Here is a 57,671-nt window from a genome sequence, read left to right as displayed (position 1 = left end):
CAATTAATCCCGCAGTTATTGCAGAATATAATCTGCCACTGATGTCCGAAGGGGCGATTGTAGAAGATCCGGGCCCAGTTGGCGCGCGCCTGGGCATGCGCCGGGGGGATGTGATCGCTGAGGTAAACGGGCGGCCAATCCTGAATAGCGATATGGCTGCTACATTGATGCGCAAGGCGCGGGACTATCTGCGGCTTGATGTCATGCGCGGCTCGCGTCGGCTGTCTTTGCGTTATAAGCTCTGATCATGTCTGACCTGTTTTCTTCATCGACTTCTGATGCGTCACAAACCGCACCACATCCGCTTGCCGACCGGCTACGGCCGCGCCGTCTGGCCGAGGTGATCGGGCAGAAACAGATTCTTGGTCCTGATGCACCGCTTGGCGTCATGTTGGGTTCTGGCAGTCTGACATCGCTCATTTTGTGGGGGCCGCCAGGGGTGGGGAAAACCACAATTGCGCGGCTACTGGCGGATGAAACGGATCTGCGTTTTGTGCAGATCAGCGCGATCTTCACTGGTGTGCCTGAGCTGCGCAAAGTTTTTGAGGAAGCCCGGTTGCGCCGGTCAAACGGGCAGGGGACATTGTTGTTCGTCGATGAGATCCATCGCTTCAATAAGGCACAACAGGATGGATTTTTGCCGCATATGGAAGATGGTACCATCTTGTTGGTGGGGGCAACCACGGAGAACCCAAGCTTCGAGTTGAATGCCGCTTTGCTAAGCCGGGCACAGGTTCTGGTGTTGGAACGTTTGGAGTTGGCTGAATTGGAGCGAATGACCCAACGTGCTGAGTCTGAGCTAGGCCATGCGCTGCCGCTTGATGGCCACGCGCGTGAAGCGTTGCTCGAAATGGCCGATGGCGATGGTCGGGCGTTGCTGAACCTGATTGAACAAGTTTCAGCATGGAAAGTCGAAGGCAATCTCAACACCGATGCGCTGACCAAGCGCTTGATGAAGCGTGCGGCCAAATACGACAAGAGCGGAGATGAGCACTACAATCTGATTTCAGCCTTGCACAAATCCGTACGTGGCTCTGATCCGGATGCGGCGCTGTATTGGTTTGCTCGTATGCTGGCAGGCGGAGAGGATCCACGCTTTCTGGCTCGTAGAATCACGCGCATGGCGGTAGAGGATATTGGATTGGCAGATCCGCAGGCGCAAACCCATTGTCTGCACGCTTGGGAAGTCTATGAACGTTTGGGTAGCCCCGAAGGCGAGTTGGCCTTGGCGCAAGCAGTGACGTATCTGGCTTTGGCGCCAAAGTCGAACGCAACCTATATTGCGTATAAGGCCGCCATGAAGGGTGCGCGCAGTACTGGCAGTGAGCCGCCGCCCAAACATATTCTGAATGCACCGACCAAAATGATGCAAGAACAGGGCTATGGTGATGGTTATGCCTATGATCACGATGCCGAAGACGGATTTTCGGGGCAGAACTATTTTCCCGAGACCATGAAGCGCCCCGCGTATTATCACCCGGTTGAGCGGGGATTCGAACGAGAACTTAAGAAGCGGCTTGATTATTTTACCAAATTACGAGCCCGAAGAGGCTCGTGAATCTTCTGCGAACGGCACTTTCCAGAGAAAAAGTTCATAATTTGTCAGTAGTTACAGAAGTTTTTAAGCCGCGTTCAAAAAAATATCATTTGCTTAACTAAAGGGTAGATGTAACGGAAATTTCGTGATTTGTTGGGTTCATGTCGTATTCGGGCTGTTCGCAGAACCAAATGAGATGCAAAATTTGGCTAAAGCCTCGCACAAAGAATGAGGCGCGTTCAGCAAATAATCAGGGAGTGCACATGAATCCTGCCGTAACAAGCGAAGCAGACGATACACCCTCATACGGGTCGTCTGTCGGTTATGGATTGTGCCTATCTTTCTCCGTTGATCACCGCCCAGTCATTTGGGTGCTAGCGCAAACAGCGATCTGTTCGGCGCGATTGAGTTTACTTTGGCCATTCGTCAGGAATGGCCAATTTCGTTTGGCCTGACATTGTCAGGCTTAAATTGCCCAGATGCTAGAAATCCCATTTGAGCATCGGGGCCACAAATCCTTTCAGGTCGCATCCTGCACCTGTGGGAAACATAACTGTAAAGGCGTTGGGAACACTCAAAAAGCCGACGCAGACAGAAGGAGGGACAAATGGGAGACATACTAGGGCTAGTTGGAAAACGGCTCGGGTTGGGGGCGATCATCTTGCTGATCATCTCGGCCATAATTTTCTTTATGATCGAGTTGTTGCCAGGTGACGTTGCTCAAGCCGTTCTCGGACAGGGCGCGACAGAAGAAAACCTTGCGGCCTTGCGTAAGGAAATGGGGCTCGATCAACCTGCAATCGTTCGTTATCTCGCTTGGTTGAAGGGCGCGATCGTATTCGACTTCGGCACTTCAATTGTAACAGGCGGTTCTGTCGCTTCGGCGATTGGAGAACGGTTTGCTAACACGCTATTTTTGGCGGCTTATGCCGCAATGATTGCAATCCCGATTTCGATTTTGTTGGGCGTATTGGTCGCTTTGCTACGCAATTCGATCTTCGACCGCGTCGCCAACGTTGTCACATTGTCGTTCATCTCTTCACCTGAGTTTTTCCTGGGTTACATTCTGATCCTCTACTTCTCGGTCAAATGGGGCATGTTCCCTGCGATTGCGAGCTTGAATGACGGAATGAGCTTTGGGGACTTGCTATATCGCACTTTCCTACCGGCCCTTACCATGGTTCTGGTTGTGACCGCGCACATGATGCGTATGACACGGGCTGCGATCATTAACCTCCTGGCCTCGCCATATATCGAGATGGCTCGTCTGAAAGGTGTTCCGCCTTGGCGCGTGATCGTGAAGCACGCTCTGCCGAATGCTTGGGCGCCAATCATTACAGTTATCGCGTTGAACTTGGCTTACCTGATCACTGGCGTGGTTTTGGTCGAGGTGGTTTTCGTTTACCCAGGTATTGGCCAACTTCTAGTGGATGCTGTGGCGAAGCGCGACGTTCCTGTTGTGAACGCCTGCTGTTTGATTTTCGCGGCGACCTTCATCTTGCTGAACCTTGCTGCTGACGTCGGCGCAATTCTGACCAACCCGCGTTTGCGGCATCCGAAATAAGGAGGGGATGACATGAGCATTTTTGTAATTGGCTACTATGCCTTTCTTCTCATCGGGTCCTGCTTGGCGGCCTACTTCAACAAACGATCGGTCTTTTTACTGCTGTTTTCATTGACACTGGTATCCTTCATTCTGGGTATTGTCGGTGGAACAAGTGCATTGAAATTTGTCGCAATCAGTGCCGGTGTTCTGGCGATGGCGGCGATGGTTTCTTATGCCTTCCGTGAGTTCTTGATCATGATGGTTTCAGACAACATGGCGAAAGAACTGCGTACCGCGCCGTTGACGGCTGCCTTCGGGATGTTTGTCATCTTCACCTATGCAATTGCAGGCATCTTTGCGCCATGGATTGCACCCTTTGGTGAAGCTGAGGTGATTTCATCAGCCTTTGCTCCAGCAGACCAAAACATGCTGCTGGGTGCTGATCAACTCGGTCGAGATATGTTTAGCCGGATTATCTACGGCACGCGCAACTCTGTTGGGCTGTCTCTATCGGCAACAACGGCTGCGTTTATCCTTGGTGCCGGTGCCGGTATGTTGGCAGCGACCAAAGGTGGCTGGTTTGACCAGTTCATGGGCCGGTTTGCGGATGTGATCATGTCGATCCCATCGTTGATTTTCGCCCTGTTGATGCTGTCGATCTTTGGTTCGAGTATGATCGTGATCATCTGTGCGGTTGCTATCATCTACGCTCCAAGAGTCTACCGCCTGACACGCGCCGTTGCTGGTGATGTTGTCGTCATGGACTACATCGAAGCAGCTAAGCTGCGTGGTGAAGGGACAGGTTACCTGATCCGCAAGGAAATCCTACCGAACTCGACCGCCCCTCTGGTGGCTGAATATGGTCTGGAATTTTGCTTTGTGTTTCTGCTGGTTGCCGGCCTGTCGTTCCTTGGGCTGGGTATTCAACCACCCACCGCTGACTGGGGGTCGATGGTGCGTGAAAACGCGACACTGATCTCGTTTGGTGAACTTACCCCGCTGATCCCAGCTGCGGCAATTGCCTTGCTGACAGTTGCGGTCAACTTCGTTGTTGACTGGATGCTGTTCCGGTCTTCGGGTCTGAAGGAGAAATAAGACATGGTTAAAGACAAAGACGTCCTTCTGAAAATTAAGGACCTGAAAATTCAAGGGTACTCGGATGAAACATGGGTCGACATCATCAAAGGTGTCGATCTAACCCTCCATCGCGGTGAGGTGATGGGCCTGATTGGTGAATCCGGTGCGGGCAAATCTACCATCGGTGCCGGAGCAATGGGTTATGCCCGCGACGGCACCCGGATCTCGGAAGGCTCGATCGAGTTTGATGGGATGGAGTTGACTACAGCGACTGAAGACGAGAGGCGCGCCCTGCGCGGCGCTCGTATCGCATATGTAGCCCAATCTGCAGCTGCCTCATTCAACCCATCACATAAGATCATTGACCAGCACACTGAAGCACCCGTTCAATACCGGATCCAAAAACGGATGGAAGCACAGGAAGATGCGATTGACTTATATAATCGCCTGCGCCTGCCGAACCCGGATGAGATTGGCTTCCGTTATCCGCATCAGGTGTCCGGTGGCCAGCTTCAGCGTGCAATGACAGCGATGGCAATGTCGTGCCGGCCGGATCTGATAATCTTTGACGAGCCGACCACAGCTTTGGACGTGACCACTCAGATCGAGGTTCTCGCCGCGATCCGAGACATCGTTGACCAGTTCAACACGGCGGCGATCTACATCACTCACGACCTCGCGGTTGTGGCGCAGATGGCGGATACGATCAAAGTCCTGTTGAAAGGCAACGAGGTTGAGGAAGCTCCTACCGAGGAGATGCTGAACAACCCGAAAGAGGATTACACCAAATCCCTTTGGGCTGTGCGCAGCTTTGAAAGCCCGCAGCGGTATCGTCCGGAAGATGGAACACCGTTGATTTCGGTTAAGAATGTCGATGCGGCCTATGCCAGCGGTCCTAAGATTTTGAACGATGTGTCGTTTGACATCTACGCTGGTATGACCGTGGCTGTGGTGGGTGAATCCGGCTCAGGTAAGTCGACGACAGCTCGTTGTATTACGGGTCTTCTGCCTCCTCAAAAGGGTGAGGTTCTGTTTAACGGCACACCATTCCCGCCGGATTACCGAAACCGGACCAAGGAAGAGCTACGTCAGTGTCAGATGATTTATCAAATGGCGGATACGGCTTTGAACCCCAAGGTGCGGATCTCTGAGATCATCGGTCGACCGGCACAGTTCTACTCGGGCCTGACCGGGGCCGCGCTCAAAAACCGCGTAGATGAGTTGCTTGACCTGATCGAACTTGATCCGGCCAAGTACTACAATCGCTATCCTCCAGAGCTCTCTGGTGGTCAGAAGCAACGTATCGGTATCGCTCGAGCGCTTGCGGCTGAGCCGACGTTTATCGTCTGTGACGAGGTGACAAGTGCTCTTGACCAACTGGTTGCGGAAGGGATTCTGAGGCTCCTGGACCGGCTCCAGGACGAACTGAACCTAGCCTATATGTTCATCACACACGATTTGGCGACGGTACGCTCGATTGCCGACGAGGTGATCGTGATGCAGCATGGTAAAGTGGTTGAGCAGGGACCCAAGGACGATATGTTCAAACCTCCGCACCACCCCTATACCGACCTGCTGCTAAGTTCGGTTCCAGAGATGGACCCGAACTGGTTGACAACACTCTTGGAAGAGCGTGGCGTTGACAATCTGGGTGATGCAGCAGCTGCAAGAATCGGCGGTTAAGAACGCGTTCAAAACGAAAACGGCGGGCCAATTGGCCCGCCGTTTTGCGTGTCAGGGGGATTATCGCGGACTCAGAGAATGCTCATGGCTGAGAAAATCATCGCGCCAATGATTGCAGCATAGATCAGGGCCACAGCCTGCCAAGAGGCTGCTTGGTGGCGGAGTTCGCGGTTCAACTCATCGCGGTTCATGTTGGTATCCGATCCAGAGAACTTTGATAACAGAAACGACAGCCGCACTAGAGATGCCGGCTGTCACATTAGGTCAGGTTAATATGCTGTTTGGACGCAAGCCCCGGTGTCAGATGATTACCATCGCTGAGGCAACCATTGCACCAACGATCGAGCCATACACCACAGCTACGGCCGGCCATGTTGCACTCTTCATATGAAGTTCACGGTTCAGTTCGTCGCGGGTCATGATGGCCTCCTTACCTGAAGGGCACTGTTGCGTTGATGCGATTAGCATCTGTAACCCGCAGATAATACTTTTTTTGCCGCCCGCAATAAAAAAATGCATTAAAATATATGCGTTTTTTGCAATGCAGCCACGCTGTGGTGGCATGGCTGCATTGTTGGCGTTTTATTTGTTATTATTCAGGTATTTAACTCTGATTGTTGCGGGGCGCTACTGCGCGCCCTGCAATGGTGTAACTTCGATGTCACCCTCTTGGCGGGCCTTCATTGCCAAAACGGCGGCATTCGCTGCTGCTGCGGTGGTGTAGTAGGGGATCTTGTCATAGAGAGCGACCGAGCGAATCTCGCGGCTATCCTCAACCGCCTGCGCCCCCTCGGTGGTGTTCATGACCAGCGCAATTTGGCCGTCTTTCAGCATGTCTACGACGTTCGGACGTCCTTCATAGACTTTGTTAACCACTTCGCAAACCACGCCATGTTCATCAAGGAAGGTGCCCGTTCCGCGTGTCGCAACAATAGTGAACCCCAACTCGACAAGCAACTTTGCGGTATCTGCCACCAAATCGGTCTTGTCGGAATCTTTGATCGAGTAAAACACTTTGCCACTCTGGGGTAGGAACGTTCCTGCACCAAGCTGCGCTTTTAGGAAGGCGCGTGGGAAAGACACGTCCCAGCCCATCACCTCGCCCGTAGAGCGCATCTCTGGTCCCAGGATGGTATCGACGCCCGGGAAGCGGGCAAAGGGCATCACAGCCTCTTTTACCGAGAACCAGGGCATGTCTGGGTCCGCCAGGGTCATCTGGTCGGCCATGGGCAGAGTGCCGGGTTTGGCGTCGACTGGGTAAGCGCCACGATATGGGAAATCATCCAGTGTTTCCCCCGCCATTAGACGGGCTGCAATCGAAGCAATCGCGGAGTCCGTCGCCTTGGCAACAAATGGTACAGTCCGGCTGGCACGAGGGTTGACTTCGATTAGATAAATTTCATCACCCTTGACCGCGAACTGCACGTTCATCAAGCCGCGCACATTCAGTGCCAGTGCCAAAGCCTCGGATTGCCGTTTGATTTCGTCGATGATCTCTTTGCTCAACGAGTAAGGCGGCAAAGAACAGGCACTGTCACCTGAGTGCACGCCAGCCTCTTCGATGTGTTGCATGATACCGGTGACATGGACTTTCTCGCCGTCACACAGGGCATCAACGTCGCATTCAATTGCACCTGATAGGTAGCTGTCGAGCAGAACCGGGCTGTCGCCAGAGACAACCACCGCCTCGTTGATGTACCGCTCGAGCTGGGCCATATCGCGGACGATTTCCATCGCACGGCCACCCAAAACGTAAGACGGACGGATGACCAGCGGGAATCCGATGTCCTCGGCAATGGCAAGTGCCTGTGCATCCGTGCTGGCAATGCCATTCTTTGGCTGCTTGAGGCCCAATTGGTTGACCAGCGCCTGGAACCGTTCGCGGTCTTCTGCCAGGTCAATCGCGTCAGGCGATGTCCCCAGAATTGGGATGCCTTCGGACTCCAGTGCGTTGGCCAGTTTGAGCGGCGTTTGGCCGCCGAATTGAACGATCACGCCGTGCAGGGTGCCGTTTTCCTGCTCAACCCGCAGGATTTCCATAACGTGTTCAAACGTCAGCGGCTCAAAGTACAAACGATCAGAGGTGTCATAGTCTGTCGAAACCGTCTCAGGGTTACAGTTGATCATGACGGTCTCATAGCCTGCCTTTGTCAGCGAGTAGCAGGCATGGCAGCAGCAATAATCAAACTCGATCCCTTGGCCGATCCGGTTCGGGCCACCGCCCAGAATGACAACTTTCTTACGGTCGCTCGGGCGGGCTTCGCATTCAACCTCACCCATCATCGGGGCCTCATAAGTCGAATACATGTAAGGCGTCTGCGCCTCAAACTCGGCAGCACAAGTATCAATCCGTTTAAATACGGCTGTGACACCGGCGGTATGGCGCGTGCGACGCACGTCGGATTCTGTAAAGCCGGTCAGCTTTGCCAAACGCGCATCAGTGAAACCTAGCATCTTCAGTGCGCGTAGACCATCGGCATCACTTGGCAGGCCGTTGGCGCGAACGTTTTCCTCGGCATCAATAATTTCGCGAATACGCGACAAGAACCAAGGGTCGAACGCAGTTGCGTTCTGGATCTCGTCATCAGTCAGGCCGTGGCGCATGGCTTGCGCGATGGTGCGCAGTCGGTCTGGTGTTTGCTGGCTGATGGCCTTGATCACGGCGGCTTTATCGGGCGCACCTTCAATCGCAACTTCATCAAAGCCGGTCAGCCCGGTTTCCATCGATGCCAGCGCTTTTTGCAAGGATTCGTGGATCGTACGGCCGATTGACATGACTTCGCCCACGGATTTCATCGCAGTGGTCAAGTTCGGTTGGGATCCGGGGAATTTCTCAAAGGCAAAGCGAGGGATCTTGGTGACAACATAGTCGATGGTCGGCTCAAAGCTGGCGGGTGTGACCTTGGTGATGTCATTGTCCAACTCATCCAGCGTATAGCCCACGGCCAGTTTGGCGGCGATCTTGGCGATCGGGAAACCTGTGGCCTTGGAGGCCAGCGCGGAGGAGCGGCTCACGCGTGGGTTCATCTCGATCACGACCATGCGGCCATCAACCGGGTTGATCGCCCATTGCACGTTTGATCCACCAGTTTCGACACCGATCTCCCGCAGAACAGCGATCGAGTCGTTGCGCATCGCCTGATATTCTTTGTCGGTCAGGGTCAGGGCAGGGGCGACAGTGATCGAGTCGCCAGTGTGCACGCCCATTGGATCGACGTTCTCAATCGCGCAGACGATGATGGCGTTGTCAGCTTTGTCGCGGACAACTTCCATTTCGTACTCTTTCCAACCCAGCAGGCTCTCATCAATCAGGATCTGATTGACAGGAGAGGCATCGAGACCGGATTTACAGTAGTATTCATAGTCATCGCGGTTATACGCCACACCACCGCCGGTGCCGCCCAAAGTAAAGGCCGGGCGGATGATGGCGGGCAGGCCGATGTCTTCAAGTGCGGCCATGCATTCATCAATGTTGTTGGCGATGGTGGCACGTGGGTTTTCGATGTTCAGGCGATCCATTGCTTCGCGGAACAGCTTGCGGTCTTCCGCCATTTCAATCGCGTCGCGGTTCGCGCCGATCAGCTCAACTCCGAATTTTTCCAAGATGCCCAGATCATCCACGGCCAGCGCGGTGTTCAACCCAGTTTGCCCGCCCATGGTGGGCAACAATGCATCAGGGCGTTCTTTCTCGATGATTTTGGCGACAACTTCGGGCGTGATCGGCTCGATGTAGGTTGCATCAGCCAGTTCCGGGTCGGTCATGATCGTTGCCGGGTTCGAATTGACCAGAATAACTCGGTAACCCTCTTCGCGCAGGGCCTTACAGGCCTGCGCGCCGGAATAGTCAAATTCGCACGCTTGCCCAATGACAATGGGACCAGCCCCGATGATCATTATGGATGAGATATCGGTTCTTTTAGGCATGGGTTCCTCGAGTCGGCAGATGGCAAATTGTTGCGGGTTATAGACATCCATAGCCTATGTGCAAGAGCTTGTTGGCAGCGCATCCTGCGACACCTATGTAAGGGGAAATCAAGAGGGACGCAAAACCTATGAACCATCCAATCTCGCAGGTCAGATCACGCGCACAGTTGTGGGTCGAAATGATCGGGATCTTTGTTCTGGCCCCGGTTGTGATGGCAGTGTTTTTGCCTGCAAATTGGTTGTTCCCGGTCTTGTTTCTGTTGATGTTTATCGGACTTTGGTTGCTTTATCGCACGCCGGGGTTTAGCTGCGCAGATCTGTTTCGAGGGTTTTCAACCTTGAACTGGATGTTGATCTTTGGGTTCTCGGCAACAACTGCGGTGATTTGTTATGCGGTTGTAACCTATTTTGCACCACATGCGGCCTTTGGCCTGGCGCGGCACAATATGACTTTGCTGCTGATGATTCTACTGCTCTATCCGATACTGTCCGCCCTGCCGCAGGAAATCGTCTATCGCGCACTGTTTTTTGAGCGGTACAAGGCCATCCTACCGTCTCCGGGCATAGCCGTTTTGTCGAACAGCGCTTTATTTGCGCTGGCTCACCTGATGTATTGGAACATCGTTGTCACCTTGATGACATTTTGTGGGAGCTTGCTGTTTGCGTATTCCTATGTCTATGCCCGCAATTTTCCGCAGGCGGTGTTATTGCATGCAATCGGTGGCAACCTGATCTTCATCTTCGGTCTTGGGATTTATTTCTATTCCGGCAATGTGACACGCCCATTTTGATACATATGAATGTTAGCGCTGCAAAAAGTGGCTGTCATTTCGTGCTCAAGCGAGTAGACACACCCATCATCAGACGGAGCGCACGGCGTGAAGATTCGCTTTGATCATGGCCCCTCCGAGGCCGCCTGCTGTTTTTCCCGCCCAATCAAACAGATTGTGGCGGAGGAACCAGCTGATGTGCCGCGCGCGTTTGAACTGCTCAACGAGGCGCGTTTGAGCGGCCATTGGCTGGCAGGTTATGCGACATATGAGTTGGGCTACGCGCTGGAGCCGCGTCTGCATGAATTGATGCCGCAGGAGCGCCGACTGCCACTGTTGAATTTTGGGGTCTATGTTGGCCCAGAGAAAGCAGAGGACCTTCAGCCTGGTTCAGCGACTTTCGCAGACGTTCAGGCTGGCTGGTCCGAGAACGAATACGGCGAGGCCTTTGCCCGTGTGCACGATTATATCTGCGCGGGCGATATCTATCAGGCCAATCTGACCTTTCCTTTGTCAGCGTCAGCACAAGGCAACAGCGAGGCTATCTATCAGGCTCTGTGTGATATTCAGCCAGTGCGATACGGCGCCTTAGTGACTGAGGAAGGGCGGCCGGATGTGTTGTCGCGTTCACCTGAGCTGTTTTTCAAAACCACACCTGACGGTCGGATCGAAACCCGGCCCATGAAGGGAACCCAGCCGCGCAGCGAGGATGCGACTGAGGATGCACGCCGTCGCTATTTCCTGCAAACCGATGAAAAGAACCGTGCTGAAAACCTGATGATCGTGGATCTGTTGCGCAATGACATCTCGCGCATTTGCGAGGCGGGTAGTGTTGAGGTGCCCGAACTCTTTGCAATTGAAAGCTTTGAAACCGTGCACCAGATGACATCCCTTGTGGCCGGGAAAATGCAAGCGGGCACCGGTCTGCCCGATATCCTGCAAGCGTTGTTTCCGTGCGGGTCAATCACGGGTGCCCCAAAGCTGCGCGCGATGGAGATCATTGACGAACTGGAATACCAGGCCCGCGACATCTATTGCGGGACCATTGGTTGGGCTGCGCCGGACGGGAATGCAGAATTCAATGTGGCCATTCGAACGCTGATGATCGAGAATGATCAAGTGGCGTTCAATGTGGGTGGCGGCGTGGTCTACGACAGTACCGCCGAGAGCGAATACGAGGAAGCGCTATGGAAAACCCGCTTTGCCCGCCGTCTGACCGGAACTTCAGACTGATCGAAACCTTCGGTTACGTGCCGGGGCAGGGCTGTGCCCGGCTGGATCGACATTTGGCGCGCATGGCGCGTTCGGCTGAGGTTTTGAATATCCCGTTTGACGTCAGTGAGGCGCGTGAAGTTGCAGACGGCCTATCGGATGATCGGGCGCTCAGGTGTCGCATGACATTGGATCGCGACGGGCAACTTGACCTTATGACCTTTGCTCTGGGTATGGCGCCGTCGCAAGCGTGGCGCTTGGCTATTTCGCCGGAACGGTTAAACAGCGGTGACCTGTGGTTGTCCCATAAGACCACGCAGCGCGCCCTTTACGATCAAACCCGTGTCCAGCTGCCTGATGGTGTGGATGAGGTGATCTTTCTCAATGAACGAGATGAGCTGTGCGAGGGGACAATCACCAACGTCTTCGTCAAAACGGCAGAAGGCGCATTTGTCACGCCACCGCTAACGTCTGGGTTGCTGCCGGGAATCCTACGAGAAACCGAACTGGCTAGTGGCCGCTATGCCGAGCGAGTCGTCTCTGTCCAAGACCTGCAAAAGGCGCGCAACATTTGGGTGGGGAACTCACTACGGGGCATGATCCCAGCAATGTTGACCTAATTACTCGGCCGCTTTTAGCTGCTCTTCGCCTTTCGCCGGGTACAAGTAGTCCCGTGTCAGAGGCACCGCATCCTGCTTTGGCGACAGCTGAAACTGGAACACCACCTGCCGCCCCATGCGGAATGTCATTTCGCTAGCAATAAGATAATACCGCCACATCCGGCAGAACCGTTCGTCATAAAGCGCGCGGGCCGTGTCGATGTTGGCTTCAAACCGTTTCTGCCAGTGGCGGAGTGTTTCAGCGTAGTGGAGCCGCCAAATCTCTACATCGATTGCATAGAGATCGGTCGACTCAATCGCGCGGGCCGTTTCTGACAGGGCAGGCACATAACCCCCAGGAAAAATGTATTTGGTAATCCAAGGACTGCTGGTGCCCGGAGGCTCCGACCGGCCAATGGTATGGATCAAGGCCACGCCATTCTCTGTCAGACGCTCGCGAACGGTGCGAAAGTATTCTGCATAATGCGGCGCGCCCACATGTTCGAACATGCCAACCGAGACAATCCTGTCAAACTGCCCATCGATATGACGGTAATCCATCAATTCAAAATGGGCTTGGGCCTCCAGTCCTGCATTCTTGGCACGTTGGTTGGCCATTTGGTGCTGTTCTCTTGACAGAGTCACACCCACCACCTGTGCGCCGTAATCACGTGCTAGCGTCAACCCCATGCCGCCCCAGCCGCAGCCAATGTCCAGCACACGCATCCCCGGCTCAATTCGAAGTTTGCGGGCGATGTGGTGTTTCTTGGCATTTTGCGCCTGCTCCAATGTCAAGTTGGGGGAGGAGAAATAGGCGCAGGAATACTGCCGGTCTTCATCCAAAAATAGATCGTACAAAGCGCCGGACAGGTCATAGTGATGCGCCACATTGGCTTGAGCTTTGGCCGCCGGATTAAATTGATGAAGGTTTCGCAATATGTGACGCCCAAACACCAAAGGTTTGCGAAACCACGGTTGACCTTGCAGGGACATGTTGGAAATTGCCAAACTTAGGAACCCGCGCAAATTGTCGTCTTCGATCGTCAAACGACCATCCATGTAGGCCTCGCCCACGGCCAGATCGGGTGACATGATAACTTTGCGGGGCAGGGATGGATCATGAAAGGTCAGCGCGATATGAGGCGCAGCACCATCGCCAAAGCGCATCACTGTGCCATCGGCCAATGTCAGTTTCAATTCTCCGTGGCGGAACATATGCGTTAGCATCCCGCCAAGTGCTTTGGTCCACATGCTTCATCTCCAAATTTCGGCGGTAAATCTGCCTACTCACCCGGTGATGTACGTTCTTCAAAGCTGCTCGAATGTATTCCTATAATGCGATTACGGCAGGTATTTTCGACCAAAAAATCGACTCTGTAAATGTTTTTGCGATTTTGTGCCGAGTCATGTCCCCCGCACCCCTTGACTTTGACCCCCGGCCAAGGTGTATCGACGCCGATCACATAAGCGCCCTGACACGGGGCCGGAAAGGGCATCATGCACGCATATCGCAGCCATACATGCGCAGAGTTGAACAAATCCAATGTCGGGCAGACCGTCCGCCTGTCGGGCTGGGTGCACCGCATCCGCGACCACGGCGGTGTCTTGTTCATCGACTTGCGCGATCACTATGGCGTAACGCAGGTATTGTGTGACCCCGATAGCCCTGTTTTTGCTGAGGTTGAAAAAGTTCGTTCCGAATGGTGCATTCGCATTGATGGCGAGGTTAAGGCGCGTGACGAAAGCCTAGTGAACGCCAAGCTGCCAACTGGTGAGGTTGAAGTTTTTGTGCGTGATCTTGAGGTTCTGGGCAGCTCTGAAGAGCTTCCTTTGATCGTGTTCGGCGATCAAGAATATCCCGAAGAAACTCGTCTGCGCTATCGCTATCTTGACCTGCGTCGCGATGTGATGCAGCGCAACATGACCATGCGTTCGGATGTGGTTGCTTCGATCCGTCGCCGGATGTGGGATATCAACTTCCGCGAATACCAAACGCCGATCATCACTGCATCCAGCCCCGAAGGAGCGCGTGACTTCCTCGTGCCGTCGCGCCTGCATCCCGGCAAGTTCTATGCTCTGCCGCAGGCCCCGCAGCAGTTCAAGCAGCTGATCATGGTGTCGGGTTTTGACAAGTATTTCCAGATCGCGCCGTGCTTCCGTGATGAAGACCCGCGTGCTGACCGCTCGCCCACCGACTTCTATCAGCTCGATCTTGAGATGTCGTTTGTTGAGCAGCAGGATGTCTTCGACACCATCAAGCCCGTTCTAGCAGGCATTTTCGAAGAATTCGGTGGTGGTCGCCCGGTTGATCAGGACTGGCCGCAAATCTCGTACCGTGATGCGGCGCTGTGGTATGGTACCGACAAGCCCGACCTGCGCAACCCGATTAAAATGCAAGTGGTTTCAGATCACTTCCGTGGTTCAGGATTTGCAATCTTTGCCAAGCTGCTGGAGCAGGAGGGTACGGAAATTCGCGCCATTCCAGCCCCCAAAGGTGGCTCACGCAAGTTCTGCGACCGTATGAATGCTTTCGCGCAAAAAGAAGGCCTGCCTGGTATGGGCTATATCTTCTGGCGGGATCAAGGCGAGGGCATGGAAGCGGCAGGTCCACTGGCCAAAAACATTGGCCCAGAGCGTACTGAAGCCATCCGTCAGCAACTAGGTCTTGGTGTTGGCGACGCGGCCTTCTTCCTTGGTGGTAAGCCAAAAGCCTTTGAAACGATCGCTGGCAAAGCCCGTGTTGCGATCGGCGAGGAGCTGGGCTTGACCGACAAAGATCGCTTTGCCTTTGCCTGGATTGTGGATTTCCCGATTTACGAGCAAGACGACGAATCTGGCAAGATTGACTTTGAGCACAATCCGTTCTCGATGCCGCAGGGTGGCATGGAAGCCCTCGAAGGCAATCCGCTGGACGTTCTAGGATACCAGTATGACCTTTCATGCAACGGTTATGAACTGGTCTCAGGCGCGATCCGGAACCACCGCCCTGAAATCATGTTCAAGGCCTTTGAAATCGCGGGTTACGGCAAGGAAGAGGTTGAAAAGCGCTTTGGCGGTATGGTCAACGCCTTCCAATATGGCGCCCCACCACACGGTGGTTGTGCTGCGGGCATCGACCGTATCGTCATGCTGTTGGCAGATGAAGCCAACATTCGCGAGGTCATCATGTTCCCGATGAACCAACGTGCCGAAGATCTGATGATGGCTGCGCCATCCGAGCCGACACCGGATCAGCTGATGGAATTGAACCTGCGCGTCATTCCTCAGGATTAAACTACTTACGCATTTCCCTCTGTCTGGCTAGCAGGCAGAGGGATCAAAACGCCGCCGTTTGGTCCATGCGGTGCTGCAACATTCCCAAAACCTCTCTGACGATACTGCGCGGAACGTAGCCCTGCGATGTCGCCCGCGACAAGTTTTTGGCGGCTTTTTCCAACCTCATGTCCCCTGCAGATGTCGCAACGCTTCGCAAAAACTGCGTGACATATTCCAGAGATGTGTCGTCTTGTTGCGCTTCCAGCAATGTCGCTGCATGTGACATATCATCCTGATATGCGATCTGGTCCGGCTCGATGGATTGGCTTCCGACTTCTTGCAAGCCTGTGACCTGTGCAGAAGAATCCAAATGAGACAGGATAGTCGTTTGAAAATACGCAAGGTTTACCAAGGGCTTCGCAACAAACCCATCAGCCCCGGCGTTCGTTGTTGCTTCTTGCTGGGCGTCATCGCCGCTCATCCCGAGCAAGACGTTGACCCTCGGGCGTGCCGCGTGCAGATCTTTGATCAACTCCAAACCAGATCCGTCCGGTAAACCCACATCAATGATCACCACGGATGGTCGGTAGACTTTGAGGTGCTTGCGGGCTGAACAAAGGCAGTCGGCGCGGCGAATGCGTGCGCCACTGCGCAGGCACATCAACCGCATGGCATCGCTGGCAAACTTGCTATCTTCGACCACCAATACAGTGAGCCCCAGCAATGGATGCTTACGCGTTGGATTGCGCTTCAAAATCAGGTCTTCCATGATCCGTCCTCCATGTGGTTGCCTGATCACGCTAAGTTGTCATGGTGAATGATCTGTTAATTGCAGGGATGCGGCGCCCTGTCGCTTGCCAGACGGGCAATCGCACCCCATAACACAGGCAAACAGATGAACTAGGAGCGATAGGATGATCGGACGCCTAAACCACGTTGCCATTGCTGTGCCAGATCTTGAGGCCGCAGCAGATCAGTATCGGAATGCGCTGGGGGCCAATGTCGGCGCACCTCAGGATGAGCCAGACCACGGCGTCACCGTGATCTTCATTGAACTGCCGAATACCAAAATCGAATTGCTCTATCCCTTGGGTGATGACAGCCCGATCAATGGCTTTCTGGAAAAGAACCCCTCTGGTGGCATTCACCATGTCTGTTACGAGGTTGATGACATCATTGCAGCCCGTGATCACCTGAAAGAAACTGGCGCACGTGTTTTGGGCAGTGGTGAGCCAAAGATTGGCGCCCATGGCAAACCCGTGCTGTTCCTGCACCCGAAGGACTTCAACGGTTGTCTGGTTGAGCTGGAGCAGGTCTGATGGGTGTCGCTTCGGGGATCGTTCTGTATCTGGTGATCTGGTTCATGACGTTCCTGACCGTCATCCCGATCCGGATTCAAACCCAAGGCGAGGCTGGTGATGTGATACCCGGGACCCATGCCGGGTCACCGGAAAAGCACCACCTGAAGAAAAAGGCCTGGATCACCACGGGCATCGCAACAGTGCTGTGGGTGATTGTCGCTGGTATCATCATCTCTGGTGTAATCAGTGTTCGTGACATTGATATGTTCAATCGGATGGGGCCTGCGAGTTAATCGCAATATATGCCAGAGCAGTAATTTGCTCTGGCATATATCGAGATAATTCTCGAATTACTGAATCTTAACAAACTCGCGAGGCTTCTAACTTTTGTTTGGGGCTAGACCGGTTTATGACCTTCCTGCCCTCACTGGTTTAGTAAGCGATCGATCTATCCGCTCTCTGAGTTGAATGCTCTCAAACGGTTGGCCCTGCCTAACCGCGCAGATTTGGTGGAAATTTAAGCAAATTTGCGAAAATCGCCGTCTCAATGTATTCTTTAGTCCGCTTTGACGAAGAAGCAATTTTGTAGATTTTTTTTGTGGGGGGCAGAAATGCGTAAGGATTATGGGTTCGATAAAGGCAGCAATAAAGGCAGCAATGGCTCAAGCTATCTAGTCGGCGATTCTGGAGACAACGAGATACTTGGCGGTAATGGTCATGATACCATCAAGGGCCTTTTGGGCGATGACACTCTGTTTGGAGAGAATGGAAAGGATGAGCTGCACGGCGGAGGCGGTGACGACGAAGCTTATGGCGGCAATGGCAAAGATCGCGTCTATGGCGGCGATGGAGATGACTTTCTATCCGGCGGCAATGGCAAGGACACTCTGATCGGGGGGGACGGATCTGATACACTTGATGGCGGCAATGGAAAGGATGTGCTGAACGGAGGGGATGGTGTAGACTTTGTAAGTTTTAAAACTTCGAAATCAGGTGTTTGGATCGATCTTTTGAATTCCTATCAAAGCTCTGGTCAGCACAAAGGTGACATCTATATTTCCATAGAAGGCATTATCGGTTCGAACTTCAATGATACGTTAAAGGGCAATGGATTAGACAATATCCTGCGAGGATGTGATGGCGATGACAAGATTTTTGGGCGCGGCGGGAATGACACTCTTTTAGGTGACCTTGGTGACGACACGCTAATAGGCGGCTACGGAAATGATATGCTGCAGGGCGGCGCAGGCAACGATACTCTGCACGGCAACATGGGACGCGACACTTTAGAAGGCGGCACTGGCTATGATCGCCTGTTTGGCGGTTACGGAAATGATATGCTGCAGGGAGGCGCAGGCAACGATACTCTGCACGGCAACATGGGAAGCGACACTTTAGAAGGCGGCACTGGCTATGATCTTCTGATTGGTGGCTATGGATATGATATGCTGCTGGGAGGCGCAGGCAACGATACTCTGCACGGCAACATGGGAAGCGACACTTTAGAAGGCGGCACTGGCTATGATCTTCTGATTGGTGGCTATGGATATGATATGCTGCTGGGAGGCGCAGACGACGATACTCTATACGGTAACATCGGAAAAGACACTTTAGACGGCGGTACCGGTGACGATAGTCTGATGGGCGGCAATGGATATGATATGCTGCTGGGAGGCGCAGACAACGATACTCTGCACGGTAACAAGGGAAGAGATACTTTAGACGGCGGTACCGGTGACGATAGTCTGATGGGCGGCAATGGATATGATATGCTGCTGGGAGGCGCAGACAATGATACTCTGCACGGTAACAAGGGAAGAGATACTTTAGACGGCGGTACCGGTGACGATAGTCTGATGGGCGGCAATGGATATGATATGCTGCTGGGAGGCGCAGACAACGATACTCTGCACGGCAACATGGGCAGCGACACTTTAGACGGCGGAACTGGCGATGATCGCCTAATGGGGGGCAAGGGGAAGGACACTTTAGATGGAGGAGCAGGCAACGATTCGATGTCAGGGGGCACGGGTGCAGATCACTTCATCTTTAATTCGGATCAAGATGTCGTTGAGGATTTTGAAGACGGGATTGATCAACTGATTATCGACAGCACAGCACTTGTCGGATCAATTATGACCTTAGAAGAACTCGAGGCTCTGTCATCAAGTTCTGGTTCAGATCTTACATTCGATTTCGGAAATGAAAATGAACTCGAAGTATTGGGGATTAGCAATTTCAGCGCTATTGGTGACGATATTTTGTTGGTTTGAGTTGGACGGTGTCGAGAAACGCTGATATTTGAATGGCTGTATTTCTTGCAATGCGGCCATACAGCTTGAAAGCTGGAGTTACGCGGCGTCCTCTCGTACCAACACGTGGAAAATGTGGGTAAAGGTTGCCGCGCCCAAGATGGGTATGATCAAGTTCACCAGCGGGATCGAAAGCGGCATTGCCATCAGGATGCCCGCCACCCAGATGGTGAGTAAATGCTTGCGGCGCAATTGCTTGGCCTTAATCCGGCCCACGCGTCGCATGGCGGTGATCTGAAAATACTCAGTGCCCAGAAGAAACCCGTTCAAACCCCAGAAGATAAACAGCGCGAAGGGCGGAAACAGCATGTAGATAAACAAGGCCACAATGTTCAGACCGATCAAGACGCCCAAAAAGTTCACCGTATCCTTCATCGCCTCCCAGAATGGTACCGGTGGCACCTCTGGCAGATTTGGGTAATGGCGCGCTTCAACCGCCTTGGCTACGTCTTCCAGAAAAAACGACGTGATCGCCGAGGCGACAGGCACCATCAGGAACACCGACAGCCCGAGCATCAGGAACACGCTGCCCCAACTCACCAGATCGCTGATCCAAGTCACCCCACCCAAAAGGGGCAATGTTGTTGTATCGCCCAAAAACCATTGGGCAGCGGTCAGAAAGACCGCATAAACACCGATCAACAGGGCAATCGTTAGCCCCACACCGATGAGCAGGACGCGCCGGAAGCGGTGATCGCCCATTTGCCCCAGTGCCTTGAAAAAGGCGGAAAAGATTACGCCGACATCCATGAGGTGATCTCATCCAGATTGGGCCGTGGACGTTCCGGTGGTATCGAGGTCTCGGTGCCCAGATGAATAAACCCTGCAACGCGCTCGTTTTCCTTCAACCCAAGTCCAACCTCAACAAAACCACGATCATGCGAGGCCCAGCCGCTGAGCCAATTTGCCCCCCAGCCCGACGCAAGTGCTGCATTCAATAGCGATAGGCAAACCGCCCCGGCGGAATAGGTCTGCTCGATTCCGGGAACCTTCTCTGAAGTTTTTTGTATTTCGACAACCGCAACGGCCAGATCGGCGTTCGCAAATTGGAGGCGGGCCTTTTCAATATCAGATTCGGATTTCTCCAAGGTTGAACCACGGCTTACAACCAGATTGGAAAGCCGGCGCAAGGCGGCATCTTCCAAAACAATAAACCGCCATGGCTCAAGCTTGCCATGGTCTGGTGTACGTGCACCAGCGGATAAGATTGGGATCAATTCTTCCTGATTTGGAATGGGCAAACCCAAGGTTTTTGCGGGACGTGAACGGCGGGAATGTAAAAACTCCAGAGCAGCGGGGTTTGGATCAGGCATTGCCGTTCCTTTTCAAATTGATAGCCGGTTCTACATGTCGGGGGTGCTGCGGCATTCGTCAACCCTGCCACTTCATGAAATATCGAATGGCAACAGGGTGGCTTATCTAACGGTTAGGGTAGATTTGATCAGATCTCACAAACGCGATTTATGGATGTCGGTCAGATCACGAGTGGTGAACTGGCTGTGAGAGCAATGTCACACGCACAATTTCGCTGCAATTGAATCTTTGTAATTCAGGCGGAGGTCATCCGAGCGGCTTCAATTGAAGCTACTGGATTGTGTCCGATGAACCAAACTGACGTGGGAGGAATTCTGATGAAAAACACGATTGTGGTCCTTTTTTGCCGCTGCCATCGCAACTCCGGCAATTGCGAACACAATTTTCGACGCAGATTATGTGATCTACTGCGTCTCTGGATTTATCGGGGATGTCATCACGTTCGCCGTTGATCTGTCTGACAACACCTATGACATAACAACAAAAGGCTCCGAGAACAAAAGCGATTGTGGCGATTGCAGCCCGCCTGATGTGTCAGAATAAGGAGCTATATATATTAAGGCGTGGAGCCTCGAATTTCGGCTCTGCGTCATTCAGACGTATCTTCTAATGCGGAAGCCAACGCATAAACCCCTTCAGGAAGGTTCAGAGCTGCCCCCAAGTCACGCACCTGTGCCATAGATAGAGTGATTCTCTGCACTTGATCTGTACGCGGGTCGTATTGCTCTACCGTAATACATTCTTCAAAGGCGTTGATGACAACATCCTCTTTCAAGGGGCTGTCACTATCGTCAACCAATGTGACAATGGTCGAGTCAAACTCGTGTTCTATTGAAAACATATCTTTATCCTAGCGGCCCGGCATAAGTTTGCAAGCAACACGGCATCTACCATCGAAGGGCTGGTCGCGGGCTGCCGGCATGTTACAATAGGCAGAGTTGAATACGCGAGGATCTCCATGCGCTGGATTATTTTAATGAGTATGATCGGTCTAACGGGCTGTGTGTCGACCGTACAAACACAACAGCCTAAGCCTGCGCCCCAACAGGTGGCAAAGGCCCCGAAGCCAACCAAGCCAAACCGAGCACAGCAGCAGCAATTTGTGCAGATTGTGAAATCGGTTGAGCCGGTGGCAGAGCGCGAATGTCGTGCTCGAACCAAGGGTATGAATTGTGATTTCAAAATCGTAGTGGATGATCGCCCGAACCAACCGCCAAACGCCTTTCAGACGGTTGATAAATCCGGTCGTCCCATTCTGGCGTTCAATTTGGCACTGATCGCGCAAGTACGAAACAAAGATGAACTTGCCTTTGTGATGGGGCATGAGGCGGCGCACCACATTCGCGGACATTTGTCACGTCAGCAACAGAATGCTGCGGCCGGTGCCATCGTTGGGGCTGGAATCGCTGCCATTTTGGGTGTGAACACTTCCGGAATCGATGCCGCAACCGATGTAGGCGCATCTGTTGGCGCACGCAGTTATTCCAAGAATTATGAATTGGAAGCGGATGCATTGGGTACAATCATCACCCACAAGGCGGGATACAATCCCGTACGCGGTGCACAGTTCTTCAGCCAGTTGCCTGATCCGGGCAACCGTTTCCTTGGAACGCACCCACCTAACGCTCAGCGCATGCAGACGGTGCGTAAGGTGGCATCACAACTCTGATGCGCAAGATTCCGGGGGTGATCAGCGATCGCGGATCAAAATATGCCGTGTCCGGCGGGCCTGTGGCCAGCCGGATCGAAGTTGATCAGTTTCTGAAAACCCTCAAACGCGACAAGAAGTTTGCAAAGGCAACGCATAACACATGGGCGGTGCTTTTGGCGGATGGCACGGGGTTGAAGTCCGACGATGGCGAAGCCGGGGCCGGGATGATTATTCTCAAGATGTTGGAACGCGAAAACGTCCGTGATCATGTCATCGTGGTGACTAGGTGGTATGGTGGGAAACACCTTGGAGGAGACCGGTTTCGCCATGTTCAGGAATGCGTTCGGACTTATCTTCTGTCTGAACCAACCTGAGAAACAGCTCGTCCGCGAGCGGGTCGATCATGACGGATCTTAACACCGCGCCACGAGGATTGATTGTTTCATTCCGCAGTCGTCTTGAGGTGACAGTGCTACATATGGCAAGCAAGCAGATCAGGGCGAGAACCGGCCAAATTTCAGCACCCTGGAAGCCACCGCTTTCGGTTTTCTGAAAAACCCACAGTGTTAAAAAAACGCTAACGATGAAACTCGCACGGGTCAGGAATAAAGCGGTGCCAAAAAAGAAGTGCCGTTGGAGACGGCGGTTAATAGAAGTATAAAACATGCCCGTATTGAAGCATCAATTGGTAAACAGATTATTTACAAAAATCAGATGTTTAGGTCTGATTCGAAAATGTTATTGGGTTAATGACCGTTAAGTTGACCCCATAGATCATATTCGCCAGCCTCGTCCACCGTGACAGATACGATATCTCCGACCGAAAGATATTTGGTGCCTTCATCAATGAAAAGGCAGCCATCAATCTCGGGGGCATCCGCCTTGGTGCGGCAGGTGGCTACGCCGTCTTCATCGATTTCATCGACGATGACTTCCATGGTTGTGCCAACCTTTTGCGCCAACTTGGCTTCGGAAATCGCCTGAGCTTTTTCCATGAAGCGTTCCCAGCGTTCTTGTTTGACCTCGGCTGGAACATGATCCGGCAGATCGTTTGAGCGTGCGCCGTCAACGTTTTCGTACTGAAAACAGCCAACGCGATCCAGCTGTGCTTCATCCATCCAATCGAGCAGAGTTTGGAACTCTTCCTCGGTTTCTCCCGGATAGCCTACAATGAAGGTTGATCGCAGCGTGATGTCTGGGCAATCCTGACGCCACGCTGCAATTTCATCCAGTGTTTTGGATGCCGCCGCCGGGCGCGCCATACGTCTCAAAGTATCGGTATGAGCATGTTGAAACGGGATATCCAGATAAGGCAGGATCAGCCCTTCGGCCATTAACGGGATCAGCTTACGCACATGCGGGTAGGGGTAGACATAGTGCAAGCGCACCCAGGCCCCCAACTGTCCCAAATCGCGCGCCAAATCGGTGATATGTGCCCGGTGGCCGCGAACTTCGGCATGTTTGATATCAACACCATAGGCCGAGGTGTCCTGACTGATAACCAGTAATTCCTTAACGCCGCTGTCGACCAGTTTTTCCGCCTCACGCACCACCGCATGGGCCGGGCGGCTGGCCAGTTTGCCGCGCATATCCGGGATGATGCAAAACTTGCACTTGTGGTTGCAGCCTTCGGAAATCTTGAGATAGCTATAGTGGCGCGGTGTCAGTCTCACGCCGCTCGATGGCATCAGGTCAATGAACGGATCGGGGGCTGGTGGCACCGCCTGATGCACGGCATCCAGCACTTGTTCATACTGATGTGGCCCGGTGACGGCCAAAACCTTGGGGTGCGCGCCGGTGATGTACTCCGGTTCGGCGCCCAAACAGCCGGTAACGATCACCTTGCCGTTTTCTTGAATCGCCTCACCAATCGCTTCCAAGGACTCGGCCTTGGCTGAATCCAGAAACCCGCAGGTGTTCACAATCACTGCATCCGCGCCGGCGTATTCGGGTGAAATTCCATACCCTTCGGCGCGCAGGCGGGTCAGGATGCGTTCGCTGTCGACAAGTGCTTTGGGGCATCCAAGGGATACCATGCCAACAGAGGGCTGACCTTCCCGCAAGGTTTCACTAACCCTTGCGCGTGCCAAATCGGGGCGGAGCTGGGGCGGATTTGTACTCATGTGGCGCATATATCGTGTTGTGTGAGAACCCGAAAGGGAATTCCTATTGTTGCGGCGGGATTGCAGCCCTACATTTTAGCCAACGTAACAAGGGAGGGCGGCATGCGGTTTTTGCTTCGTTTGATAGGTTTATTGGTGATTGTTGCTGTGGTTGCTGTTGCGTCCCTGCTTTTGCTTCCTGGAGACCGTATTGCGCACATCGCAGCTGATAGAATTAGCGAAGCAACCGGTCGCAAGGTCAATCTAAGCGGTCAAACCAAAGTTACTTTTTTCCCTGTGCTTGGCGTGAGCACTGGGGCCGTCACTGTGGCCAACGCCGATTGGTCCGATGGGCCCCCTATGTTTCAAGCCGACAGCCTGAAAGTTGGTGTGACTGTCTCGGCGCTCTGGGGCGGAGATATTAAAATCACGGGTCTCGAGGCGGCGCGCCCACAAATTTACCTTGAACGGGCAAAAGACGGACGCGTGAATTGGGAACTGGGAGTGGAGGGTGTTGCGCCATCTGGCCAATCAGATGGCGGAGAGGCCGGACCCGCCCAATCTGCCCCACTGGCCCTGACACTGGACCGTGCGCTGATCACAAACGCAAGTTTGACTTACAAAGATGGTGCATCTGGAAATGTATTCCAGATGGAGAAGATGGATTTTGACTTGCGTTGGCCGGATTATGACGGGGTAGCCACTTTTGAGGCGATGCTACACCCTCAAGGGGATGCCGTTGAGATTTCCGGTAATCTAAACAAGGTGGGCGACTTTATCGCGGGAAAAATCTCGGAACTAGATTTTAAAGTTTCCGCCCCAGGCGGTGAAATTTCCTTTGCGGGTCGTGCCAGCACGGCGCCGCAATTGGCCGGGCAATTCGATGCAGATGTTAGTGATACATCGCGTTTTTTGACGGCCTTGAGTGGTACTGGTGTCGAAATTCCTCGCGGTTTAGGGCGTGCGATTTCAGCACAGGCAGGTTTAACCATTACTCAGGACATGCGCATCGCGTTGCGCGACACCTTGCTGACGTTGGACAATAACCAACTGACCGGGGCCGCCGATGTGAATTTGGGTGGCGCTAAACCGAAGATCAATATGCAGCTTCGGGCAGGAGCTCTCGATCTGACGGGGCTGAGTGCGAACAACGAATCTGCCTCATCGAGTGGAGGGGGTAGTGGCGAAAGTGGAAATCCAAAATCGTCAGGATGGAGCAAGGAGCCAATCGAAGTTGACGCATTGGGGCTGTTTGACGGTCAAATTGCGCTGACCGCTGACAGTATAGATCTGGGGGACTTTAAATTGGGTAACACCCGCACCATGGTCGCCCTTGACCGCTCGCGTATGGTGTTCGACCTTCGCGAACTGCAAGCCTATGACGGATCGATCACAGGGGAGTTTGTAATGAACAACCGCTCGGGTCTGTCTGTTGGGGGCAAGATGAACGTTGCGGGGTTGAATCTTGAAACCTTTCTGAGCGACGCCATTGACGTATCACGTCTTTCCGGCTCCGCTAACGGTAATATCAGTTTTTTGGGGGTGGGAAACTCCCTGTATGCTATCATGAACAGCCTCAAAGGGGAGGGGGCTTTGAGCACCGGGCGTGGCGTGATCAGCGGATTCGATTTGGACAAGCTGATGCGCTCGGGCAATGTAACCGGTGGGACGACAGTCTTTGATAGCATGAGCGCGAGTTTCACGATTAATAAGGGCAATCTTCAGAACAATGATTTGTTGATGAAACTCCCGCTGGCCAAAGCCGAAGGAAAAGGTCGCATAGGGTTGGGAGCACAAGACATCGACTATCTTTTCACTCCAATTCTGCTCGAAGGGGAGGCGCGCAAAGGCTTTGCGATCCCGGTAAGAATTCGCGGCCCATGGTCAAATCCGCGTATCAAACCGGATTTGGAAAAGGCAATTGATCTCAACTTTAAGGAAGAAAAGAAAAAAATTGAAAGCAAGGCGCAGGATGAGGTCAACCGTTTGTTAGAAGATGAGCTCGATGTCAAAGCAGAAGAAGGCGAGTCTATTGAAGACGCTGTTAAAAAGGGAATTGAAAAGGAAATTGGCAAAGAACTTCTGAAGTTGTTCGACTGATCCAGAAGACGCAAGAGTACAATTCCAAGTGACCTAAATCAGTTGGCCCAAATTCGCGGAGATACAGTATCGTCCAAGTTTGACGCAGGTTGTGATGAAATAACGGAAGGCATGAATTTTGCAAATCGGCCTGTTTTTCGTGCTCTTGACTGTTTGAGGTAGAGCAACGCTGGCCATCTTCAGAGGTGCAGGTTTTGCGTGTTCTCTGGTTTGGTCCAAAGTGTCTCTATCCAATGTTTGCTCTCCGACCAGATATTCAGTCCTGTCTCCGCATTCAATAATGTGTCCTTTAACGACTGAGGTTCCAACGAAACGACGAGCGATGCGTGTGTCACTGCGCCCACTGCCATCATCTCGTCGGGCTGAACCCCCAAAGCAGACAACATATCTTGGCTGACATCAACGACCACAATTTGAGTGCTGCCTGAAGGCATTGTGCGTGCGCTGGGCTTCAGTGCACTGATCGTCCCGGCTGATTTTTTAGGGGCGTCAACTTTATCCGAAAACTTGAAATGAACGGCATCACCAAGTTGCAGAGTTTGGGCGACTTCCTGTGGGACCGTGAAAATGGCCTGATGAGAAACTGCATCATTGCTCAGCAACGAAATAAGGGAGGTTTCGTGCAAAAAACTTTGTGACATGCCAATGTTGCGCACTCGAAGAATTTTACCTGTGACGGGTGATTGAAGGCGTGTTTTTTTGAGTATCTTTGCAAAATCGCAAGATGTCGCCGGTACTGCACGACTTCCTGTTCAAGCGTCTTTCCGCGAGTTAGAAGTTCACGTTGCTGTGAGGTATCTAAAGCAACCAATTCGAATTCAAGCTGTTCAAGCTGATGTGTCAGCCTCTCTTGTTCCAAGGCGAATTCTATTGCAGTCGCAGCCTTCTCTTCGATTTTACTTGTTAAGGAAAATGCCAATGTGGCACGGTGCTCCAACAGGCCCAATCGTGTTTTTTGGCGGTCGCGTATGGTTTTTAGCCGCTGCTGTTGCTGTATATTCTCTTGGTGTGTCAACTGACAATCTTTGATTGCTGCCCGCATCTGCAGCTGGCTTTCCGCATCCAGGTCATTTGGAAGGAAAGTCGTGAATTCTGCGGCCGTCGAGTCAAGAAGGCAGTGCCTCAGTGAAGAGCCTACCAAGATAGAGCGACGCAGATTCTTGATTTCCAATTCCATGAAATCCTGATCTAGCAAGGCAACTGTCTGCCCTTCAACGATTTCCTGACCAGGGGCAACGATGATCGATTTGATCGGAACCATCGCAGGCAGCTTCATCTCGACCTGATGTTCGAATGACCTGAGTTCTGCTTTGAATTCGCTTTGGATTGGTGCGGGTATATGTGAGATTGCCGTCAAGAGAGCCACGTATTTTTCACACAATGCGGAACAACATTATCTAAGGATGCGAAGGCACAAGTGGTTCAGTTGGCATCAGTTCTCGAGACGCGTCCAATGCGTCGAGCCTGCGTGAAGCTTGGGGGGCACTCAGACAGTAGCGGGGCCGCGGAGCTTAACAAGAAAATTTCAAAGTTACGTGCCGAGGCTGTGGCCGCTATCTTGAAGGGAAAGATGGACGATGTCACGCGCATTCAGGCTGTTGAAGGTGTTGGCGAAGCGCAGTTGCTCGAGGGATTTTCAGCAAGCTCACCTTACCACAGACGCGTGGCAATTCTGGCCCGTGATTGCGAATAGTAACTCTTCCAAAAAGTGGGCGATGAAGTCTCCGCAAGCGGTAATGATTCGCATGTGAAAGGGCGTTGCCACGATTTTCCCGCCCTTAAGTGCGGCCACCGGGGATACCAAGATAAAATGCTCGAATTTTCAATGAAAATTGCGAAACAGGGCCTTTGCCCCCGGTTTGCGCGCGATTCGTAGCAAAATTAAGATATTTTTAACGATCTCTTCACGCTGCACTGATGGATTTTTTCTATGGATGATCCCCAGGGCCTGGCGACCTTGCCGAGCTCCGAACAGGATCAAGAGGTTGTTTTGCCCGTTTCGACAAATTCCGATAATATGCTTCTGGTTGCGGCCGTTCGGGCCGGTACATACTTTTATGACCTTGAAGGGATGTCGGGGGACGAAACGATGGTTCTCGAAGAGGCTGGTGGGGAAGAGCTCAGTATTTACCTGATGGGCCCCCTGTCTGTAGTGGATGAGGGCGACCAGAATCTCACGCCCAAAAATCAAAAGTCAAAGGCAGCGCTCGCAATGTTGGCTTTGGCACCCCGAGGCTCTCGCTCTCGGGTGTGGTTGCGTGACAAACTCTGGAGCGACCGCAGCGAGGAACAGGCCTCGGCAAGCTTGCGGCAAGCGCTGTTGGATATTCGCAAATCATTGGGACCGGATCACAAAGACTTGCTGCATGCAGACAAATATTCGGTCACCTTGGACCTGTCTAAGGTTCATATCGATGTGCTTGATATAATAGATAAAATTGAAAAAGAGGGGGCCGAAGTCACCGTGAACGCTCAAGCGATTTCAGAGCATTTTCTCGAGGGTTTCGACATTTGCGATCCGGAGTTCGAAGAGTGGCTCACCTTGGAACGGCAAATATGGGATCGGCGATTTTCTGGACTGCAGTCCTCAGATGCAATGGCAACTGCACATGACTTACAATCGGATCTGATTCAGTTCGCCAATTTACCTCACGCTTCCCCCCCCGCGCCCGAGGCGGCTAAGGCCAACGGATCCGGATTTGCATTCCAATCAGGCAGCACACGCAATTGGGCCATTGGTTTGCAGGTTCTGGATCCAACAGGCGGCACTGGGGCTGCGGGTCCGTTTGCCATCCTGCTCGCTGATAAATTGACCCGAAATCTAAACGAAATGGGCCGGATCAAGACCTACCGCGCGTCGGAAAACAAGCTCACATCGTTTGCGCGTCTGGGAACATCGAACGTGACAATCCCTCTGGCTGTCCGCATTACCGAAATCGGCGTAATGCCAGATATTCGGCTGTCGCTTGAGCTGGTCACGGGCGATGATGATGTAACCATCTGGTCGGCCAGTCAGACATTCCGTGTAACAGATCTCAATCAACCCGGCAGCCCGATCCTGAATAGTCTGGTTTCGCGGGCGGTGATCGAAATTGGCAATAAGCTGCAAACATTCACTAACGATCTGCAGATGGTTGGAGCAGGACAACTGATCGAATGTGTCTATCAGATTTTTGGCCTATCTGCCCCGGACCTTGATCGAGCTGAGCAAACCTTATCAAAACTGTTGAAACAGAACCCAAGCGCGCAAGCCTACGCTTGGATGGCCTTTGCAAAGTCGTTTCAGGTGGGTCAGCGTTATTCGCAGGATTCAGCAGCGCAAATTTCCGAGGCGCATTATTACGCCACACGGGCATTGGAAGAGGATGAATTTGATCCCTTGGTGCTGTCCCTGGCAGCGCATATCCACTCATATCTGTTTTCCGAATACGACTTGGCGGCGTCGTTGTTCGAGCGCGCATTGATGGCTGATCCGGAGCAAACCATCGGGTGGGATCTTTATGCGATGCTACATGCGTATACCGGGCAGGTAGATCAGTCCTTAAAGATGGCCAACTGGGCGCAGCATCTGGGGTCTAACACGCCGATCAGCTATTACTTTGACACCACGAAATGCATCGCCGCGTCGCTCGCAGGGGATTACAAAGCCTCCATCGAGGCGGGCGAGCGCGCGTTGGTGCAGCGCCCAAAGTTTAATTCCATTCTTCGCTATCTGATTTCAAGCCATGCGCATTTGGGCAATGTTCAAATGGTTGAGGCACTGCGACAGCGCCTGATGGAAGTTGAGCCAGATTTTTCCGCTGAAGTGCTGCAAGGCTCGGGATACCCCGGATTGACAACCGAAGGCGGACGACATTTCTTGCTTGGCCTTCAAAAAGCAGGATTCGAGATCAAAAAGGAATAATTTAAGCAACTTTTGGGGGGAATATGTCCAAAGACCAATTAAACCAAGTGCATGAGTGCGATGACCTCGCCGATTTTTTAAATTCCAGTAAAATTTATGTGGGTCCCAACGGCCTGAAATTTGACGATGCCCGAGACGAGGGCGCAGTCATCAATGTTCAACAACGGTCCGGAGCGGCCGGGGCAGGGGCGGTCAGTTCAGTGCGTATGGTGCTGAATAAGAGCGCGTTGAACAAGTCCGCTCTAAACAAGAACAAAAACAAGAACAAAAATAAAAACAAGAATAAAAACAAAAATAAGAACAAGAACAAATTGCAGGCAGCCAGCGCGCAGGGTTCTACCGGTGCCTTGATGCCGACTGAGGCGTTCCTAAGCCTGCATCGCGCCGGTCTGGGTGATATGAATAAAAAGCTTCCCGGCGAATGGACATTGATCGACATTCCGCCGCCACCCGGTCCCGACATGAGCCGACTTGAGACCAAGCTGCTTTTGTCGATGCAAAACAACCTCAAAGAGCGGCAGATGCGCGTTCCTGATATCCTTCAGGAGGCGACCATGGATCTAAGCAATTTCACTCGCCCTTTGGGCATTGATGGCTTGGCCGGATTTGAAGAAACCGAAGCCTTGTTTTTGGAACTGCTCACCGTTTGTGAATATGTTGGGCTGTATTACAAAAGCACCTTCGGCCGCCTACGACCCAATCAGGTTGAGCCGCGCCTCAATCCGGTTCTGCCAAATCCGGCGCACGAGGCCTATCCAAGCAATCATTCTTTCCAGTGCCATTCGATCGCCTATGCATTCAACGTGATCCTGCCAGAACATCCCGCGACAAATATCCTGTCCGAGGCTGCCCTGAATGTGGCGCAAAACCGGGAGTGGGCGGGCTTGCATTATCCCAGCGATACCGAGGCAGGGCGACTTTTGGCGCGTAAATTTGCACCGCTCTTCGCCGAGGCTTTTGAAGATCGCTATCAAGCGGTTCAGCAAGAGTGGATTTGATTTGAGATTTTGAAAGACGAAGTATGATGAAAAAAAAATGTGACAAAAACGATCCGTCAAAGTCAGACTATTACTATCTTTGGCATCTGGTTTCCCTCGGGGTGGTGAGCCTCAAGAAGAACGGCAAGGACTTCAGCCATACGCTGTGGGACAAGCTGGAAAAAAAGGACTGCCTGACGCCGTCCAAAGTGTTGATGCTGGACGTGGGCTGCAGCTCTGATCATCCCAACCTCAAGGGGCGCGTGGATCGGGAGAATTCGATAGATTTTACCATCACCCCGTATGGGTCTCGTCTGCACAAAGGCGATGATCCCGGACCAGGCGACGAGAATTTCAAAGACCTCGATACCGAAGGTTTGGTACTTGAGCATCTGTCTGCAGATGATGACGCCTTGTTCGAAGAGGTGGTTCAGCACCTGAAAGCGTCAAAAGGCTACATGCGTAGCGCAGGCGATTCCGAAAAACTGTTCTCCTCACACGGTACGGCGATCACGGGTCTTGCTGTCGGCGGGCCGGAAATCACCGACAAGGAAGATGAGCCTACGCCCGGTGTCATACCCTATTTCGGTGTGGATCCGTTTTCGAAGCTGATTTCAATCCGCACTGGGTTCGATGATGATCCGCTACAGTTTGCGGCCGCCTTGCTTTATGCTTGGATGCTGAAACCTGATGTCATTATCATGCCACGCGGCCTACCTGACCCGAAGGCCTCTGCTCTGGAACCTTCAGATGACTTTCAGGCCGAGCTGCAAAGCTGGGCAAACCGCGAAGCGGCTGACCTTTTGCACCGGATCGAGTTGATGGAGGCCCATGCTGCCGGATTCGATCCAAAGGCATCGCAACCCTTTGACAGTAAAAAACGGCTTTGGGTGGTGGTTCGCGCGCTGTTCGTAGCGCTCAGCAAACACGTTCCCATCGTCTGTGCATCGGGCAACGAAGGCGAAAGTCAGATGTCCTATCCTGCAAGCCTTGCGACACGCGAAAATGGGATCATCTCCGTCGGGTCGGTCAGTGCGTTGGGGTACCGTTCTGGTTACTCCAACTATGGCGAGGGGCTGACACTCGTGGCTCCTTCGGATGACATGGAAGTCTTTAACCGCCATCAGCTACGCGGCAATGACAAACAGCTTAAAGAGTTCGAGTATCTTCTACCCGAAGGAGCTCTGGAAATCCCTTACAGCAAGCAGGCCCTGCTGGCGACCGATGTGCCTGGTCGTTTCGGCTATGATATCGGTGGCGATGTTGAGGATGGAGAAGATGACGACCAAACTGGGCTCTATACGCAGTTTGGCGGCACGTCAGGTGCCACGGCCTTGGTCGGCGGTGTAATTGCCCTGATCCGCCGCGCTGAACGACGCGAACTTTGTGAATGCAATGTGCGGGATGGATGCGACATCAAGGCTCTGCTGGTCGAAACCGCGCGCCGCGATATGCCAACACCCGATGGCGACATTAATCTGCACACCGACAGCATGAACCGCGAAGGAGAAGAAGCTCTGCCATTCGAATCGTTCTTTGGTGCAGGGTTGGTCGATGCCATGGCTGCCGTCAAAAAAGCGCTCAAGTGATTCGTCAATTTGCGTAAATATCCTGTTGCCACCGATCAAAAATCGGTGGCAATTTCACAAAATTTGGTATTTATTTATATTTAAATCAATAGATTGACGGAATTCAGCGGAACATTAACGCTAGATTTTCGGAACATTGATGCCCTTACGTCAATTTGTAGAGGTGTTCCAAATTGCTCGTCCGGCAAAGATATTTTTCATAGCAAGTTTGTTTTTATTATCCACTGGCGATTTGGAACACATCATCTCTCCCTGAGTACGGGCAGTCCCTATTGCAATCCGGTGTCCCGCCGGATTGCAAATTTCTTCTGCAAAGACGTAATTCGCTGCACATGTGCATCTATTGTTTGGTGTCTGCACGGAATTGACGCTAATGGTGGTTCCATTGCACGTAAGAATTCAAGTCAGGCGAGGGGCATGAGAGTATTCATCACCGGAACGGCGGGTTTCATTGGCTTCCATTTGGCAAAACTTTTGTTGGAAGAAGGTTGCACCGTTCATGGCTTTGACGGGATGACAGATTACTATGACGTCCGCCTAAAACAGCGGCGTCATCAGATTCTGCTTCAGCATCCAAACTTCTCTGCGACCGAAGCGCGCCTTGAAGATGTTGAAACGATTGACCGTGTTACCGATGCGTTTGAGCCTGAGATCATCGTACATCTCGCCGCGCAGGCCGGAGTGCGCTACAGCCTTGAAGCGCCGCGCGCTTATGTAGATGCGAATGTTGTGGGCACGTTCAACATCATGGAGGTGGCCCGGCGGCATCAGGTCAAACACCTACTGATGGCGTCGACGTCATCTGTCTATGGTGCCAATACAGAAATGCCCTATGCCGAGACGCACAAGGCCGACAGCCCGATGACGATATACGCCGCCACGAAAAAGGCGGGCGAAGCGATGGGCCATTCCTATGCGCATCTGTGGAATATCCCGACCACGATGTTCCGCTTTTTCACTGTTTATGGCCCCTGGGGGCGGCCTGACATGGCGCTGTTCAAGTTTGTCGATGCGATCCTCGAAGGGCGACCCATCGATGTCTACAACCATGGTGAGATGTATCGTGATTTCACCTACATCAACGATCTGGTGCATGGTTTGCGCTTGCTGATCGACAAAGCCCCGGAACGCCCTGAAGCACCCGAGGATATTCCCGACTGGGATAGCCTCTCGCCCGTCGCCCCGTACCGCATCGTCAACATTGGAAATTCGCAAACGGTCAAGCTGCTTGATTTTGTCGACACCATCGAGGCCGAGCTTGGCATACCCGCTAAACGCAATTTGATGGAAATGCAAAAAGGTGATGTGCCCGCCACCTGGGCCGATGCAACCTTGCTGCGAAACCTGACCGGTTATGCCCCGCAAACGGAAATAAAGGACGGTATTGCTCAGTTTGTGGCGTGGTTTCGCGACTATTACCAGAAATAGATGGTTGCCGGGCCGGTGCCAAGGGCGGTATAGGCTGCGCGGATGGGGAAGAACCCACCGTTCACCCCAGCTCAATTAACACGCGTTATCAACCGCCGACGCCCCGGACAAACAGGATACCCTCAAGGTGAAAAAGCTATTGCAGACTGGCCTCGCCAATCGTCTGGATCTGACCGGCATGAAGCGCAACCCGCAAGAGCCGTTTACAGCCGCCGGTATCCGAACAGAACTGCTGTCCGGCCTGACCGTTGCCCTTGCTCTCGTCCCCGAGGCCGTGGCCTTTGCCTTTGTCGCTGGGGTCCATCCGCTGGTTGGCCTTTATGCGGCTTTCCTTGTCGGCCTGATCACTGCGCTCTTTGGTGGCCGTCCGGGCATGATCTCCGGGGCCACCGGAGCGCTGGCCGTGGTCATGGTGGCCTTGGTGGCGGAACACGGCGTTGAATATCTGTTCGCCACCGTGGTGCTGATGGGCATCCTACAGGTCATCGCTGGAGTCATGCATTGGGGCAAATTTATCCGCCTTGTGCCGCATCCTGTAATGCTGGGCTTTGTCAACGGGCTGGCGATTGTGATTTTCCTTGCACAGCTGGGGCAATTCAAGGTGCCGGGCAGTATGGAAAACACCGGCCACGGGATGAGCGGTGGCGAATGGCTCAGCGGTGGGGCGCTTTACACCATGCTGGGTCTGGTTGCGCTGACGATGGCGATTATCTGGGTCATGCCACGCATAACCAAGGTTATTCCGGCCCCACTGGCGGGCATCGGCGTTGTCGCCGCCTTGGTGATTGGGTTTGGTTTGGAGGTCCCCCGCGTGGGCGATCTGGCGTCTATCGAGGGCGGCCTGCCCATGTTCCACATCCCAATGGTGCCTTTAAACTGGGAGACCTTTGAGATCATCCTGCCCTATGCCGTTATCTTGGCTGCCATTGGCTTGATTGAAAGCCTTCTGACACTCAACCTTGTCAGCGAAATGACTGGTAAACGCGGTGGCGCAAGTCAGGAATGCGTGGCGCAAGGTGCGGCCAACGTTGTCACCGGTTTCTTTGGTGGCATGGGCGGCTGTGCGATGATCGGTCAGTCGATGATCAACGTCAAATCCGGCGGTCGCACCCGTCTGGCAGGCACGGCAGCGGCTATCTTCCTGCTGATCTTCATCCTGTTTGCCTCGCCATTGATTGAACAAATCCCCCTAGCTGCCTTGGTCGGTGTGATGTTCATGGTGGTGATTGGGACATTCGCATGGAACTCACTCACCATCATGCGCAAGGTGCCACTAACCGATGCGCTGGTGATCATTTTGGTGACGGTTGTGACCGTGAAGTACGACCTTGCCATCGCCGTTGTCGTCGGTGTGATCGTTTCGGCACTGGCCTACGCCTGGAGCAACGCCACCCGCATCAACGCCGACACCGAAGAAACCGAAGATAAAAAGGTCTACCGCATCCAAGGCCCGCTGTTCTTTGGCTCTGCCGAAGGTTTCTCAGAACTCTTCGATCCCAAGGGCGACCCAGATTTGGTGATCGTCGACTTTGCCGGAAGCCGTGTTGCAGACCAATCGGCCCTTCAAGCAATTGAAGCCATTGCCCTGAAATACGAAACGGCCGGCAAACGCATCCAACTGCGCCACCTCAGCCGCGACTGCCACGGGTTGCTGAAAAAAGCCGGCCACCTGATGGTCGACAGCGCCGACGACCCGGACTACGAAATCGCGGTCGATTACGGTGTAAGAACCGGAATCTTAGGCGGACACTAAACCAAGAAGGGGCGCTAGAAGGCGCCCTTTTTTAAATTGTTGGACAATACCACATCTGACTGTTTAACAGAATTTAGATGGTCAAAACTATTGGCAGTCAAAAGCCCAAAATGGATATGCTCTATTTAAATAAGACCGCTCAACTCCAACGCCAAAATATTGGCGTAATTCTTTTTTATTTCACGAGTTAAATCATTGTTTCGGAGCCCAGCAACTTGAAACTAGTAATTGTAGTCGGTCTGATTAGTTTTTTTCATGTCTGCTGATGCGCACTGTTCCGCTTACAATCGCCGACAGAGCAAATTCACTCGAACACAACAATGAATTCGGTAAGATCTATCTACCACGAGCGACAGCTCTACTTTTCATTTTCTTTTTTTTTGACGTTTGTTGGGTTGAGTGCGTACCTTATTGTCGACTTTCATCTTTGTTCACCGGCTGTCTCGGATTGGGTGCTATGGCTTTTATTGGGTTGTGTCGTATTTTTTAGCTACTGCGTGTGGGGAACCTGGTTCGCATCCAAAAGTGAAGGCTCTGTGATTTGGGATGAGCGAGGAATAGAAGGGCCTTGTCGGTTTTTACCGATACCCTTTAGGTGTAACCGCAAGCAAATGCTGTGGCAGAACATAATGATTTATCAAGAGGTGGATCACGGTCTTGTAATAATTAGGTGTAAAGATGGATCAAAAATATATTGGGCCGACTACTTTATCGGAGCTGATTTTCTAAAAGCTGTTATCTATAACAAATGTCCTGACGTTGTGTTTAAATAAGCTGCTAAATTTAGGCCTAAATGGCAGCTTTGTCCGCAAAGCTGACTTTGTATCTCTGACTTGCTAGGGATAAACTGATTGAGTTATTCTAATCCGGCCGCTCCAAACTGAATGCCTCGCGCACCACCGTGTAATCCTTGTACCCCATCCGGGCAAGCGGGTTGAACGCGAGCACATCAAACGCGCCGTCTTTCAGGCAATCGTCGCGCATGTGCACGCCCTTCACCTCGCCAAACACCGTGTAATTGGATTGCCCAGGCAATTTCACAATCTGCGTTAGTTTGCATTCCAGCGCTGCCGGGGCTCCGGCAACGCGGGCGCAGGTAATGATCTCACACGCCACCTTCTCCAACCCGGCCAGCGCGAATTCATCCTCACCCTTGTCATACATCCCCGAACTCGCATTCATCGCATCCCGCATCGCATATTCCACGATGTTCACGCAAAACACGCCTGTCTCGCGAATGTTCGCCACGCTGTCCTTGGTCCCGTCCTGATCCGCCTTGGCCGAGGTCGAGGCAAACATCACCTGCGGCGGCTCATAGGCCACAGCATTAAAGAATGAGTAGGGGGCAAGATTGTCATTTCCTGCACTATCCCGTGATGAGATCCAGCCAATCGGCCGGGGCGTCACGATGGCGTTGAACGGGTTGTGCGGCAGGCCGTGGCCGTCCTTTGGCTGATAAAACATGCGTGCCCCTGTCAGAGTTGTTTGAACCCGGTCTACTCTCGTGTTAGCCCACGTGCCAGCAATTTCCCGATGAGGCGCGCGTGTTCAAACTGGCGGCAGAAACCGAGGACGACTGGTGGGAGGTCGAGGCCCTCTATGACCTGTGCTTTGCACCGGGGCGCGAGGCTTTGTCGTCTTACCGCCTGCGCGATGATATCTCGCCCGTGCCGCACCTCAGCATGGCCGCCCGCGACCCCGAGGGCATTCTGGCCGGCGCAATCCGCTATTGGCCCGTGCGCATTGGTGATCTGTCCGTTCTGCTGCTCGGCCCCGTCGCCGTACACCCAACCCACCAGGGCGAAGGTCTGGGCGGGTTCCTGATCCGTGAAAGTCTGGAAGTCGCCCGCGATCTGGGCTGGGAACGGGCCATGCTGGTGGGCGACGCGCCCTATTACAACCGCTTTGGTTTTGAGAAACTCAACGGTGTGATCATGCCGCCCCCCACCAACCCCGAACGGGTGCTGGGCTATGAGCTAATCAAGGGCGCTTGGGGTGGCATCACGGGGGAAGTCAACCGCGTGGCCTAAGATCGCCGCTGCTGATAGTTATTGACCGGTAAGAGAGTGCGGACATTCAATCTTAGAAGGCTAAGCTGTTGCTAGGTGAGGCAAATGGTACATTTGAAACGCCGCCATATAATGGCAGCTTCGGCGGTACTTCAGAAGGTGTTTATGGTTCATTATGCTCACTTTATGAATTTCGGCTTCCATACGTTTAGATTTGGATGGCCCGCATTTGCCCAGTTCTCTAGAGATTCAGAATAAGCGACAGTCATCAGTTTTGCCTCATCAGATTGTAAGCCTATTTGGAGTTCATTGATCGTAACTTGGACACTATTGTAAAAACTTAATGCCGCTTCTGTTGTTAGTTGCGGAATTTGAACTGCTTCCCCTCCTTCTCTGAAGAATATCTTTGTCCATTCATGCATTGAGGATTTCGCAGAAAAGTCAGGCGCTTTCTCGTTAAACTTTGTCAGAAGGACGTGGCATAACCCAGCGATTTGAAACAGCTTAGATGGGTCTTTAATCAGCGAATGAGAACGTTTTTCATCCTTATCTTCGCGGACCAATCTACGATAATCTAAATAGACCGCCGATTCTGGGTCCGCAATCAACGCATCAGCGTTTGCCACATCGCTCTTCATAGCGTTAAATTGGCCTGCTTTATAAGTCTTGGCCAGTTTGGATAGAATATCGCGATCACTGTAGTTTTCTATTATCTCAAGCAAAGACCAACACTTAAATACCTGATCACGGGTACGAAGCGGATATCCGGCCAGTGTCTGAAGCGATTGATCGCGGCAAATGCCAGAAGCTGCGCCAAGTTGACTGTCCGCGATGCAGGCTAATGAGTAGTACTTCGAAGCATTCGAGGCGTTTGCAACGACCCCTTCACCGTCAGCGTACTGCCGTGCCATATAATAGCAACTATCACCTACACCATTTTTGCAAGCGAGATCAAAATATTCTGGCGCTCGCGACCGCCCGCCAGCCGAAAAATCTCCAGAATAAAAAAGAGTCAATCCAGCTTCGTGGCAACCCGCGAAAAAATCCAATGAACACGCGCGGGCGTAGTTTTCAAAAATTGTTTGGCCGTCAAATTCGACACCACCCAATTTGGTCTTGTGAGCACTAGCAACTTCATAGCATGATTCAGCATCATTGAGAGCACATCCGCTATGAAAGTTTTTGTATGCTGCAACTGCATCAATTGGAAGCCCCTCACCAGATAAGCGTAATGTGGCTGCTTTTCTGCAGGATCTAGAATCTTCACCGTCACAAGCTTGTTCAAAATAATTGACGGCTTGTCTTGCATTTACATCGGATCCTTGCCCTCTTTGATACCAGTCACCAGCTATACTGCATCCGTTAACTTCGCCTCCTTCGCAAGCTTTCTCGATGTACGAGAGCCCTTTTACTGGATCGTGTTCGCCAGCTGACCCCACTGAGAGCTTCATACCAGCGGGAACGCAGGACTTTGCGGCTCCGTTTTCACAACCCTTGACATAATAGGAGAGTGCTTTCTCAATATCCTTTTTAGCGCCAATACCTCTATCAAGTCGATATGCTGCATAGTAACAAGCGTTCCAGTTTTCGTAGTCGCAAGCTAAGGAGTAATATTTGGTTTCTTTACTAGTATCCGCCTCTACCCCATTCCCTTGGCCGTATAAAATAGCGGCATATGCGCAGGAACTACCATCCCGCTTGGCGCAACCCTGATCAAAAAGTCTGAATGCATGTTGAGCATCTTTCTCAAGAATCTGAACCCCTGCTTTATAGCAGGCTGAAGAATGCCCAAACTCACACGCCTTAGCATACAGCTTTGTTGCGCGAGATATATCTTTTTGCACACCATTACCCGAATCGTGCATCCACGCTAAAAAGTTGCATGCTTGAGAATCGCGAAATGTACATCCAGTTTCGAACCAGAAAATAGCTTGTGTGGCATCCTTGAAAGTTCCACGGCCATTAAACGACTGCCATCCAGCCCAATAGCATCCATAACCTGGGCGTACTGAACAGGCATTCGAAAAAATTGAATACGCCGCTGCCTCGTCTGTTTCGAAGACAAGTCTACCCAAGTTGGTGCAGCCTATAACAGCTCCCTTCTTGCAAGCTGCCTGATATAGTTCTTCGGCCTTTTCGAGATCCTTTTGAGTATTGCCAAAGCCATTTTGATAGATCAGCCCTAATCCATTGTCTGCCAACGCAAAGCCCTGCGATTGGGACTTTGTGAGCCACGGTAATGACTTATCGTATTCACCTGCTGCCATCAAAGCCCGTGCGTAGGTAAACCAAATGCTCGGCGCATTCGCATCACTGTTTGTCAAAGTACTTGCAATGTGCCCACAAACAGAGATTGCTTCAGTCACATCGATTTCTGAAAATTGAACCCCCGGGAGGCCTTCGGGTAGATTTGGATCAAGATCTATACCAGCTAAACTGAAACATTGTTCTGTGTCGCCAGCCTGTGCATAAGATGCGTTTGGAAACAGAGCGAGCACACCGGATACGAAAAAAGCTAAAAGAAATTTAAAGAACATTGGAACCCTCAAATCAAGATATGCTAAGTACATTGCCGAAAAATAGCCGAGCTGGCTACCCTGAGGTTCCCGCCAAACACACGAAGTACCGTCTAATTTAACTACTAAGAAAGAAGCCGTCTGATTTAGTGCCTTCATAGGTACGCAAAATGATCACGATACGCTTCGCAAACTCCTCGGTGTACAGCCAAACTCGGCCTTGAACGCGCGCGTCATGGCGCTGGCGTTTTCGTATCCGCAGCGATAGGCCACCTCCAAAATCGGTTGCTCTGTTTCCACCACCAGCTTGCGCGCCAAATTCAGGCGTAACCGCCGATAGACGGTCTGCGGCGTTGTCCCCAGCTCACTGCGAATGCGTCGCTCCAATGATTTCTGTGTGCATCCCGCACGTTTGGCCAGCTGCGCCAAGGGCAGTGGTGCCTCCAGATTCTCGGTCATCAGCGCCAGCGCCCGGTCTACGAACTTGTCCCGCGTCGTGCGGTATTCACTATGCGTGCCGCTAGGCCGGTTCGACATAAACAGTTGCGAGACCTCGATGGCCAGCAACTGCCCCTGATCGCGCCCGATCAGATGCATCACCAGATCAAACGCCGCCATTGCCCCCGAACAGGTGATGCGATTCTGGTCAATGACATAACGCTCCCGCACCGTCTCAATCTCGGGAAAGGCCTCAGAAAAGCTCTCCAACTCCTCCCAATGGATTGTTGCCCTGACCTCATCCAGCAGCCCCGCCCGCGCCAACAGCCAGCTGCCGGTATCCAGTGCCGCCATGTGCTCATACCGCCCTGCCGCTGCCCGCAGGTGCTTGGTCACGCCCCAACCGGTGATCTCGCGAAATCCATAGGAGGGCATCACCAGCAGCATCGTACCTGAGGTATCAGGCAGGGCCCCGTGTGGTGTCACCTGCAAGCCGCTGGAACTGGTCGCTGTCGCCCCATCCAAGGTCACATAGCGCCAGTCATAGAGATCCCGACCCGAGATCATGTTCGCTGCCCTGAGCGGCTCAATCGCATTGGCCAGACAGTGGTTGGAAAACCCGTCAAACAGCAGAACATCATAGGTCTGCATCGGAGTATTCATTTTTTGCCAATCTTGCATGATCTGCGCCCAATTCTGCACGCCATGCTTATGCAGGATGGCCTTTGTTTGATCAACCACCCTGTTAGGAGCCCCGCCATGCACTTTGGTCTGTCCGACGAACAAGAGATGATCGTCTCCACCGTTCGCAGCTTTGTTGAAAACGAAATCTACCCTCACGAGGCCGAGGTCGAACGCACCGGTCAGGTGCCGCATGAGTTGGGCCAAGAGATCAAGCAAAAATGTATCGATCTGGGCTTCTACGCTTGCAACTTCCCCGAGGAAGTCGGCGGTGCGGGCCTCAGCCATGTGGATTTCACGCTTGTGGAACGCGAGTTGGGCCGTGGTTCCATGGCGTTGACCCACTTCTTTGGCCGCCCGCAAAACATCCTGATGGCCTGCAACGATGAACAGCGCGAGCGTTACCTTCTGCCCGCCGTGCGGGGCGAGCGGATGGATGCTCTGGCGATGACCGAACCTGATGCCGGCTCCGACGTGCGCGGCATGAAATGCTCTGCCGTCCGCGATGGTGGTGACTGGGTGATCAACGGTTCAAAACACTTCATCTCGGGCGCAGAGCACGCTGACTTCTTCATCGTTTTTGTCGCCACCGGGGTTGATGAAACACCCCGAGGCCCGAAAAAACGCATCACTACCTTCCTGGTGGATCGCGGCACGCCGGGGTTTGAGGTGCGCGATGGCTACAACTCGGTCAGCCACAAAGGCTACAAAAACTGCATCCTCTACTTTGACAACTGTCGCCTGCCAGACGCGCAGGTCTTGGGAGAGGTCGACGGCGGCTTTTCGGTCATGAACGAATGGCTCTATGCCACCCGTATCACCGTTGCCGCTTTCTCGGTCGGTCGTGCGCGCCGCTGCTTTGACTACGCCCTGAACTACGCGGCCGAGCGCAAGCAATTCGGCCAACCCATCGGTAAATTCCAAGGCGTCAGCTTCCAGATCGCCGATATGATTACTGAGATTGACGCCGCTGATTGGCTGACACTGGCCTCGGCCTGGCGTCTGGATCAGGGCCTGCCAGCGAACCGCGAGATCGCCTCGGCCAAGGTCTATGCCTCGGAAACATTGGCCAAAGTCACCGACACCACGCTGCAAATCTTTGGCGGCATGGGGTTGATGGATGACTTCCCAATCGAACGCTTCTGGCGTGATGCGCGTGTAGAACGCATCTGGGACGGCACGTCTGAAATCCAGCGCCACATCATTTCTCGTGATCTGCTCCGTCCTCTGGGGGCCTAAGATCACCTTTCCCCGGCGGTACGCCAGCATCTGACAGGGTATTCGCTCTCAGCCTGAAGGATGCCAGCAACCGCCGGGGCCATTTATACTCTCACCATCTGGCCGCGCATGACTAAAAACCTCAAACGCCTGTTCCAACCCAAATCCATCGCCATCATCGGGGGCGGGGCCTGGTGCGAACAGGTGATCAAACAATCGGTCCGCATGGACTTTGCCGGGCAGATCTGGCCTGTTCATCCAAAGTCCGAGGAGATCTCGGGCTTTAACGCGTTTAAATCGGTGCAAGACCTGCCCGAGGCCCCCGATGCCGTGTTCATCGGTGTCAACCGCCACGCCACGATTCAACTGATCGGCGAACTCTCAGAATTGGGGGCAGGTGGTGCCGTCTGCTTTGCTTCGGGGTTTTCTGAAGCCGTCGCCGAGGATGAAGCCGGCCACGATCTACAGGCCGAGCTGGTTGCCGCTGCCGGCGACATGCCCATCCTTGGCCCCAACTGCTATGGCTTTGTGAACGCCCTTGATGGCGCGCTGCTCTGGCCCGATCAACACGGTTGCCAGCGGGTGGACAAGGGCGTGGCGATCCTGACCCAAAGCTCCAACATTTCAATCAATCTCACCATGCAGCAACGTGGCTTGCCCATCGCTTATATGGTCACCTGCGGCAACATGGCCCAGACCACGCAGGCGCAGATCGCTTCGGCGCTGATCGATGACCCGCGTGTCACTGCCGTGGGCCTACATATCGAGGGTTTCAAAGACCTGCGCGATTGGGAGGTTTTGGCTCAAAAAGCCCACGCCAAGGGCGTGCCTCTGGTCGCCCTCAAGGTGGGTGCATCGGAACAGGCGCAACAGGCTACCGTTTCACACACTGCCTCCTTGGCAGGTAGCGACGCAGGCGCACAGGCCTTCCTTGACCGCCTTGGTATCCCGCGTCTGGGTGCTTTGCCCGACATGCTGGAAACGCTCAAACTACTGCACTGCTATGGCCCGCTGCCCGATGGCAAGATAGCCTCGATCAGCTGTTCAGGGGGCGAGGCGAGCCTGATCGCCGATATGGCCGTGGGCACCGGGCTCGACTTTCCAAAACTCACAGACCGCCAGAAAGCCGCCCTGCGCGCGGCACTCGGCCCGATGGTCGCGTTGAACAACCCGCTCGATTACCACACCTACATCTGGCGCGATCAGGATGCGATGGCGCAGGCATGGTCTGGCATGACCGGCGATGACATTTCGATGACCTTCTCCATCGTCGATTATCCCACCACCGACCCCATCGACTGGACCTGTGCCACCAATGCGGCGTTGAAAGTCCGCGCTGATACCGGCGCGCGCTTTGGCGTGGTCGCAACCCTGCCGGAACTGCTGCCCCAGGACGTGGCTCAACAACTGATGGAGGGCGGCGTCGTCCCGATCATGGGCCTGCGCGAGGTACTGTCGGCCACCAAAGCCGCCTCCAATATCGGTGTACCCTCCGCAGAACCCGTCACCATCCCCGGCGAGATCGGTGAGGCCCAACTGGTCAGCGAGGCCAACTCAAAGGCAGCCCTTGCCACACACGGTCTGCCCACCCCACAAAACCGCTCGGTCCGGGGCGAAGGTGAAGCCGCCCAAGCCTCGCAAGAGCTGCGCCCGCCATTCGCCATTAAGGGCGTCGGTCTCGCGCATAAATCAGAACACGCCGCTGTCCGCCTGGAGATCATGCCCGAGGATGTGGCCGCCACCGCCAAGGACATCGGCACCGGTGAGATCTTGATCGAGGAAATGATCACCGGCACCGTCGCTGAACTGTTGGTCGGCGTGGTCCGCGATCCGGCGCATGGCTACGTTCTAACCCTTGGGGCAGGGGGTGTGATGACCGAAATTCTACGCGATACCACATCGCTGCTTTTACCTGCCTCGGCCGACGACATCCGCGCGGCTTTGGGCAAGCTCAACATTGCCCCGTTGTTGGCGGGCTATCGTGGCAAACCCAGTGCTGACATGGACGCCATTGTAAACGCTGTCGACTCGGTGCAGGCCTACGTGCTTGCCAACACCGACACCGTCAGCGAAGTTGAAATCAACCCGCTTCTGTGCACCCCCGACCGGGCGGTTGCGGTAGATGCGCTTATCCGAAAGGCTTGAAAGATGAACCCGATTAAAACCCGCCGCGAAGGTGCCATTCTTGAGGTCAAACTGGACCGTCCCAAGGCCAATGCGATCGACCTGGAAACCAGCAAGATCATGGGTGATGTCTTTCTTGAATTCCGTGATGATCCGGAACTGCGCGTCGCCATTCTGACTGGTGGCGGCGAAAAGTTCTTCTGCCCCGGTTGGGATTTGAAGGCCGCCGCTGACGGCGATGCGGTTGACGGCGACTATGGTGTCGGTGGCTTCGGCGGGTTGCAGGAAATGCGTGACATGAACAAGCCGGTGATCGCAGCGGTGAATGGTATCGCCTGTGGTGGTGGTCTGGAACTGGCAATATCCGCTGACATCATCTTGGCCGCAGAACATGCCACCTTCGCCCTGCCTGAAATCCGCTCTGGCACTGTCGCTGACGCTGCCAGCGTCAAGCTGCCAAAACGTATCCCGTATCACATCGCCATGGAGCTGCTGCTCACCGGCCGTTGGTTCGACGTTCAGGAGGCCAACCGTTGGGGCCTCGTAAACGAAATCCTGCCGGCCGATCAACTGATGGACCGCGCGTGGGAGCTGGCCCGTCTGCTCGCCTCCGGCCCGCCGCTGGTCTATGCCGCGATCAAAGAGGTGGTGCGCGACGCTGAAGATTCCAAATTCCAAGATACCATGAACCGCATCACCAAAAGCCAACTGCCCACGGTCGAAAAACTATATCGCTCCGAGGATCAGCTCGAAGGTGCCCGGGCCTTCGCCGAAAAACGCGACCCGGTCTGGAAGGGCAAGTAATATCAAAGCCCTGCGCCCATCCACGGGCGCGGGGCATCACTTCCGTAATATCCGATCTGTCAGGTTCAATCGCTGCGCAATGATCGGCTTCAGCGCCGCCGCCAGATCCGCATCCTGCGCACTCAATTGCTCCAATTCATCCAGTCGATTGGTTGCCACCAGTTGCAGCGCATCCATTCGCACCGCACCGCTTTCCCCGCGCGGCAGCGCGGCCACCGTCTGCACCAGTTCCGGTGCCGGTTCGGGCAAGAGCTCCCCTAACTCAGCCGCGGAAAGCTCGGTTTCGACAAAGACATACAGCCCCACGCCCTTGGCAGGCAGAGCATAGGTGCAGAGCGCCAGATCAGTCACCCCGGCATGTCCACGCAACGCCGCCTCCAACGCCGGACCATCGCGTTCAATCCGATCCTCGGTGCCCTCACCATCCGACCAGTTCATCAGTTTGCGAGTGATGAAGTTGTAAAGTTTCTTGCCCGTCGCCATCCAGATCCGCGCGGGCAGCGCCTTTTGCGCCAGCATCCGTTCCTCAGATGCGGTCAGCAATTCCGGTGCATATGCGCGCTTTTGCTTCAGCAGATGCCTCAGATCCTCGCGCGCCAGCACCCGCAACATCTTGCTGTTCTTGCGATGCACAGAGGCTAGTTGGAAATCAATCACCGCCGCACGGCCATCATGTGTCATCAGCCAGTTCTGCGGTTTGGCGATGTCATTATGCGCCACACCCGCCCGGCGCATCTCGCGCAGCAGGCGTTTGGCGTCTTTGTAGAACGCTGGATCTGTTGGCTTGGCCAATTGCAGTGGCGTGCCCTGCGTCCAACTGCGCAGCAACCCCACCTTATCGACCCGTACCAACACGGGCGCGCCTTCAATCCCCTGAACTGCCTTCAATCCGCGAATTTCCTTGCGTGCCAGAAACCAGGCAATCGGTTTGGCATAAAACGGCACGCCATCCAGCTTGCGCAGCACAACCGGGAAATCCTCAACACCTTCCAAGGTCCCCGAAATCGTTTCCGAGAAAATATCGCGCTTGTGGACGGTCTCTGGCAAAAACCGCCGCTCTGCAATGTCATCCTTGGGGGTCATAGACGTATCCAGCTTTCCGGGCAGATATCAGGATTACTCAGGTTTTCCTTGGAAAACCAGTTCTTCGGGGCAACCAACAGCTTATCTTTGTCCGGGTTCAGCCAGGCCCCCCACCACGAAAACGTCGAATTGGCAATCACATGATGCGCGCAAAGTGACATCAGTTGCATGTCAAAATGCCCCCGGGTTTCATCGTTGAGATCCACAATCACCCGCTCAAAACCGAGGTTCATGTTCTCAGCTGCCCAGACAGGGTCATTCGAGAATACAAAACACGTTAGATCCTTGCCAAGCTTCTCGGACAGCGCTGCCAAGGCCGCGACATAATACTCTTCCGTGCAGGCCTGAAAACTGCCCGAGGCCATGTAGTCCCCGCGTCGCACATGCACAGACACCGGGATTTTCGCGGCCTTGATTTGCTCGGCCATCGCAGTGTTTTCCGCATCCAGCGGGGTGGTAAACCGCAGGTCGTTGCGGATCGCTTGCGCGCTATCACCAAAATACCGCGGCGACTGCCAATAGCCATGCAGATAGCTGTTGTCGCCCAGATCGAAAAACTGTGGATTGAACGCCAGCTCTCCCTCGCGGCAGAACTTGGGATTCTTGCCAAACTTGCGCCACAGCCCGTAACGCAGGAAGCTCTCGTGTTTGGCCGGGGGCAGGGTGGGGGCCTGCGCAATCCTAGCGTCGGCAAAATGTGCAAAGCAATTCCCACGGTCCTCGCTGCTCTCGATATACCTCGAATCCAACGCCAGATCACAGCCCAGATGATCGGCCAAGGCCCGCCCTGCGGCGTATTGAAAGAGCTGGTTTCCAGCCCCGCCTAAAAGTCTAGAAATGATCATCGTTTCAGATCTTACTTGCGTGTTTCAGTGGCAGCAGAGGAGAGTGTCTTGCTGTCACGTGAATACCGCTCAATCTTGCGGCGGTAAACCGTGCGCGACACTTCTCGCTTCAACCGCTCAGATAATGAGTATTTCCCTCCCTGAATGGTCGACCCATCCAAGCTCTCGGAAATGGCCTCAACTCCCGAAGGGTAAATCACCGCCACCGGCTGCCCGGTAAACCAATGGCTTTGCACAAAGGTATCGACAGGCCGATCAAACACTTGCGCCTTTTTCACCAAACGTTTGGCGGCCGCGAGGCTGATCAACTGCGCCGTTGCCCGCACGGGTGACACGCGCGGTACGCTCAGGCGAAGATCTCCATCGGTTTCCAGCACATCTTCGTGCCCTGCTGTGTATCGCGTCTGAAACTGGATGTAGCCAAAGCGATCAATATGTTTCTGTGCCAGCGCCAAGGCCCTGCCAAAGACATCGGGGTCCAAGGACGCATCATCCTCAAACACTAGCCCGGCCTCAAGCTCGCGATCCACAATCGCCTGCCAGATCGACCGATGACTTAGGAAACAGCCGACCTCTCCGGTTTTCAGAGCGAAAGGATACTTCGGCTCAAACAAATTGGGTCGATAGGCCTCGGCAATATCCGCCTCAGACAATTTCGCCCCATCCACGGCATCCCAAATCTCACCCTCCACGCCACAGCTTGCCAGCACCTCATGTGCGTTCGCGCGCCGTTTTTCGGCGCGCGCAAGGTGCAAGACAAAGGCGTGAAGGGTCATAATTTAGCTGGCCTCGGTCCAGCCCGAGACGGATTTCACTTCGATGAAATCCTCGATGCCCCATTTGCCGCCTTCGCGTCCGTTGCCAGACTGCTTCATGCCGCCAAAGGGCGCACCGTTGCCACGGCTCTGACCATTGGTTTCCACCATGCCAGCTCGCAGGGCACGGATCATCCGGTTGGCCCGCGCCGGGTCCTGCGTTTGAACATAGTCAGTCAATCCATAGGGCGTGTCATTGGCAATCGCGATGCTCTCTTCCTCGGTATCAAAAGGAATGATCGACAGCACAGGGCCAAAGATCTCTTCACGCGCGATGGTCATTTCGTTGTTCACATCGGCAAAGACGGTCGGCTTGACATAAAAGCCCCGGTTCAACCCATCAGGACGACCCACACCACCTGCAATCAGGCGCGCGCCCTCATCGATGCCCTTTTGGATCATGTCCTGGATCTTGTTGAACTGAACTTCATTCACGACCGGACCCATATGACGCCCTTCTTCGCTGGGCGCTCCAACCTCGACCGAGGCGGCAACCTGCGCAGCCGTTTCAACGGCTTGGTCGTAAATATCGCGCTGTACCAACATGCGGGTTGGCGCGTTGCACGACTGACCCGAGTTGTTCATGCAGTGCAGCACGCCACGTTTTACAGCCTTTTCATCCGCATCGGCGAAGACCACGTTGGCCCCTTTGCCACCCAGCTCAAGGCTGACACGTTTGAGCGTATCGGCGGCCACTTTGGAAATGATCTGACCGGCACGCGATGATCCGGTGAAAGAGATCATATCGACATCGGCATGGCTGGTCAGTTGCGAGCCGACACCAACACCGTCACCGTTCACAAGGTTAAACACACCGGCAGGGAATCCAGCCTCATGCATCATCTCTGCAAACAGCATTGATGACAGCGGCGATTCCTCGGACGGTTTCAGCACCATGGTGCAGCCCGCAATCGCGGCGCCGATCACTTTGAGCGTCACCTGGTTCATCGGCCAGTTCCACGGCGTAATCAGCGCGCAAACACCAATAGGTTCGTTCATGATCCAGCTGCCCGGCGTGGCTTCGTCCATCGGGTGGGCAAACTCGAACTTGCGCGCTTCTTCAAGGAAGGCGCGGATATGGTAAGACCCTGAGGTCGCCTGCTGTTGACGCGACATGGAAATCGGCGCGCCCATCTCAATACTGATCGCCTGCGCCATGTCTTCGTTGCGCGATTCATAAATTTCGAGCAGCTTTTCAACCAGCGCGATCCGATCTTCAGGTGCGGTGGCCATCCACGCCGGGAATGCAGCCTTGGCGGCTGCAACGGCGGCATTGGTATCGGCCTGCCCGCCAAGAGAGATCACTGCACACGGTTCTTCGTTGGCCGGGTTGATAACGTTGTGATCATTGGCTTCAGCCGGATCGACCCAGGCTCCATTGATATAAAACTGACGTTTTTCGATCATGCCGCAGTCTCCCATCATTCAGCGGTTTGATTTCCCGCGCACCTTGTCACCCTCATATGCCAATCACAAGTCTGAAACGACTACGGCCAACCCTACAGGGCTGGCCGTCAGGAAATACGCAGGCTCTAATTCGGATCAACCGCCGAATTGACCCTCGTATACAGGCTCAAGTGTCGGGGTCTCGAACAGAGACGAAACGCTGTTGCCCTGCCAAATGTTCAAGATTGCCTGTGCGAACACCGGCGCGGTTGGGATGATGCGGATATTCGGTGCCGATTGGACAGATTCACTCGGCGCAATCGTGTCTGTGATGACCAAGGATTTCATGACCGATTTGGTCACACGATCAACCGCAGGGCCGGACATCACACCGTGGGTGATATAGGCGTGCACTTCGGTGGCGCCATGTTCCAATATTACTTCAGCCGCCTTGCACAGGGTGCCAGCAGTGTCGCACATGTCATCCACGATGATACATTTCTTGCCGGTCACATCCCCGATTACGGTCATTTCCGCCACTTCACCAGGCTTCTCGCGGCGCTTGTCTACAATCGATAGCGGCGCATTGATCCGTTTGGCCAGCTCGCGCGCCCGCGCCACACCGCCTACATCGGGTGACACGATCATCACATCATCCAGATTGTCCTTGAACTGTTTCATGATATCCAGCGCAAACACCGGCGAGGCATAGAGGTTGTCAACCGGAATATCAAAGAAACCTTGAATCTGTGCTGCGTGCAGGTCCATTGTCAGAACCCGTTCAATTCCGGACTGCGCGATCATATTCGCAACCAGCTTGGCCGAAATCGGCGTGCGCGCCTTGGACCGGCGGTCCTGCCGTGCATAACCGAAGTAAGGAATGACGGCTGTGATCCGCTTGGCCGAGGACCGTTTCAGAGCATCCGCCATAATGAGCAATTCCATCAGGTTGTCATTGGCTGGGTTAGAAGTCGGCTGAATGATGAACATATCCTCGCCGCGGACGTTCTCGTAGACCTCAACAAAGATTTCCTGATCATTGAATCGCTCGACCCTCGCATCGACCAACCCCAGATTGGCCCCCCGATGCATAGTCATGCGGCGGGCAATCGCCTTGGCCAGCGGCATGTTGGCATTGCCAGAGATCAGTTTCGGCTCGGAGGTGGTAGGCATGAAGGTGTTTCCCGGGTTGGCTCTGATGACAGAATCATGACGTTACCCCCGCTTACCACGCGCCACGCCCGGGGCAAAGCTGTGGTAAGGTAGGAGGCCTATTATTCCGAGCAGACTGAGCAAGCCTAGGATGACAATAGGCGAATTTTATCTTAGCAGCAATCCACCGAAATCAGAACTCACGCGTAGCAATGTTGCATGTAAACTGGCCTGATTTCCCAAGCTTTGCTATACGTTTAATGCTCTGAGTAGCTGAATCGTCAGACGCTGCAAAATCAGGTATGATGAATGTGGTAAGTCCAGAATTTATGCGCTTGAGCGGCGCCAATGTTAAAAAACTTCTGGGCTTGCGGTGTGTCGCATTTGTTTAATTTGTGTCGTATTCGTGTAGTTCGGTTCTGAATTTAAGCCCATACTCGCGTTCATACAGGTGCAAAACTTTCAAAATTCAGGGCTAAAGCGTACTCTTTTGAAAGTTAAACCAACACATCGATCCATGTGGATTAAATTCGATGAATTAAAGTGCTCCGTCGCGAAGACCAATTGTCGCTAAAAAGAGAGCAAATTATCAAAAAGGGAGTTTGATATGAGTCTGCCAAATAGATCGTTCCGGATCGGAACAGTCTTTACACTGGTGACATTGCTGACCGCATCTTGGTCAAGCACGGTCCTGGCGCAGGATGAAACCTCATCCGAGGCTGCTGAACAACAAAAGAATGAGATTACGTTCACGTCTTGGACTGGACCTTATATGCGAAGCCAAATGTTGGGTTTTGTCCGTCCTTACGAACAAGAAAATCAGGTGCGCGTGAATGTTGCACATTATAATGGCGGCATAGACGAGATCCGCGATCAGGTCGAAAGTGCCAACGTCATTTGGGATGTCGTGGACCTGACACAGGCCGACAGCCTTCGGGCTTGTGAGGAAGGTCTTTTGGAAGACTTGTCAGGAATTGATCTTCCGAGTGGGGAAGATGGAACACCCGCATCTGATGACTTTGTCGAAGGAGCACTGAATGATTGCGGTGTTGGAGTTATCGTCTGGGGAACAGCATTTGCCTACAGCAACTCTGCTTATCCGGACGCCGCGCCGACGTCGATTGCTGATTTTTTCGACACAGAAACGTATCCTGGTGCCCGGGCTATTCGGAATGATCCAACCGTTATAATGGAATGGGCATTGATGGCGGATGGTGTTGCGCGCGAAGACGTTTATCCGACACTTGAAACGCCTGAAGGAGTCGAACAAGCGCTAAGCAAGATGGATTCAATTCGATCAGATCTTCAGCTTTGGCAATCAGGTCGCGAACCTGTTCGTCTATTGAACAGTGGCGAAGTCGCGATGTCGATGATCTGGGCGACAACGGGGGCCACTGCTTCCAAGGAGGAAGGCGCTGATTTTACCGTGAATATGGACGGGCGCGTCATTGAACTGGACCTCTTTGGTGTTCCAAAGGGCAGCCGTTACAAAGACGAAGCGATTGAGTTCATTCAATACGCCAGCTCTACCGAAGCGTTGGCAAATATGGTCGGCTATCTACCCAATGGTCCGACGCGTAAGTCTTCGCTCGATCTTCTCTCCGAAGACATTTTGGAGCAGATCCCGAACGGACCTGCATATGAGGACAAACTGTCAATCCATTCTGATGCTGAATGGTGGGCTGCCAACCACGCCCGACTTGAGGAAGCATTTCAAGCCTGGCTCACGGAGGCCGCCCGTCAGGGTGCTTCTGGTACGGTTCGCTAAGGCAGTGCAACAGGACAAAGAGGTCATTTTAAAATGAGTGAACAAACAACAAATAAACCCGACAACCTTGTTGCCAGCACCGGACCATTCAAAGGCATGAACCCGTTGATGGGCATCTTGTCGATGGTGATGATTCTGGCTTTCGTTTTATACACGATCGCAGATGTCGAGCGTTCCGGGGCTGTTTTCGCTGCCGGCAAAGAATTCATCATCGGCACAATGGACTGGTTCTATGTGATCGTCGTAAATGCAGCACTGTTTTTCGTGTTTTGGCTCATGATAAGTCGTTTCGGCGATGTAAAGCTGGGCAAGCCGGACGATGATCCTGATTTTTCTACGTTTTCATGGATCTGCATGCTCTTTTCAGCGGGTCTTGGTTCCGGTCTGATCTATTGGGGCGTTGCCGAACCCATGTATCACATCCAGGGAAGCCCGTTTATGGAGCAGGCAGGCGCAGAAGCCGGCTCGACCCAGGCGGCGATCAAGGCAGTGACCGTTACCAATTTCCATTGGGGGTTCCACGGTTGGGGGCTTTATGTGCTCGTGGGGCTCAGCCTCGCATATTTCTCGTATCGTAAAGACTTGCCTCTGACACTGCGGACAGCGCTCTATCCAGTTCTCAAGGATCGCATTTATGGCCCGTGGGGGCATTTGGTTGATCTGATCGGCGTGTTCGGAACGATTTTTGGTCTCGCAACTTCGCTGGGCCTCGGGGTGACACCTATCGCAGCTGGCCTTGAAAACCTGGGCTGGATGCAAAACACGCAAACCAACCAATTGATCCTTGTCGCACTGATCACAATTGCCGGTACAGCTTCTGCGGCCTCGGGTGTGGGCAAAGGCGTACGTATTTTGTCCGAATGCAACGTTATGGCTTCGATCGGTCTTCTGGTCTTGTTCCTGGTCCTTGCGCCGACAGCCTTTACGCTAGGGATCATGATCTCGGGATTTGGTGACTATCTGTGGAACGTGATCCCAATGGGATTCTGGATCAACAGTGACCCAGAGGTTCAATGGCAAAGCTGGTGGACAATCTTCTACTGGGGCTGGTGGATTGCATGGTGCCCCTTCGTTGGATTGTTCATTGCGCGCGTCTCCAAAGGCCGCACAATCCGCCAGTTCTGCTTTTGCGTTCTGCTCATCCCAACTTCGGTTGTGATGCTGTGGATGGGCATCTTTGGTGGGGCTGCGGCAGGCGTCGATCTGTTCTACAACGCAGGCGTAATGGAAGCGGTCAATAATGACTATGCGTCGGGGGTTTTCGCGACATTGGCTGGATTTGGATACGCTTGGATTGTTTATCCGCTGACCGTGCTGATAACCATCTTGCTGATCTCGTGGTTTGTCACGTCCTCTGACTCGGGGACGCTCGTGATGTGCACGATGCTTTCGATGGGCGATGAAAACCCACCCGTCAAATTCCGTATATTCTGGGGTGTCACCGCTGGTGTCGTCGCCGGGGTATTGATGCTGGCGGGCGGCCTTGGGGCGCTGCAGACGGCGTCGATCGTGGCGGGGCTACCGATTGCTGTGATCTTACTGTTCATGATTTACGGTACAGCCAAGTCACTGCATGACGATCACCCACTTCCGGATGTCGAAGATAAATACGAAATGGAGTTCCTAAATCGGTAAGACGTCCGGAAATTTCTATCAATCAAAGGGGGCGGTTTTCCGCCCTCTTTTCTATTTCGGATGGCTGCAAAATCTAGGAGACTCGGGCGGAACAGATCGCCTACAATGGGCGAAAATGCACCCAGACAGGCTCAAGGAACAAATCTGTAGGCATAGTCCTCGCGATTTTACTGCAATAGGGTGGGAAGTTTCGTTCGCTTATCGCCACTACACGGCAACACAACGAACAAGTTTACTTCTCTCCATCCGTGGAACACCCTCATCCCATTTATGTACAAAACCCGTGTACAACTTGTACAACCTGTACATATTTAATCGGGTGTACGGTCTGGTCACCTTTTGATCATCTGGCAGGGGAGTCGGACTGATCTGTAAGCCGGGAGCGCACAGCAGGAGAAGCCCCCATCTAACTCATTGATATCGAAGAAGATGGTGGTGGTCGCAGTCTTGCGTAAACCGGTCTCTGATTTGAAATTCGTGTTGACAGGGAATTAACAGGGAAACTTGCCAGTTTTGGCGCGGTTTTGGCAGAATGCGCGGTTTTGGTGTCGGATATTTGGCGTGAATACAGCAGGTTAGCCCCCAATTCCCTGTTCTTAGAGTATCAGGGAATTCACAAGCCGGGATCTGGGAACGTTCCGTTTCGATTAGGGAAGGTTTTGGGCGTTTCTGGCAAATGGCAGATCACTTGGGTTTTACGCGGGTCCTTGTTGCAGCACAATCCACGGATTTGTCCAAAATCGCTATCGACTAGAGCGCCAGTTGCATAACTGAAATGTTCATGATATGTTCTATGCGAGGGAACTTCATTCCTCTGAAAGGACAACTGTGCGCGCACGGCTGTCCTTTTTTGTTTTGGCGGATGGTCCGCAGGGCGATCAGCGTAGTTGGTCGTTAATTTAGGTATGTAATTAGAGAGGCAGTACGAAGATGGCAGTTAGTAAAATCGAGCATATCGCGACCCGCGATCTTACTCCCTGGGCGTGCAATGCGCGAACCCATTCAATGAAACAGATCCGTCAGATTGCGGATAGCATAGAGACATTCGGGTTCACCAACCCGGTGCTGATCGACGAGCGCCGGACCATTTTGGCAGGGCATGGACGGTTGGAAACGGCCAAACAGTTGGGGATGACCGAAGTGCCATGCCTCAGATTGGATCATATGAGCTCGGATGAGAAACGCGCCTATGTGCTGGCCGACAACAAGCTGGCTCTGAATGCCGGCTGGGACGAGGACCTGCTGGCGGCAGAGCTGGGTGCGCTGATGACGGCCGATCTCGACTTCGATGTCTCCATTACTGGGTTTTCCATTCCCGAGGTCGAGGGGGTGCTGGAGGCGGTGGCACCGGAGGAGCCGGGCGATCCGGCGGGTGACACGATGCCCGAGGCAGCACCCGCGCGCGTAAATTCCGGCGATGTCTGGCAGTTGGGGCCGCACAGGTTGGTCTGCGGCAATGCGCTGGACCCAGATGTTGTGAAAGCGCTGATGGACGGCGCCGAGGCCCGGATGGTCTTCAGCGATCCGCCCTACAATGTGCCAATTGATGGCCACGTTGGGAACTCTGGCAAGATCCAGCACCGGGAGTTTGCCATGGCGTCCGGCGAGATGAGCGCGGGTGAGTTCACCCGCTTCCTCAAATGCGCCTTCCGCAATCTCGCGGATCACAGCGTCGACGGGTCCATCCACTTCCTCTGCATGGACTGGCGCCACATGTCCGAGATGATCGAGGCAGGGCAGGGGGCATACTCCGAGCTCAAGAACCTCATCGTCAGGGCCAAGGGCAATGGCGGCATGGGCACTTTCTATCGCTCGCGCCACGAACTGATCTTTGTCTTTAAAAAGGGCAGCGCCCCGCACATCAACACTTTCGAGCTGGGCCAGCATGGGCGGTATCGCACGAATGTCTGGGAATACCGCGGCGTGAACAGCCGGCATGGCACGCGTATGGAAGAGCTGGCTCTGCATCCTACGGTGAAGCCTGTGCAGATGATTGCGGATGCGATCCGGGATGTGTCGGCGCGGGGCGATATCGTTCTGGACATCTTTGGTGGATCTGGCTCAATGCTGATAACAGCGGAGAAGACCGGACGCCGGGGTTATCTTTGTGAACTCGATCCGATCTACTGCGATCGCATTTTAGCGCGTCGGGAGGGTTACGCGAAGGATGAGGCCGAACAATTGGTCTGCGGTTGGCAGGCTCCGGCGATGCAAGGGTTGGAGACAGCCGAATGAGTGGTGAGAAGAACAAGCTACCGGTGCAAAAACCCGATGTTGCATATGAGGTTGGCTATGGCAAACCTCCAGCCGTAACCCGATTCAAACCTGGCAGATCGGGCAATCCTCGAGGGCGACCAAAAGGAGCGAAGAGCAAACGTCCGAAACTCAACGAGGAACGCCTGAAAGGCATCATCCTTGATGAGGCGTATCGCGACATCACGGTGCGGGATGGTGCGCGCAATGTAACGATCCCGATGGCGCAGGCCGTCATACGATCACTGGCGGTCAATGCCGCCAAGGGCCATCACCGGGCACAGAGGCTCTTTGCCGAGATGCTCTCGACCACAGAGCGGCAGAACAAGCAACTGGCCGACGAGTGGCTCTCGACCGCGATGGATTACAAGATCGAGTGGGATCAGGAGCTGGAACGACGTAAGCGGCTTGGTATAACCGACCTGCCTGACCCGGTGCCGCATCCGGATCACGTCAAGATCGACCTGAACACTGGCGAGGCACGGGTTGAGGGGCCCTGGACCAGGGAAGAGAAAGCTGAGCTCGATATGTGGCTGGCAAAGCGCGACGAGTGGGAGTTGGCCCTCGCCGAACTGCACGAGGATCTAAGGTCCGAGGAAAGCGAAGGCATTCGCGAGATCATCTGTGGCGACATCAAGCACGCTGAACGCATCCTCAGCATCATCGGGCAGCTGACGGAGAAGTTCGGGCGATAACGCGGTTTAAAGGTCAAGGTGGGGCTGGTGGTCAATGAAAGGCCGCCGCCAGCCCGTACCGGGCATCCAACATTGACGCAGAGAATGTCTGCTTCTCTAATTGGGTGTTTAGGTCAAGCTCATTTTTCCTTTTCTTTCGGGTCATTGTCGCTCATCCGGGTCACGCTTATCTTCGCAGTCTGGTTTGATGCCATGATGGCACCGCTGCACGCATA

The 57,671-nt window shown here is 53.6% G+C and carries 47 protein-coding genes and 1 pseudogene (1 of these 48 running past the window's edge); 30 read left to right on the top strand and 18 right to left on the bottom strand.

The window, feature by feature from the left end; genetic code table 11:
* The 5 genes from ROA7450_RS18085 to ROA7450_RS18065 form a co-directional block, all read left to right on the top strand.
* Positions 1-245, top strand: partial view of a trypsin-like peptidase domain-containing protein gene (locus ROA7450_RS18085; RefSeq protein WP_085807359.1) — the 3' portion only. Its footprint begins 1,135 nt before the window's first position; only the last 245 of its 1,380 coding nucleotides appear in the window; the start codon falls outside the window, past its left edge; the stop codon is at positions 243-245.
* 2 nt (positions 246-247) lie between these two features.
* A complete protein-coding gene (locus ROA7450_RS18080) occupies positions 248-1,558 on the top strand; it encodes a replication-associated recombination protein A (protein WP_085807358.1) in 1,311 nt (436 codons plus the stop codon).
* A gap of 586 nt (positions 1,559-2,144) precedes the next feature.
* The gene (locus ROA7450_RS18075; RefSeq protein WP_085807357.1) at positions 2,145-3,101 is read left to right on the top strand and encodes an ABC transporter permease; all 957 of its coding nucleotides are present in this window, start codon (positions 2,145-2,147) and stop codon (positions 3,099-3,101) included.
* Positions 3,102-3,113: 12 nt separating this feature from the next.
* Entirely contained in the window at positions 3,114-4,178 is a 1,065-nt protein-coding gene (locus ROA7450_RS18070) for an ABC transporter permease (protein WP_085807356.1), read from the top strand.
* Between the two features lie 3 nt (positions 4,179-4,181).
* Positions 4,182-5,843 (top strand): ABC transporter ATP-binding protein, encoded by a 1,662-nt coding sequence (locus ROA7450_RS18065; RefSeq protein ID WP_085807355.1) that lies wholly within the window; start codon positions 4,182-4,184, stop codon positions 5,841-5,843.
* 300 nt (positions 5,844-6,143) lie between these two features.
* Here ROA7450_RS18065 and ROA7450_RS18060 read toward each other — a convergent pair whose 3' ends face one another.
* Positions 6,144-6,407 carry a hypothetical protein gene (locus ROA7450_RS18060; RefSeq protein ID WP_085807354.1) on the bottom strand — a complete coding sequence of 88 codons (264 nt, stop codon included), beginning with the start codon at positions 6,405-6,407 and terminating at the stop codon, positions 6,144-6,146.
* 63 nt (positions 6,408-6,470) lie between these two features.
* On the bottom strand, positions 6,471-9,767 hold the full coding sequence (carB, locus tag ROA7450_RS18055) for a carbamoyl-phosphate synthase large subunit (RefSeq protein WP_085807416.1): 3,297 nt from the start codon (positions 9,765-9,767) through the stop codon (positions 6,471-6,473).
* 128 nt (positions 9,768-9,895) lie between these two features.
* Here carB and ROA7450_RS18050 point away from each other — a divergent pair, with 128 nt between their 5' ends.
* From ROA7450_RS18050 to ROA7450_RS18040, 3 genes are all read left to right on the top strand, one after another.
* Positions 9,896-10,558 (top strand): CPBP family intramembrane glutamic endopeptidase, encoded by a 663-nt coding sequence (locus ROA7450_RS18050; protein ID WP_085807353.1) that lies wholly within the window; start codon positions 9,896-9,898, stop codon positions 10,556-10,558.
* 87 nt (positions 10,559-10,645) lie between these two features.
* Positions 10,646-11,770, top strand: a complete 1,125-nt coding sequence (locus tag ROA7450_RS18045; protein ID WP_085807352.1) for an aminodeoxychorismate synthase component I — start codon at positions 10,646-10,648, stop codon at positions 11,768-11,770.
* Entirely contained in the window at positions 11,725-12,369 is a 645-nt protein-coding gene (locus ROA7450_RS18040) for an aminotransferase class IV family protein (protein ID WP_085807351.1), read from the top strand. The genes ROA7450_RS18045 and ROA7450_RS18040 overlap by 46 nt, the downstream gene beginning before the upstream one ends.
* Here ROA7450_RS18040 and ROA7450_RS18035 read toward each other — a convergent pair whose 3' ends face one another.
* Positions 12,370-13,599, bottom strand: coding sequence for an SAM-dependent methyltransferase (locus ROA7450_RS18035; RefSeq protein ID WP_085807350.1), 1,230 nt, complete (start codon positions 13,597-13,599; stop codon positions 12,370-12,372). It abuts the gene before it with no gap.
* A 246-nt stretch (positions 13,600-13,845) separates the two neighbouring features.
* Here ROA7450_RS18035 and aspS point away from each other — a divergent pair, with 246 nt between their 5' ends.
* Positions 13,846-15,621 (top strand): aspartate--tRNA ligase, encoded by a 1,776-nt coding sequence (gene aspS / locus ROA7450_RS18030; protein WP_085807349.1) that lies wholly within the window; start codon positions 13,846-13,848, stop codon positions 15,619-15,621.
* Between the two features lie 43 nt (positions 15,622-15,664).
* Here aspS and ROA7450_RS18025 read toward each other — a convergent pair whose 3' ends face one another.
* On the bottom strand, positions 15,665-16,372 hold the full coding sequence (locus ROA7450_RS18025; RefSeq protein ID WP_085807348.1) for a response regulator: 708 nt from the start codon (positions 16,370-16,372) through the stop codon (positions 15,665-15,667).
* Positions 16,373-16,517: 145 nt separating this feature from the next.
* On the opposite strand from ROA7450_RS18025, the gene mce reads away from it, so the two are divergent.
* From mce to ROA7450_RS18010, 3 genes are all read left to right on the top strand, one after another.
* Entirely contained in the window at positions 16,518-16,922 is a 405-nt protein-coding gene (mce, locus tag ROA7450_RS18020; protein ID WP_085807347.1) for a methylmalonyl-CoA epimerase, read from the top strand.
* Positions 16,922-17,197 carry a DUF1467 family protein gene (locus tag ROA7450_RS18015; protein WP_085807346.1) on the top strand — a complete coding sequence of 92 codons (276 nt, stop codon included), beginning with the start codon at positions 16,922-16,924 and terminating at the stop codon, positions 17,195-17,197. The genes mce and ROA7450_RS18015 overlap by 1 nt, the downstream gene beginning before the upstream one ends.
* Positions 17,198-17,515: 318 nt before the next feature.
* Complete coding sequence (locus ROA7450_RS18010; RefSeq protein WP_085807345.1) at positions 17,516-19,177, top strand: calcium-binding protein; 1,662 nt, start codon at positions 17,516-17,518, stop codon at positions 19,175-19,177.
* Positions 19,178-19,255: 78 nt separating this feature from the next.
* Here the strand turns inward: ROA7450_RS18010 and ROA7450_RS18005 are convergent, their stop codons facing one another.
* Both ROA7450_RS18005 and ROA7450_RS18000 read right to left on the bottom strand, forming a co-directional pair.
* Entirely contained in the window at positions 19,256-19,966 is a 711-nt protein-coding gene (locus tag ROA7450_RS18005; RefSeq protein ID WP_085807344.1) for an EI24 domain-containing protein, read from the bottom strand.
* On the bottom strand, positions 19,951-20,529 hold the full coding sequence (locus tag ROA7450_RS18000) for a nitroreductase family protein (protein WP_085807343.1): 579 nt from the start codon (positions 20,527-20,529) through the stop codon (positions 19,951-19,953). The genes ROA7450_RS18005 and ROA7450_RS18000 overlap by 16 nt, the downstream gene beginning before the upstream one ends.
* 331 nt (positions 20,530-20,860) lie before the next feature.
* Here ROA7450_RS18000 and ROA7450_RS21335 point away from each other — a divergent pair, with 331 nt between their 5' ends.
* Positions 20,861-21,073: a hypothetical protein gene (locus tag ROA7450_RS21335; RefSeq protein WP_085807342.1), complete on the top strand. Its 213-nt coding sequence runs from the start codon at positions 20,861-20,863 to the stop codon at positions 21,071-21,073.
* A gap of 46 nt (positions 21,074-21,119) precedes the next feature.
* Here ROA7450_RS21335 and ROA7450_RS17990 read toward each other — a convergent pair whose 3' ends face one another.
* Positions 21,120-21,371 carry a DUF8831 family protein gene (locus ROA7450_RS17990; RefSeq protein WP_085807341.1) on the bottom strand — a complete coding sequence of 84 codons (252 nt, stop codon included), beginning with the start codon at positions 21,369-21,371 and terminating at the stop codon, positions 21,120-21,122.
* A gap of 117 nt (positions 21,372-21,488) precedes the next feature.
* Here ROA7450_RS17990 and ROA7450_RS17985 point away from each other — a divergent pair, with 117 nt between their 5' ends.
* On the top strand, positions 21,489-22,199 hold the full coding sequence (locus ROA7450_RS17985) for a M48 family metalloprotease (protein ID WP_085807340.1): 711 nt from the start codon (positions 21,489-21,491) through the stop codon (positions 22,197-22,199).
* The gene (locus tag ROA7450_RS17980; RefSeq protein WP_085807339.1) at positions 22,199-22,555 is read left to right on the top strand and encodes a YigZ family protein; all 357 of its coding nucleotides are present in this window, start codon (positions 22,199-22,201) and stop codon (positions 22,553-22,555) included. Before ROA7450_RS17985 ends, ROA7450_RS17980 begins: the two co-directional genes overlap by 1 nt.
* Before the next feature lie 372 nt (positions 22,556-22,927).
* On the opposite strand, the gene rimO is transcribed toward ROA7450_RS17980, so the two are convergent.
* On the bottom strand, positions 22,928-24,304 hold the full coding sequence (gene rimO, locus ROA7450_RS17975; RefSeq protein ID WP_085807415.1) for a 30S ribosomal protein S12 methylthiotransferase RimO: 1,377 nt from the start codon (positions 24,302-24,304) through the stop codon (positions 22,928-22,930).
* 102 nt (positions 24,305-24,406) lie between these two features.
* On the opposite strand from rimO, the gene ROA7450_RS17970 reads away from it, so the two are divergent.
* Positions 24,407-26,383, top strand: a complete 1,977-nt coding sequence (locus tag ROA7450_RS17970) for an AsmA family protein (protein WP_085807338.1) — start codon at positions 24,407-24,409, stop codon at positions 26,381-26,383.
* A gap of 179 nt (positions 26,384-26,562) precedes the next feature.
* Here ROA7450_RS17970 and ROA7450_RS17965 read toward each other — a convergent pair whose 3' ends face one another.
* Both ROA7450_RS17965 and ROA7450_RS17960 read right to left on the bottom strand, forming a co-directional pair.
* On the bottom strand, positions 26,563-26,985 hold the full coding sequence (locus ROA7450_RS17965) for a hypothetical protein (RefSeq protein WP_143534525.1): 423 nt from the start codon (positions 26,983-26,985) through the stop codon (positions 26,563-26,565).
* A complete protein-coding gene (locus tag ROA7450_RS17960) occupies positions 26,979-27,659 on the bottom strand; it encodes a hypothetical protein (protein ID WP_143534524.1) in 681 nt (226 codons plus the stop codon). The genes ROA7450_RS17965 and ROA7450_RS17960 overlap by 7 nt, the downstream gene beginning before the upstream one ends.
* Positions 27,660-27,764: 105 nt before the next feature.
* Here ROA7450_RS17960 and ROA7450_RS17955 point away from each other — a divergent pair.
* The 6 genes and pseudogenes from ROA7450_RS17955 to ROA7450_RS17930 form a co-directional block, all read left to right on the top strand.
* Positions 27,765-28,076 (top strand): annotated as a pseudogene (locus ROA7450_RS17955) (OmpA family protein); the annotation flags it as partial.
* A gap of 237 nt (positions 28,077-28,313) precedes the next feature.
* Positions 28,314-30,287 (top strand): AfsR/SARP family transcriptional regulator, encoded by a 1,974-nt coding sequence (locus ROA7450_RS17950; protein ID WP_085807334.1) that lies wholly within the window; start codon positions 28,314-28,316, stop codon positions 30,285-30,287.
* Positions 30,288-30,310: 23 nt separating this feature from the next.
* The gene (locus tag ROA7450_RS17945) at positions 30,311-31,285 is read left to right on the top strand and encodes a phosphatase PAP2 family protein (RefSeq protein WP_085807333.1); all 975 of its coding nucleotides are present in this window, start codon (positions 30,311-30,313) and stop codon (positions 31,283-31,285) included.
* A gap of 23 nt (positions 31,286-31,308) precedes the next feature.
* A complete protein-coding gene (locus tag ROA7450_RS17940; protein WP_085807332.1) occupies positions 31,309-32,853 on the top strand; it encodes a S8 family peptidase in 1,545 nt (514 codons plus the stop codon).
* 417 nt (positions 32,854-33,270) lie between these two features.
* Positions 33,271-34,281 carry an NAD-dependent epimerase/dehydratase family protein gene (locus ROA7450_RS17935; RefSeq protein WP_085807331.1) on the top strand — a complete coding sequence of 337 codons (1,011 nt, stop codon included), beginning with the start codon at positions 33,271-33,273 and terminating at the stop codon, positions 34,279-34,281.
* Positions 34,282-34,459: 178 nt separating this feature from the next.
* Positions 34,460-36,034 (top strand): SulP family inorganic anion transporter, encoded by a 1,575-nt coding sequence (locus tag ROA7450_RS17930; RefSeq protein WP_085807414.1) that lies wholly within the window; start codon positions 34,460-34,462, stop codon positions 36,032-36,034.
* A gap of 861 nt (positions 36,035-36,895) precedes the next feature.
* Here the strand turns inward: ROA7450_RS17930 and ROA7450_RS17925 are convergent.
* Positions 36,896-37,498 carry a flavin reductase family protein gene (locus ROA7450_RS17925; protein ID WP_085807330.1) on the bottom strand — a complete coding sequence of 201 codons (603 nt, stop codon included), beginning with the start codon at positions 37,496-37,498 and terminating at the stop codon, positions 36,896-36,898.
* 80 nt (positions 37,499-37,578) lie between these two features.
* On the opposite strand from ROA7450_RS17925, the gene ROA7450_RS17920 reads away from it, so the two are divergent.
* Positions 37,579-38,064 carry a GNAT family N-acetyltransferase gene (locus ROA7450_RS17920; RefSeq protein WP_085807329.1) on the top strand — a complete coding sequence of 162 codons (486 nt, stop codon included), beginning with the start codon at positions 37,579-37,581 and terminating at the stop codon, positions 38,062-38,064.
* A 158-nt stretch (positions 38,065-38,222) separates the two neighbouring features.
* Here the strand turns inward: ROA7450_RS17920 and ROA7450_RS17915 are convergent, their stop codons facing one another.
* Positions 38,223-40,718, bottom strand: a complete 2,496-nt coding sequence (locus ROA7450_RS17915; protein ID WP_085807328.1) for an SEL1-like repeat protein — start codon at positions 40,716-40,718, stop codon at positions 38,223-38,225.
* A gap of 15 nt (positions 40,719-40,733) precedes the next feature.
* The gene (locus ROA7450_RS17910) at positions 40,734-41,660 is read right to left on the bottom strand and encodes a GlxA family transcriptional regulator (RefSeq protein WP_234999587.1); all 927 of its coding nucleotides are present in this window, start codon (positions 41,658-41,660) and stop codon (positions 40,734-40,736) included.
* 96 nt (positions 41,661-41,756) lie between these two features.
* Here ROA7450_RS17910 and ROA7450_RS17905 point away from each other — a divergent pair, with 96 nt between their 5' ends.
* From ROA7450_RS17905 to ROA7450_RS17895, 3 genes are all read left to right on the top strand, one after another.
* The gene (locus tag ROA7450_RS17905) at positions 41,757-42,917 is read left to right on the top strand and encodes an acyl-CoA dehydrogenase family protein (RefSeq protein WP_085807327.1); all 1,161 of its coding nucleotides are present in this window, start codon (positions 41,757-41,759) and stop codon (positions 42,915-42,917) included.
* A 108-nt stretch (positions 42,918-43,025) separates the two neighbouring features.
* On the top strand, positions 43,026-45,041 hold the full coding sequence (locus ROA7450_RS17900) for an acetate--CoA ligase family protein (RefSeq protein ID WP_085807412.1): 2,016 nt from the start codon (positions 43,026-43,028) through the stop codon (positions 45,039-45,041).
* 3 nt (positions 45,042-45,044) lie between these two features.
* Positions 45,045-45,824: a carnitinyl-CoA dehydratase gene (locus ROA7450_RS17895; RefSeq protein ID WP_085807326.1), complete on the top strand. Its 780-nt coding sequence runs from the start codon at positions 45,045-45,047 to the stop codon at positions 45,822-45,824.
* Positions 45,825-45,860: 36 nt separating this feature from the next.
* On the opposite strand, the gene ROA7450_RS17890 is transcribed toward ROA7450_RS17895, so the two are convergent.
* From ROA7450_RS17890 to ROA7450_RS17870, 5 genes are all read right to left on the bottom strand, one after another.
* Complete coding sequence (locus ROA7450_RS17890) at positions 45,861-46,907, bottom strand: serine/threonine protein kinase (RefSeq protein WP_085807325.1); 1,047 nt, start codon at positions 46,905-46,907, stop codon at positions 45,861-45,863.
* Positions 46,904-47,752, bottom strand: a complete 849-nt coding sequence (locus ROA7450_RS17885) for an alpha-1,2-fucosyltransferase (protein ID WP_085807324.1) — start codon at positions 47,750-47,752, stop codon at positions 46,904-46,906. The genes ROA7450_RS17890 and ROA7450_RS17885 overlap by 4 nt, the downstream gene beginning before the upstream one ends.
* A gap of 11 nt (positions 47,753-47,763) precedes the next feature.
* Entirely contained in the window at positions 47,764-48,528 is a 765-nt protein-coding gene (locus tag ROA7450_RS17880; protein WP_085807323.1) for a glycosyltransferase family 25 protein, read from the bottom strand.
* Positions 48,529-48,531: 3 nt separating this feature from the next.
* Positions 48,532-49,974: an aldehyde dehydrogenase family protein gene (locus tag ROA7450_RS17875; RefSeq protein WP_085807322.1), complete on the bottom strand. Its 1,443-nt coding sequence runs from the start codon at positions 49,972-49,974 to the stop codon at positions 48,532-48,534.
* Positions 49,975-50,109: 135 nt separating this feature from the next.
* Complete coding sequence (locus tag ROA7450_RS17870; RefSeq protein ID WP_085807321.1) at positions 50,110-51,126, bottom strand: ribose-phosphate pyrophosphokinase; 1,017 nt, start codon at positions 51,124-51,126, stop codon at positions 50,110-50,112.
* Between the two features lie 586 nt (positions 51,127-51,712).
* Here ROA7450_RS17870 and ROA7450_RS17865 point away from each other — a divergent pair.
* The 4 genes from ROA7450_RS17865 to ROA7450_RS17850 all read left to right on the top strand — a co-directional run bounded on the left by ROA7450_RS17865 (position 51,713) and on the right by ROA7450_RS17850 (position 57,456).
* Entirely contained in the window at positions 51,713-52,873 is a 1,161-nt protein-coding gene (locus tag ROA7450_RS17865; RefSeq protein ID WP_085807320.1) for an extracellular solute-binding protein, read from the top strand.
* A gap of 33 nt (positions 52,874-52,906) precedes the next feature.
* Positions 52,907-54,508 (top strand): BCCT family transporter, encoded by a 1,602-nt coding sequence (locus ROA7450_RS17860; RefSeq protein WP_234999586.1) that lies wholly within the window; start codon positions 52,907-52,909, stop codon positions 54,506-54,508.
* Between the two features lie 930 nt (positions 54,509-55,438).
* Entirely contained in the window at positions 55,439-56,743 is a 1,305-nt protein-coding gene (locus tag ROA7450_RS17855; RefSeq protein WP_085807319.1) for a site-specific DNA-methyltransferase, read from the top strand.
* On the top strand, positions 56,740-57,456 hold the full coding sequence (locus ROA7450_RS17850; RefSeq protein WP_085807318.1) for a DUF5681 domain-containing protein: 717 nt from the start codon (positions 56,740-56,742) through the stop codon (positions 57,454-57,456). Before ROA7450_RS17855 ends, ROA7450_RS17850 begins: the two co-directional genes overlap by 4 nt.
* The last annotated feature ends 215 nt before the right edge of the window (positions 57,457-57,671 follow it).

The sequence above is a fragment of the Roseovarius albus genome (assembly GCF_900172335.1).
Lineage (GTDB): Bacteria > Pseudomonadota > Alphaproteobacteria > Rhodobacterales > Rhodobacteraceae > Roseovarius > Roseovarius albus.
This window is presented reverse-complemented; position numbering and strand designations above follow the sequence as displayed.

Excerpts from the sequence above, each read along its gene's own strand:
- ROA7450_RS18080 (WP_085807358.1), top strand. The coding sequence starts at position 248 with ATGTCTGACCTGTTTTCTTCATCGACTTCTGATGCGTCACAAACCGCA.
- ROA7450_RS18075 (WP_085807357.1), top strand. The coding sequence starts at position 2,145 with ATGGGAGACATACTAGGGCTAGTTGGAAAACGGCTCGGGTTGGGGGCG.
- ROA7450_RS18070 (WP_085807356.1), top strand. The coding sequence starts at position 3,114 with ATGAGCATTTTTGTAATTGGCTACTATGCCTTTCTTCTCATCGGGTCC.
- ROA7450_RS18065 (WP_085807355.1), top strand. The coding sequence starts at position 4,182 with ATGGTTAAAGACAAAGACGTCCTTCTGAAAATTAAGGACCTGAAAATT.
- ROA7450_RS18060 (WP_085807354.1), bottom strand. The coding sequence starts at position 6,407 with ATGCCACCACAGCGTGGCTGCATTGCAAAAAACGCATATATTTTAATG.
- carB (WP_085807416.1), bottom strand. The coding sequence starts at position 9,767 with ATGCCTAAAAGAACCGATATCTCATCCATAATGATCATCGGGGCTGGT.
- ROA7450_RS18050 (WP_085807353.1), top strand. The coding sequence starts at position 9,896 with ATGAACCATCCAATCTCGCAGGTCAGATCACGCGCACAGTTGTGGGTC.
- ROA7450_RS18040 (WP_085807351.1), top strand. The coding sequence starts at position 11,725 with ATGGAAAACCCGCTTTGCCCGCCGTCTGACCGGAACTTCAGACTGATC.
- ROA7450_RS18035 (WP_085807350.1), bottom strand. The coding sequence starts at position 13,599 with ATGTGGACCAAAGCACTTGGCGGGATGCTAACGCATATGTTCCGCCAC.
- aspS (WP_085807349.1), top strand. The coding sequence starts at position 13,846 with ATGCACGCATATCGCAGCCATACATGCGCAGAGTTGAACAAATCCAAT.
- ROA7450_RS18025 (WP_085807348.1), bottom strand. The coding sequence starts at position 16,372 with ATGGAAGACCTGATTTTGAAGCGCAATCCAACGCGTAAGCATCCATTG.
- mce (WP_085807347.1), top strand. The coding sequence starts at position 16,518 with ATGATCGGACGCCTAAACCACGTTGCCATTGCTGTGCCAGATCTTGAG.
- ROA7450_RS18015 (WP_085807346.1), top strand. The coding sequence starts at position 16,922 with ATGGGTGTCGCTTCGGGGATCGTTCTGTATCTGGTGATCTGGTTCATG.
- ROA7450_RS18010 (WP_085807345.1), top strand. The coding sequence starts at position 17,516 with ATGCGTAAGGATTATGGGTTCGATAAAGGCAGCAATAAAGGCAGCAAT.
- ROA7450_RS18005 (WP_085807344.1), bottom strand. The coding sequence starts at position 19,966 with ATGGATGTCGGCGTAATCTTTTCCGCCTTTTTCAAGGCACTGGGGCAA.
- ROA7450_RS18000 (WP_085807343.1), bottom strand. The coding sequence starts at position 20,529 with ATGCCTGATCCAAACCCCGCTGCTCTGGAGTTTTTACATTCCCGCCGT.
- ROA7450_RS17990 (WP_085807341.1), bottom strand. The coding sequence starts at position 21,371 with ATGTTTTCAATAGAACACGAGTTTGACTCGACCATTGTCACATTGGTT.
- ROA7450_RS17985 (WP_085807340.1), top strand. The coding sequence starts at position 21,489 with ATGCGCTGGATTATTTTAATGAGTATGATCGGTCTAACGGGCTGTGTG.
- ROA7450_RS17980 (WP_085807339.1), top strand. The coding sequence starts at position 22,199 with ATGCGCAAGATTCCGGGGGTGATCAGCGATCGCGGATCAAAATATGCC.
- rimO (WP_085807415.1), bottom strand. The coding sequence starts at position 24,304 with ATGAGTACAAATCCGCCCCAGCTCCGCCCCGATTTGGCACGCGCAAGG.
- ROA7450_RS17970 (WP_085807338.1), top strand. The coding sequence starts at position 24,407 with ATGCGGTTTTTGCTTCGTTTGATAGGTTTATTGGTGATTGTTGCTGTG.
- ROA7450_RS17960 (WP_143534524.1), bottom strand. The coding sequence starts at position 27,659 with ATGAAGCTGCCTGCGATGGTTCCGATCAAATCGATCATCGTTGCCCCT.
- ROA7450_RS17950 (WP_085807334.1), top strand. The coding sequence starts at position 28,314 with ATGGATGATCCCCAGGGCCTGGCGACCTTGCCGAGCTCCGAACAGGAT.
- ROA7450_RS17945 (WP_085807333.1), top strand. The coding sequence starts at position 30,311 with ATGTCCAAAGACCAATTAAACCAAGTGCATGAGTGCGATGACCTCGCC.
- ROA7450_RS17940 (WP_085807332.1), top strand. The coding sequence starts at position 31,309 with ATGATGAAAAAAAAATGTGACAAAAACGATCCGTCAAAGTCAGACTAT.
- ROA7450_RS17935 (WP_085807331.1), top strand. The coding sequence starts at position 33,271 with ATGAGAGTATTCATCACCGGAACGGCGGGTTTCATTGGCTTCCATTTG.
- ROA7450_RS17930 (WP_085807414.1), top strand. The coding sequence starts at position 34,460 with ATGAAGCGCAACCCGCAAGAGCCGTTTACAGCCGCCGGTATCCGAACA.
- ROA7450_RS17925 (WP_085807330.1), bottom strand. The coding sequence starts at position 37,498 with ATGTTTTATCAGCCAAAGGACGGCCACGGCCTGCCGCACAACCCGTTC.
- ROA7450_RS17915 (WP_085807328.1), bottom strand. The coding sequence starts at position 40,718 with ATGAAGGCACTAAATCAGACGGCTTCTTTCTTAGTAGTTAAATTAGAC.
- ROA7450_RS17910 (WP_234999587.1), bottom strand. The coding sequence starts at position 41,660 with ATGAATACTCCGATGCAGACCTATGATGTTCTGCTGTTTGACGGGTTT.
- ROA7450_RS17905 (WP_085807327.1), top strand. The coding sequence starts at position 41,757 with ATGCACTTTGGTCTGTCCGACGAACAAGAGATGATCGTCTCCACCGTT.
- ROA7450_RS17900 (WP_085807412.1), top strand. The coding sequence starts at position 43,026 with ATGACTAAAAACCTCAAACGCCTGTTCCAACCCAAATCCATCGCCATC.
- ROA7450_RS17895 (WP_085807326.1), top strand. The coding sequence starts at position 45,045 with ATGAACCCGATTAAAACCCGCCGCGAAGGTGCCATTCTTGAGGTCAAA.
- ROA7450_RS17890 (WP_085807325.1), bottom strand. The coding sequence starts at position 46,907 with ATGACCCCCAAGGATGACATTGCAGAGCGGCGGTTTTTGCCAGAGACC.
- ROA7450_RS17885 (WP_085807324.1), bottom strand. The coding sequence starts at position 47,752 with ATGATCATTTCTAGACTTTTAGGCGGGGCTGGAAACCAGCTCTTTCAA.
- ROA7450_RS17880 (WP_085807323.1), bottom strand. The coding sequence starts at position 48,528 with ATGACCCTTCACGCCTTTGTCTTGCACCTTGCGCGCGCCGAAAAACGG.
- ROA7450_RS17875 (WP_085807322.1), bottom strand. The coding sequence starts at position 49,974 with ATGATCGAAAAACGTCAGTTTTATATCAATGGAGCCTGGGTCGATCCG.
- ROA7450_RS17870 (WP_085807321.1), bottom strand. The coding sequence starts at position 51,126 with ATGCCTACCACCTCCGAGCCGAAACTGATCTCTGGCAATGCCAACATG.
- ROA7450_RS17865 (WP_085807320.1), top strand. The coding sequence starts at position 51,713 with ATGAGTCTGCCAAATAGATCGTTCCGGATCGGAACAGTCTTTACACTG.
- ROA7450_RS17860 (WP_234999586.1), top strand. The coding sequence starts at position 52,907 with ATGAGTGAACAAACAACAAATAAACCCGACAACCTTGTTGCCAGCACC.
- ROA7450_RS17855 (WP_085807319.1), top strand. The coding sequence starts at position 55,439 with ATGGCAGTTAGTAAAATCGAGCATATCGCGACCCGCGATCTTACTCCC.
- ROA7450_RS17850 (WP_085807318.1), top strand. The coding sequence starts at position 56,740 with ATGAGTGGTGAGAAGAACAAGCTACCGGTGCAAAAACCCGATGTTGCA.